The sequence below is a fragment of the uncultured Methanobrevibacter sp. genome (assembly GCF_946184425.1).
In the GTDB taxonomy this organism is placed as follows: Archaea; Methanobacteriota; Methanobacteria; order Methanobacteriales; family Methanobacteriaceae; genus Methanocatella.
The window spans coordinates 1-41,705 of the sequence record NZ_CAMHFP010000015.1; the positions used below are offsets into that span (position 1 = coordinate 1).

At 31.3% G+C, this 41,705-nt stretch carries 43 protein-coding genes and 1 pseudogene; 25 read left to right on the forward strand and 19 right to left on the reverse strand.

Features of this window, described 5'->3' with window-relative positions; genetic code table 11:
• Window positions 1-59: 59 nt before the first annotated feature.
• From rnz to nadA, 3 genes are read left to right on the forward strand one after another with little or no spacing between them, the layout of a single operon-like run.
• Window positions 60-953: a ribonuclease Z gene (rnz, locus tag Q0P94_RS04535; RefSeq protein ID WP_295114217.1), complete on the forward strand. Its 894-nt coding sequence runs from the start codon at window positions 60-62 to the stop codon at window positions 951-953.
• A 5-nt stretch (window positions 954-958) separates the two neighbouring features.
• Entirely contained in the window at window positions 959-1,726 is a 768-nt protein-coding gene (locus Q0P94_RS04540; RefSeq protein WP_295114219.1) for a mechanosensitive ion channel family protein, read from the forward strand.
• Window positions 1,704-2,621, forward strand: coding sequence for a quinolinate synthase NadA (gene nadA, locus Q0P94_RS04545; protein WP_295114221.1), 918 nt, complete (start codon window positions 1,704-1,706; stop codon window positions 2,619-2,621). The genes Q0P94_RS04540 and nadA overlap by 23 nt, the downstream gene beginning before the upstream one ends.
• A 23-nt stretch (window positions 2,622-2,644) precedes the next feature.
• Here nadA and Q0P94_RS04550 read toward each other — a convergent pair whose 3' ends face one another.
• The 3 genes from Q0P94_RS04550 to Q0P94_RS04560 all read right to left on the reverse strand — a co-directional run bounded on the left by Q0P94_RS04550 (window position 2,645) and on the right by Q0P94_RS04560 (window position 5,059).
• Entirely contained in the window at window positions 2,645-3,646 is a 1,002-nt protein-coding gene (locus tag Q0P94_RS04550) for a hypothetical protein (protein ID WP_295114223.1), read from the reverse strand.
• 125 nt (window positions 3,647-3,771) lie between these two features.
• Window positions 3,772-4,050 carry a DUF5750 family protein gene (locus Q0P94_RS04555; protein WP_295114225.1) on the reverse strand — a complete coding sequence of 93 codons (279 nt, stop codon included), beginning with the start codon at window positions 4,048-4,050 and terminating at the stop codon, window positions 3,772-3,774.
• Between the two features lie 4 nt (window positions 4,051-4,054).
• Window positions 4,055-5,059, reverse strand: a complete 1,005-nt coding sequence (locus Q0P94_RS04560) for an alpha/beta fold hydrolase (RefSeq protein ID WP_295114227.1) — start codon at window positions 5,057-5,059, stop codon at window positions 4,055-4,057.
• A gap of 67 nt (window positions 5,060-5,126) precedes the next feature.
• Between Q0P94_RS04560 and nucS the strand changes: the two genes are divergently transcribed.
• Window positions 5,127-5,909, forward strand: coding sequence for an endonuclease NucS (gene nucS / locus Q0P94_RS04565; protein ID WP_295114294.1), 783 nt, complete (start codon window positions 5,127-5,129; stop codon window positions 5,907-5,909).
• Here the strand turns inward: nucS and Q0P94_RS04570 are convergent.
• Entirely contained in the window at window positions 5,906-6,385 is a 480-nt protein-coding gene (locus Q0P94_RS04570) for a hypothetical protein (protein ID WP_295114229.1), read from the reverse strand. The genes nucS and Q0P94_RS04570 overlap by 4 nt on opposite strands.
• 83 nt (window positions 6,386-6,468) lie before the next feature.
• Here Q0P94_RS04570 and Q0P94_RS04575 point away from each other — a divergent pair, with 83 nt between their 5' ends.
• Together Q0P94_RS04575 and Q0P94_RS04580 are read left to right on the forward strand one after the other, a co-directional pair.
• Entirely contained in the window at window positions 6,469-7,167 is a 699-nt protein-coding gene (locus tag Q0P94_RS04575) for a zinc ribbon domain-containing protein (RefSeq protein WP_295114231.1), read from the forward strand.
• A gap of 45 nt (window positions 7,168-7,212) precedes the next feature.
• A complete protein-coding gene (locus Q0P94_RS04580) occupies window positions 7,213-8,040 on the forward strand; it encodes a carbon-nitrogen hydrolase family protein (protein WP_295114233.1) in 828 nt (275 codons plus the stop codon).
• Here the strand turns inward: Q0P94_RS04580 and Q0P94_RS04585 are convergent, their stop codons facing one another.
• Both Q0P94_RS04585 and Q0P94_RS04590 read right to left on the reverse strand, forming a co-directional pair.
• A complete protein-coding gene (locus Q0P94_RS04585; RefSeq protein ID WP_295114235.1) occupies window positions 8,041-8,889 on the reverse strand; it encodes a HEAT repeat domain-containing protein in 849 nt (282 codons plus the stop codon).
• Between the two features lie 151 nt (window positions 8,890-9,040).
• Entirely contained in the window at window positions 9,041-9,811 is a 771-nt protein-coding gene (locus Q0P94_RS04590) for an SDR family NAD(P)-dependent oxidoreductase (RefSeq protein ID WP_292745277.1), read from the reverse strand.
• Between the two features lie 274 nt (window positions 9,812-10,085).
• Here Q0P94_RS04590 and Q0P94_RS04595 point away from each other — a divergent pair, with 274 nt between their 5' ends.
• From Q0P94_RS04595 to Q0P94_RS04605, 3 genes are all read left to right on the forward strand, one after another.
• On the forward strand, window positions 10,086-12,683 hold the full coding sequence (locus tag Q0P94_RS04595; RefSeq protein WP_295114237.1) for an ATP-dependent helicase: 2,598 nt from the start codon (window positions 10,086-10,088) through the stop codon (window positions 12,681-12,683).
• Between the two features lie 66 nt (window positions 12,684-12,749).
• Window positions 12,750-13,118 (forward strand): DUF5518 domain-containing protein, encoded by a 369-nt coding sequence (locus Q0P94_RS04600; protein ID WP_295114239.1) that lies wholly within the window; start codon window positions 12,750-12,752, stop codon window positions 13,116-13,118.
• A gap of 18 nt (window positions 13,119-13,136) precedes the next feature.
• On the forward strand, window positions 13,137-13,589 hold the full coding sequence (locus tag Q0P94_RS04605; protein ID WP_295114241.1) for a hypothetical protein: 453 nt from the start codon (window positions 13,137-13,139) through the stop codon (window positions 13,587-13,589).
• A gap of 16 nt (window positions 13,590-13,605) precedes the next feature.
• On the opposite strand, the gene Q0P94_RS04610 is transcribed toward Q0P94_RS04605, so the two are convergent.
• Window positions 13,606-14,697 carry a formate--phosphoribosylaminoimidazolecarboxamide ligase gene (locus Q0P94_RS04610; protein ID WP_295114243.1) on the reverse strand — a complete coding sequence of 364 codons (1,092 nt, stop codon included), beginning with the start codon at window positions 14,695-14,697 and terminating at the stop codon, window positions 13,606-13,608.
• A 156-nt stretch (window positions 14,698-14,853) separates the two neighbouring features.
• Here Q0P94_RS04610 and Q0P94_RS04615 point away from each other — a divergent pair, with 156 nt between their 5' ends.
• Both Q0P94_RS04615 and Q0P94_RS04620 read left to right on the forward strand, forming a co-directional pair.
• Complete coding sequence (locus Q0P94_RS04615; RefSeq protein WP_295114245.1) at window positions 14,854-15,384, forward strand: metallophosphoesterase; 531 nt, start codon at window positions 14,854-14,856, stop codon at window positions 15,382-15,384.
• 1 nt (window position 15,385) lies between these two features.
• Window positions 15,386-16,015, forward strand: a complete 630-nt coding sequence (locus Q0P94_RS04620; protein ID WP_295114247.1) for an RlmE family RNA methyltransferase — start codon at window positions 15,386-15,388, stop codon at window positions 16,013-16,015.
• Here Q0P94_RS04620 and Q0P94_RS04625 read toward each other — a convergent pair.
• A complete protein-coding gene (locus tag Q0P94_RS04625) occupies window positions 16,012-16,431 on the reverse strand; it encodes a hypothetical protein (RefSeq protein WP_295114249.1) in 420 nt (139 codons plus the stop codon). The two genes, Q0P94_RS04620 and Q0P94_RS04625, sit on opposite strands and share 4 nt — an antisense overlap.
• A 139-nt stretch (window positions 16,432-16,570) precedes the next feature.
• On the opposite strand from Q0P94_RS04625, the gene mcm reads away from it, so the two are divergent.
• From mcm to Q0P94_RS04655, 6 genes are all read left to right on the forward strand, one after another.
• Window positions 16,571-18,577, forward strand: a complete 2,007-nt coding sequence (gene mcm, locus Q0P94_RS04630; RefSeq protein ID WP_295114251.1) for a minichromosome maintenance protein MCM — start codon at window positions 16,571-16,573, stop codon at window positions 18,575-18,577.
• 123 nt (window positions 18,578-18,700) lie between these two features.
• Entirely contained in the window at window positions 18,701-19,108 is a 408-nt protein-coding gene (locus Q0P94_RS04635) for a translation initiation factor IF-2 subunit beta (RefSeq protein ID WP_067040760.1), read from the forward strand.
• Between the two features lie 22 nt (window positions 19,109-19,130).
• Window positions 19,131-20,186, forward strand: coding sequence for a 60S ribosomal export protein NMD3 (locus Q0P94_RS04640; RefSeq protein WP_367270201.1), 1,056 nt, complete (start codon window positions 19,131-19,133; stop codon window positions 20,184-20,186).
• Window positions 20,187-20,194: 8 nt separating this feature from the next.
• Window positions 20,195-21,157, forward strand: coding sequence for a tyrosine--tRNA ligase (locus Q0P94_RS04645; protein WP_295114256.1), 963 nt, complete (start codon window positions 20,195-20,197; stop codon window positions 21,155-21,157).
• Window positions 21,157-21,369 carry a hypothetical protein gene (locus Q0P94_RS04650; RefSeq protein WP_295114258.1) on the forward strand — a complete coding sequence of 71 codons (213 nt, stop codon included), beginning with the start codon at window positions 21,157-21,159 and terminating at the stop codon, window positions 21,367-21,369. The genes Q0P94_RS04645 and Q0P94_RS04650 overlap by 1 nt, the downstream gene beginning before the upstream one ends.
• A 48-nt stretch (window positions 21,370-21,417) precedes the next feature.
• On the forward strand, window positions 21,418-21,843 hold the full coding sequence (locus tag Q0P94_RS04655) for a hypothetical protein (RefSeq protein WP_295114296.1): 426 nt from the start codon (window positions 21,418-21,420) through the stop codon (window positions 21,841-21,843).
• 124 nt (window positions 21,844-21,967) lie between these two features.
• Here Q0P94_RS04655 and tmk read toward each other — a convergent pair whose 3' ends face one another.
• Window positions 21,968-22,546, reverse strand: coding sequence for a dTMP kinase (gene tmk, locus Q0P94_RS04660; protein WP_295114260.1), 579 nt, complete (start codon window positions 22,544-22,546; stop codon window positions 21,968-21,970).
• 78 nt (window positions 22,547-22,624) lie between these two features.
• On the opposite strand from tmk, the gene Q0P94_RS04665 reads away from it, so the two are divergent.
• From Q0P94_RS04665 to Q0P94_RS04675, 3 genes are all read left to right on the forward strand, one after another.
• Window positions 22,625-25,126 carry a U32 family peptidase gene (locus Q0P94_RS04665; protein ID WP_295114262.1) on the forward strand — a complete coding sequence of 834 codons (2,502 nt, stop codon included), beginning with the start codon at window positions 22,625-22,627 and terminating at the stop codon, window positions 25,124-25,126.
• The gene (locus Q0P94_RS04670; RefSeq protein WP_295114264.1) at window positions 25,126-27,555 is read left to right on the forward strand and encodes a U32 family peptidase; all 2,430 of its coding nucleotides are present in this window, start codon (window positions 25,126-25,128) and stop codon (window positions 27,553-27,555) included. Before Q0P94_RS04665 ends, Q0P94_RS04670 begins: the two co-directional genes overlap by 1 nt.
• A 78-nt stretch (window positions 27,556-27,633) precedes the next feature.
• Entirely contained in the window at window positions 27,634-29,559 is a 1,926-nt protein-coding gene (locus Q0P94_RS04675; protein ID WP_295114266.1) for an endonuclease MutS2, read from the forward strand.
• 115 nt (window positions 29,560-29,674) lie between these two features.
• On the opposite strand, the gene Q0P94_RS04680 is transcribed toward Q0P94_RS04675, so the two are convergent.
• Window positions 29,675-30,097 carry a hypothetical protein gene (locus tag Q0P94_RS04680; RefSeq protein ID WP_295114268.1) on the reverse strand — a complete coding sequence of 141 codons (423 nt, stop codon included), beginning with the start codon at window positions 30,095-30,097 and terminating at the stop codon, window positions 29,675-29,677.
• Window positions 30,098-30,346: 249 nt separating this feature from the next.
• On the reverse strand, window positions 30,347-30,652 hold the full coding sequence (locus tag Q0P94_RS04685; protein WP_295114270.1) for a hypothetical protein: 306 nt from the start codon (window positions 30,650-30,652) through the stop codon (window positions 30,347-30,349).
• Window positions 30,653-31,128: 476 nt separating this feature from the next.
• Between Q0P94_RS04685 and Q0P94_RS04690 the strand changes: the two genes are divergently transcribed.
• On the forward strand, window positions 31,129-32,796 hold the full coding sequence (locus tag Q0P94_RS04690; protein ID WP_295114272.1) for an AarF/ABC1/UbiB kinase family protein: 1,668 nt from the start codon (window positions 31,129-31,131) through the stop codon (window positions 32,794-32,796).
• Between the two features lie 740 nt (window positions 32,797-33,536).
• On the opposite strand, the gene Q0P94_RS04695 is transcribed toward Q0P94_RS04690, so the two are convergent.
• From Q0P94_RS04695 to Q0P94_RS04715, 5 genes are all read right to left on the reverse strand, one after another.
• On the reverse strand, window positions 33,537-34,196 hold the full coding sequence (locus Q0P94_RS04695) for a hypothetical protein (protein WP_295114274.1): 660 nt from the start codon (window positions 34,194-34,196) through the stop codon (window positions 33,537-33,539).
• 39 nt (window positions 34,197-34,235) lie between these two features.
• Window positions 34,236-34,964 carry an Ig-like domain-containing protein gene (locus Q0P94_RS04700; protein ID WP_295114276.1) on the reverse strand — a complete coding sequence of 243 codons (729 nt, stop codon included), beginning with the start codon at window positions 34,962-34,964 and terminating at the stop codon, window positions 34,236-34,238.
• A gap of 55 nt (window positions 34,965-35,019) precedes the next feature.
• The gene (locus Q0P94_RS04705) at window positions 35,020-35,289 is read right to left on the reverse strand and encodes a hypothetical protein (RefSeq protein WP_295114277.1); all 270 of its coding nucleotides are present in this window, start codon (window positions 35,287-35,289) and stop codon (window positions 35,020-35,022) included.
• Window positions 35,290-35,460: 171 nt separating this feature from the next.
• Complete coding sequence (locus Q0P94_RS04710; protein ID WP_295114279.1) at window positions 35,461-36,354, reverse strand: phosphatase PAP2 family protein; 894 nt, start codon at window positions 36,352-36,354, stop codon at window positions 35,461-35,463.
• Between the two features lie 208 nt (window positions 36,355-36,562).
• Window positions 36,563-36,799, reverse strand: coding sequence for a hypothetical protein (locus tag Q0P94_RS04715; protein ID WP_295114281.1), 237 nt, complete (start codon window positions 36,797-36,799; stop codon window positions 36,563-36,565).
• Window positions 36,800-36,908: 109 nt separating this feature from the next.
• Between Q0P94_RS04715 and Q0P94_RS04720 the strand changes: the two genes are divergently transcribed.
• The 4 genes from Q0P94_RS04720 to Q0P94_RS04735 all read left to right on the forward strand — a co-directional run bounded on the left by Q0P94_RS04720 (window position 36,909) and on the right by Q0P94_RS04735 (window position 40,181).
• A complete protein-coding gene (locus tag Q0P94_RS04720; protein ID WP_295114283.1) occupies window positions 36,909-37,670 on the forward strand; it encodes a metallophosphoesterase in 762 nt (253 codons plus the stop codon).
• Between the two features lie 740 nt (window positions 37,671-38,410).
• Window positions 38,411-39,484: a heparan-alpha-glucosaminide N-acetyltransferase domain-containing protein gene (locus tag Q0P94_RS04725; protein ID WP_295114285.1), complete on the forward strand. Its 1,074-nt coding sequence runs from the start codon at window positions 38,411-38,413 to the stop codon at window positions 39,482-39,484.
• A 117-nt stretch (window positions 39,485-39,601) separates the two neighbouring features.
• Window positions 39,602-39,760, forward strand: coding sequence for a hypothetical protein (locus tag Q0P94_RS10510; protein ID WP_367270202.1), 159 nt, complete (start codon window positions 39,602-39,604; stop codon window positions 39,758-39,760).
• Between the two features lie 46 nt (window positions 39,761-39,806).
• The gene (locus tag Q0P94_RS04735) at window positions 39,807-40,181 is read left to right on the forward strand and encodes a carbon starvation CstA family protein (RefSeq protein ID WP_295114289.1); all 375 of its coding nucleotides are present in this window, start codon (window positions 39,807-39,809) and stop codon (window positions 40,179-40,181) included.
• A 453-nt stretch (window positions 40,182-40,634) separates the two neighbouring features.
• Here the strand turns inward: Q0P94_RS04735 and Q0P94_RS04740 are convergent, their stop codons facing one another.
• From Q0P94_RS04740 to Q0P94_RS04750, 3 genes and pseudogenes are all read right to left on the reverse strand, one after another.
• A complete protein-coding gene (locus Q0P94_RS04740) occupies window positions 40,635-40,904 on the reverse strand; it encodes a DUF86 domain-containing protein (RefSeq protein ID WP_367270203.1) in 270 nt (89 codons plus the stop codon).
• A 53-nt stretch (window positions 40,905-40,957) separates the two neighbouring features.
• Complete coding sequence (locus Q0P94_RS04745) at window positions 40,958-41,254, reverse strand: nucleotidyltransferase family protein (RefSeq protein WP_058738610.1); 297 nt, start codon at window positions 41,252-41,254, stop codon at window positions 40,958-40,960.
• Between the two features lie 109 nt (window positions 41,255-41,363).
• Window positions 41,364-41,705: pseudogene (locus Q0P94_RS04750) on the reverse strand (transglutaminase domain-containing protein); the annotation flags it as partial.

Consider the following 41,705-nt stretch of genomic DNA (forward strand, 5'->3'; position numbering starts at 1 on the left):
CTAAAATTTAATAATTATTAAAATATATATTATTTTTATAATATAAAATAAGTGATTAAATGGAGATAACATTTTTAGGAACTTCATCAGCAGTTCATTCATATGAAAGAAATCATCCTTCAATAGTGATAAAGGCATTTGGAGAGGTGATGATGTTTGATTGTGGTGAAGGAACACAAAGACAATTAATATATGCAAAAATAAGCCCCATGAAAATATCTAAAATATTTATCACCCACTACCACGGAGATCACATTTTAGGACTTCCAGGATTATTGCAATCCATGAATTTCAGAGGAAGAGAAAAAAAATTAACAATATACGGGCCAAAAGGTTTGAATAAAGTTATTAATGCAATTTACAACTTAGGCTTTACAAAAATAGATTTCCCAATTGAATTTATCGAAATTGGTAGTGAAATCGTTGAAAAAACAAAAGAATATATCATAAAATCCCAAGAAGTAAAGCATCAGGTTCCTAGCTTAGCATACTCCATAGAAGAACTGAAAAAACCAAGATTTTTAAGAGAAAAAGCTATTGAACTGGGTGTTCCAGTAGGTCCTGACTTTGGAAGACTACATAACGGTGAAGAAGTTGAAATTAATGGTAAAATCATAAAACCAGAACAAGTTTTGGGTCCTCCACGGAAAGGCAGAAAAATAACTTATTCTGGAGACTCCGCACCATGTGAAGAAATGATTGAGCTAGCGCAGGATTCAACAGTATTAATTCATGAATCAACTTATGTTAACGAAGATAAAGATAAAGCTGAAGAACATTTTCATTCCACATCAAGTGATGCCGCCTGCATAGCTAAAGAGTCAAATAGTAAAAGATTAATCTTAACCCATTTCAGTACCAGATATCAAAATACTGACCAATTGTTAAATGAAGCTCGAAAAATTTTTGACAAAACTGAAACAGCTGAAGATTTAAAAAAAATTGAATTGTGATAGAAATGAATATACCGACAATTGATAATCCGATGATAGTTCTTGTATCAATTTTAATCATCATACTAATTACTTCAATTATTACCCGCCTTGTCGCTTTTTTAATGAATAGAATGGAACGATTTAAAAAAGACATGACCGCAGTTTATCTTATACGGGACATAATTAACTATATAATATATTTCATTGCATTGATGATAATTTTACAGTTCTTCGGAATTAATCTTGCAGGAACATTATTGAGTTTAGGAATTATAGGTATTGCGGTGAGTTTTGCTGCAAAAGACATAATTTCAAATCTGTTTTCTGGAATAATATTAATCATAAGAAAAAGTATCAAAGTTGGAGATACGATTGAAATAAACAATAAAAAAGGATATGTAAAAAGAATTTCCCTTAGGTCAACTCTTATTATTGATGATTTGGGTGTTAAGATACATGTTCCGAATTCAACATTAACCAACAATTCATATTTACAATTCAAACCTCCTGAAAAATACAGAGTAGATATACTTGCAGGAGTGCCATTGAATATAGACATAGAAAAATTTAAAGAATACATAATACAGAAAATAGGTAATTATGATGGAGTTTCTGAAAATCCTAAACCTAATGTGTTTTCAAAAGGAATAACATTTGAAGAAACACAACTCAAAGTATCATTTTGGGTAAAAGACTTTAATAGTAAAGACGACTATAAATTAATTATTACTAATGAAATTAGAAAGTATGTAGAAATGGGTGAAAAAAATGAACAGTTCTCTTCAAGATGAAATATTAAAATTAAAAGAAGAAAAAAATGCAATAATTCTTGCACACAATTATCAGCCGAAAGAAATTCAGGAAATTGCTGATTTTTTAGGAGATTCCTTAGAATTATGTATTAAAGCTTCTGAAATTGACGATAAAGATTTAGTTGTATTTTGTGGTGTGGACTTTATGGCTGAAACTGCATTTATACTAAATCCCGACAAAAAAATAGTCATACCAACTCTAGAAGCAGAATGCCCGATGGCACATATGTTACCTGAAGAAGAACTTTTAAAAGCTAAAGAGGAACATCCTGATGCCGGCGTTATCCTTTATGTCAATAGTATTGCAGAAGCAAAACAACATGCCGATACATTATGTACTTCAGCAAATGCAGTAAAAGTAGCTGAAAGTTTAAAACAAGAAAAAATATTATTTGGACCTGACAACAATTTAGGAAACCATGTATCTCAAAAAATTGATAAAAAAATAATACCTGTTCCTAAAGGCGGACATTGTTATGTTCACAAACTGTTCCATGTTGAAGATGTTGAACTTAAAAGACAACAACACCCAAATGCAGAAATTATCTGTCACCCTGAATGTAACATTGAAGTTCAGGAAGCATGTGATCAAGTCATGTCCACTGGAGGAATGTTAAGATACATTGCTGAAAGTGATAAAGAAGAATTTGTACTCGGAACCGAAATTGATATGATTACAAGAATCAATTTAGAAGTTGAAGGGAAAAAATTATATCCTCTACTTGAAGGAGCAATCTGTGAAACTATGAAACTGCATACATTAGAAAAAGTAAGAGATTCACTTATTAATGAAGCTCCTCAAATTACATTACCTAAAGATGTTGCTGAAAAATCCTTAAAAGCAGTACAACACATGCTTGATGCATCAAAATAGCTAGTTTTACTAGCTAAACTTTTTTATTTTTTAAATTGTTCCAAAAATGGACTTAAAGTTTCAATAAATTTAGCATAATCAATATTATTAAGATTATCAATGTGCAAATCAAACAGATATAACTCACAATCATTAATCAGTTCCTTCAAAGGTAGTGTGTCAAATTCTGGTGAGAAATACAAATCATCTGTCGGACTTATCACCAACGTTTTGGCTTGAATATCAGACAATTTATCTTCCACATCATAACCTAAGATAGAATCATTTTGGAATTTGAAATCGTAAATATCAATGAATAAACCATCATCAACATATTCATCCATTAAAACATCTATCTCATCATTAGACATTCCCTGAAAAATCCGTCTAGAAAAATAATTTGAATAGAGTATCTTATTTATAGAAACCATTGTTTTTGATAATGATTCACTGTAAACATCAGAATAGAAATTATCACTGGCTTCAATTACGCTTTCTATCCCTCTTGCAACCACATATCGATAACCGTTAGTTTTAAAGGAACTACTAAGAACTATTATAAATTCCATATCTTCAGAATACTCACAAGCCCAAGTATATGCTTCATATCCTCCCAATCCTCTTCCAACAATCCCTAAAACTTGATTAGAACCAAATTTTTCTTTAATGAATTGTCTTTTAAAATTAACCTTATCTTTAAAGGAATATTTCGGAAAGTTATATCTCAAATTAGTGGATGAAGGACTACACGAACCAGGAACGCCCAAGGAAGTTATTGAGACAAAAAAATATTCATTAAAATCAAAAGGTTTACCTTCTGCGGTTAATTGAGAAAAACCATCAATGGAAAAGGAACTTCCATCATAATTATGACAAAAAATAACCATATTTTCAATATTTCCATCTTTATCATACTTAGGAGCGCCTTTTACAACATATTCCACTTCTACATTCTCTAGAATTTTACCATTCTCAAATTCGAATTTTTCAAGAGAATCCTTGGAATACTCATAAACAATATTAGGATTATTTAAAATAGAAATCACCTTTTGGCAATTATTATATTATAATATTAATTTTTGATAAATATATAAAGGTTACTGGAAAAAAAATTTAACTGTTTAAATAATTAAAAAAAGTTAAAAAAAAAAAATAACTTTTAAAAATTATATCATTGCATATCTTCCAAAAAACTGGAAAGAAAAACATTCATCTCAATCTCTTCACGGGAAATAAAATCATCTATCCTGATTTTTGCAACATCACTCTGGAATGGATATAATTCATCATCAAAATACATTTTTATTTTGAGAAATTCATCTTCTATTTTAGTCTCTTCAACCAAATTATCATCCAAATAGTTCATCTGATTTTCAGACAATCCAAAAACATTGTATTCAATGAACTTTTTATCTTCGAAAACACCATAATCAGATATTTTTACATCCATATTATCACTCAAAATTTTTCATGAACACTTTTAGTTCATCAGAAATAGTTTCAATTTCGTTGAAACATAAGTGCCCCAATTGGGAATCCATAACAATCAATTGAGAATCATCAATCTTTTCAGACATTGGAATACCATCAAGTTCCGGAGGAAAATGAGGGTCCTGCTTGCATGAGATTATTAATACCTTAGATTTGATTTTATTCAAATCATTTTCGACATCATAATTCATACAGGATTCATTGCAGTATTTTACATCATAAATATCTACATTAATGCTTTCATTACCAAAGTTTTCAAATTCACTCCTTAATTCATCATTGGACATTGCACGTAATGCCTCCTTGGAGAGACCAAAATTGAATTCAGCAAGATTAGCCAATCTTAAAGTTCTAATCAATGAATAAGTCATCTCCCCTTTATTGTAATCAGGATCAGATTCTATAATTTCATTTACAAATCTGGAAAGGATATAATCATGACCAGCAACCTTATAGCTGCTTACACCACAAATGATAAAATCTGCAAAATCAGGACTTTCAATAGCTTGGGTTAAACTGACAAATCCACCCATTGAATTACCAATCATTCCCAAAACATGAGTTATATTGAATTTTTTCAATAAAAATTGTTTTTGAAAATTAGCCACATCCTTAATCGAATATTTTGGAAATTTATTTTTTAAACCAGTAGATGAGGGAGAACAAGACCCTGGAGAACCTAATGCAGACATACAAATGAAAAAGTATTTGTTTTCATCAAAAGGACCGTCTTCACCGACTAACGGAATGATTTTTTTCATTGACGAGAAATTGCCCAAAGAACCATGACAATACACAATTGCATTTTCAATTACTCCTTTTTTATCATATTTTGGAGTTCCGAAAGTCATATATTCAACAGAAACATCATTGAGAACTTTTCCGTTTTCGAATTCGAATGAATCCAATGTGAAAAATTCATTTTTATCATCAAAATAATCTTCATCGTAAATTTCAATCCCAACCATAGTAAATTATATTTAATGTTACTATAAAAAACAAATTATTTAAATTAATCTAAACAATGTTATTGTGATGAAATATAAAATTTTAGAAAAACCTAATTGCAAAGATGCTTACGATTTAGTTCAGGAAGCTTTGCGTAAAAGAGCAACAATACTGATTTTTGCATGTTGCAAAGTCAATTATGAAGGACGTGCATTAAGTGAACTCAATTGGGGAGAACGTATAATTATGATTAAACCCGATGGAGCATTTTTAATTCACCAGGAAAAAAAGGTTGAACCTGTGAACTGGCAACCTCCGAAATCAAAAACAAGAAGTTACATTAAAAACGATAATCTTTTCCTGGAAAGTCACAGAAGAACACCAAAAGAATTATTGACTGTTGAAATAAGAAAAATCCAATTTATCAACTATGCCAATATGGAAGACTTTGAAGAACTTGAGCAAGCAGGATATGAAAAGGACATGAGTGACATGATTATGGAAAAACCCCACATGATTGAAGAGGGTTTCACTCCAACAGCCCGAGAGTATAGTGTAGAGCATGGATTTATTGATATTTTAGGAAAAGATAAAAACAATAATCTAATGGTTTTGGAACTAAAAGCACGTAAAGCAGGAGTAAGTGCAGTAAAACAACTTCGAAGATATCTTCAAGATTTAGAAAATACTGAAAACGATTACCTTAAAGAATGTAAAGCTCAAAAGAAAAAAATCAGAGGCCTTCTTGTTGCTCCATCAATAATGGATGATGCTCAAGAACTTATTGAAGAAGAAGGGATTGAATTTGTATCAATCGAACCTCCTCGTGAATTAAAACGAGACAAGAAAATAACATTAGATGCATTTTAACTTAATGCATCTTCAATTCTTTTCATTTCATCAAAATAAAATTTTTTTGTGAATTTATTTGCAGGAATAGAATTGGTCACATGACACTCTTTTTCAAGTTTATATATGAGATAATCTTCAGTTTCTAAAGGAATTGTACCATCTTCATCCAATAATTCGAGATTTTCTAATTCTTTCAGGATATCATCATATTCCTTTTGTTCAAGGGAAATAACATCTTCCAAATCCATATCCTGAACTTTAGGATTTAATTGTAATGCAATAGCAACAAAACCATTAACCTCTTTGTCGGAAATTTCAAACTTAGAATTTCTTATTTCTTCCATGGAAAATTTAACATGAGTTAATGTGTTTTCTGTTACTGGAATTTCTCTTGAAAGGCCAATTTGATTTATTTCATAATGATTTTTCCAGTCCCCTATTTTATAAACTGCATAATTCATATCATCAATATTAATAATTTCATCACTTGCCATTTTATCACATTTATAAATATCTTTTTATATAAATAAAAACATTATTATTAATATATAATGTTAAATTAAATGGAGGTTGAGCTGTGAAAAAATGTCCTGAATGTGGAAATCCCAGTTATGATGGTGCTCCGGTTTGTGGAAATTGTGGATATAAATTTCCAAAACCAAAAGTTATAGTTCCTAAAGAAGAAAGTATCTTTGAAAAGCAACCAAAACCAAAAAAACCTTCCTCAGGCGAAAGTACAGTTAATATATTAAAAGAAAAGAAACTTATTATCGGTGCAATAGTTTTAATAACATTAATTGTAATCTGCGGAATTGTTTTAACTGGACCACATAATAACAATAACACTTCACTAACAAATAATAATTTAGTTAAAGTTAGCGAAGGTGCATTTTCATTCGAATATCCAAGCAATTGGGAAGTAATAAATGGAAGCGATGCAGACCACACTAATGCAAAATTCTTTAAAAATACAAATAATACCATTATAGAATATTATAACAGTACAATGGAATCAACATCACTTAAAGAGATAACCCAAGACAGAATTAGTTATGCACAGAATAATGATTCTTATGTAGAACTTGTTGAAACTATCACATTAGATGGTAGAAACGCTTCAAATGTCATTTTAGAAAATAATGACGGCAACTACACAAGATTTGTTTCAATGTTTAGTGATGGAAAATTATATGTATTTAAAATTAGTGGCGAATCAATTAACTCTGTAACTTCAGAGGATATAACTGCAATGATAAATACAGCAGATATTACTTAAGTATGATTAATTTCATACTCTATTTTTTATTTTTTAAGTGTTAATATGACCAAAATTAAAATTGCCCTTTGTCAAATGAATGTAATTGATGGCAAAGAGAAAAATTTAAAAAAAGCTGAATTAATGATTAATAAAGCCGTTGACAAAAATTCAGATTTTATAGTTTTACCCGAAATGTTTAACTGCCCATATTCTAATGATAAATTCATAGAATACTGCGAAAATGAAAAAACAAGCAAAACCCTCTTTAAAATATCTGAACTGTCATCCAAAAATAATGTTTACATTCTTGCAGGATCCATTCCAGAAAAAGAAAAAGGTAAACTGTACAACACAAGTTATCTTTTTGACAGAAACGGTAAAATCATAGCTAAACACCGAAAAATGCATCTTTTTGACATTGACGTGAAAGGAAAAATATCTTTTAGGGAATCTGATGTTTTAACAGCTGGAAATAATATAACAGTTGTTGATACTGAATTCGGTAAAATCGGAATTGGAATCTGCTATGATATTCGCTTTCCAGAACTTGCCAGATTGATGACCCTCAAAGGTGCTTCAATACTGTTTTATCCAGGAGCATTTAATATGACCACAGGTCCAGCACACTGGGAATTACTGTTCCGTTCAAGAGCATTAGACAATCAGGTATATTGTATAGGTGTCGCACCTGCTTTAAACATGAATGCAAGTTATCATAGCTTTGGACATTCAATTATCACAAACCCATGGGGAGAAATAATTGCTGAAGCAAGTGAAAAAGAAGAATTGATAATCTCTGAAATAAATTTAAACGAAATAAAAAAAATTAGAGAAGAACTTCCACTTTTAAAAAATAAAAGAGAAGATCTTTATGAAATTATTGAAAAATAACTATTTCAATTTAGCCAGTCTTTTTTCAAAATAAGACAACTTTTTATCATTATCTTTAAAGACATCACAAGCGGTTTCTATGACTCTAACTTCATTATCATAGTCATTAGCTTTCCTATATAAAACACATAATCTTTTATATGGGGCATCTTTAGCTTGTTTTGATTCAACATAACGTTCATATTCTTTTATAGCCTTTTGAACATTAGTTTTTTCCATTTCCTTTATAGTACTCATAGGAATAACTTTTACAATGGACTCCCCTGATGCCTTAGCTTTTTGTCTTTTTTGCGCTTTTTTGATTGCTTTATTGCATGATTTTTTGAAGTCTTTATCATCTTCTGTTTTTCGAATATCTTTAATTAATTTAATTGATTCATCAGTGGCTAAGTCACCTAATGCTTGAATAGCAGCTAATTTTACACCCCAATCTTCATCTTCAAGACATTTAGCAATGGCATCTATTTGATCTTCAGCCTGAAGTTCACCTAAAGCACGTACGGCAACTTTTCTAACACCAAAATCATCATCATCAATTGCTTCTACAAAGTAAGGAATAACTTTTTTATCTTCTGTTTCTTTTAGTGCAAAAGCAATGAAACGTTTGTCCTTACCTTCAGCATTATTAAATGCATCAATTAATTTATCTACAGCCACATCACCCATATTCCCTAATATTTCAGCAGCTTTGAATCTAACTTGAGCATTATCATCAGTTGTTGCTTTAATTAATGGTTCAATAGCTTCTTCATCAGTTATTCCAACCAATGATTCAATAGCTTCTTTTCTGACTTTAACATCATCATTTGATAGATTGTTAATGGATTCTTCAAAACTTAAATTTGACATGATAATAAATTAGATTTTAGGAATATATAAATTTTTGATAAATTTATGAGAATTATAAAAAAAGTTTATAGAAAAAATGATTTCAAACTAAACAATAAATATTTGATAGTTAAAAAAAGAAAAATAAAATTGAAAAAAAGAATTTTTCAATTTAAATACAAGTATATCCACCATCAACAGCGATAGCTTGACCAGTTACATAACTGGATTTTGGTGAAGCTAAGTATACAACTGTAGAATCTAATTCTCCGTCGACACCGGATCTTCCAACAGGCACTACAGTTTTAGTGTAAGCTTTGTATTCATCATTGTCAATGGTTGAACGTGTGAGTTCAGTTGGGAAAGTACCAGGACAGATTGCATTTACAGTAATGTTGTATTTTGCCCATTCAGCCGCTAATTGTCTGGTAAGGTTTACAACTCCACCTTTTGCTGCTGCATATGGGGAGGTTGGTGTTGCCATAGTTCCGACTAAACCAAACATTGATGCAGTGTTGATGATTCTTCCGTATTTTTGTGGAATCATTGCTTCACGTGCAACTGCTCTAGACATTTTGAATGTACCAGTAAGGTCAACATCTACAGTTTTGTTCCATTCGTCATCAGTTAATAATTCTGCTTCTTTTGTTGCTCCATATCCTGCATTGTTGTGGAGGATATCAATTCTTCCAAAGTGGTCCATGACTTCTTTTACACAGTTTTCAACACTTTCAGTATCTGTAACATCACAAACTACACCAATGCAGTCTACGCCGAGTTCTTTGATTTCTTCTGCAACTTGGTCTAATCTTTCTTTCCTCCTTCCAGTAACCACAATGTTAGCACCATATCTTGCATATGCTTTTGCCATGTCTACACCAATACCAGAGGATGCTCCACTTACTAATGCTACTTGTCCAGATAAATTAAATAAATCATTCATTTTATTACCACCTAGGCATTATGCCTATGTTTAAATATATTACATTTTTCAGTATTTAAAAATTTTTATTTTGCAAAATTATAAAAAAATAGTGAAAAAAAATCAAAATATTGTAAAAAATATTATATAAACATAATCAATTGAACAAAGATATGGAAAAAAAATTTAGGTAAACTAAAAAAAATAACAAATAATTATCAAAAATACCAATAAATTTAATAAAAATTAAAAATTAAATTAAAAATATTAAATTAGTGAAAATGAGGAAACAATAATGATTGAAGAACAAATAAAAAGTTATTCAAAAAAACAAATCTACAAAATCCTGCACCCATGGGTTAAACAGTGGTTTGATTCAAAATTTGATGACTTTACACCAGCTCAAAAAAAATCAATCATTGATATCCACAAAAAAAACAACATCCTCATTTCATCACCAACAGGGTCCGGTAAAACATTGACCGCATTTTTATCAGTGATAAGTGAATTGACAACACTTGCCGAGAAAGGCAAATTGGAAGATAAAGTTTATTGTATTTACATTTCACCCCTAAAAGCTCTGGACAACGATATTGAAAAAAACCTGGATGAACCTTTAGATGGAATAAAAAAAATAGCTGGAAAAGATTTGGGAATTAGAAAAGCCGTGCGTACAGGTGACACAACCCAATACCAAAGACAAAAAATGCTTAAAAAACCACCACATATTCTAATAACAACTCCCGAAACACTGTCAATATTGCTGGTGGCTCCAAAATTTAGAGAAAAATTAAGCAATGTAAACTATGTTATCATTGATGAAATTCATTCACTGGCCGAAAATAAAAGAGGAGTGCATTTAAGTTTATCTCTTGAAAGATTACAGCATCTGATAGGACAATTTACAAGAATAGGATTATCAGCAACTGTAAGTCCTATTGATGAAGTGGCCAAATTTCTTGTAGGATATGAATATGGTATTGAAAGAAACTGCAAAATAGTAAATATAAACTATTTAAAAGAGCTTGACATGGAAGTAATGTGTCCTGTCAGCGATATTGTTCTTGCTGACGATGAAGACACAAGACTTGGAACATATGACCTGTTGGATGACCTTATTCAGGAAAATAAAACAACATTAATATTTACAAATACACGAAGCGGAACTGAACGGTTTGTCTATAATCTAAAGAAAATGTATCCAATGAATTACAACGATTCAAATATAATGGCACACCACTCATCACTTTCAAAGGAGGTGCGTCTTGAAACCGAAAATAAACTAAAGGAAGGAAAACTCAAGGCTGTTGTTTCATCAACATCGCTTGAACTCGGAATAGATATTGGATACATTGATTTGGTAGTGCTCATAAATTCGCCGAAATCCGTTGCAAGAGCCCTTCAAAGAATTGGAAGAAGTGGACATAGATTGCATGAAAAGTCAAGGGGAAAAATCATCGTAACAGACCGTGACGATTTGGTTGAATGTTCAATTTTGCTCAAAAATGCTAAAGAAGGAAAAATAGATAGAATAAGTATACCAACCAATTGTTTGGACGTACTGGCTCAACATATTTATGGAATGAGTATTGAAAATCCATGGGATATTGATTATGCCTACGAAGTAATTAAAAAGAGCTATTGCTATAAAGACCTGACACGGGACGATTATGAAGATATCTTAAGTTATATGGCTGGAGAATATCCCGAACTTGAAGAAAGGTATGTTTATGCAAAAATTTGGATTGATTACAAGAACAATACTTTCGGAAAACGTGGAAAACTGGCCAGAATGCTTTATTCAACAAATATTGGTACAATACCTGATAGCTCCGGTGTTTTAGTTAAATGCGATGGAGAAACCATAGGGAGAATTGAGGAAGACTTTATGGAAAGGCTTAAAAAAGGAGACACATTCGTTTTAGGAGGTAATACATACAGATTCAATTATGGAAAAGGAATGACAATTAATGTGACTCCCGCCATGGGGCCGCCGACAATACCTTCCTGGTTTTCACAACAATTGCCATTATCCTTTGATTTGGCAATGGATATTCAAAGATTCAGGGCACATATGGATGTTAAATTCAGATACAGAAGAAGTAAAGAAGAAATAATGGAATTTATACACGAATATCTATATGTTGATGATTTTGCAGCAAATTCAATATATGAATACTTTCTGGAACAATTCAAGTATGCAAAAATACCAAGCAACCAACTCCTGCTTATTGAATACTACAAGGGATTTGGAGGCAGACGTTTTGTAATATTCCATTCATTATTTGGAAGAAAAGTTAATGACGCACTTTCAAGAGCCATTGCATATATTGTAGCTAAAAGATACAATATCAATGTCACCATTTCAATATCAGACAACGGATTTTATTTAAGTTCAGACGGTAAAATTGGAGGTTTGGAGTCATTTAAAGAATTGACACCAGAAAACTTCGAGAATATCCTCTCCCAATCACTGAATAAAACAGAAACACTGGCTTCAAGGTTTAGGCATTGCGCAGGAAGGTCATTAATGACACTGAGAAGGTATAAAGGAGAATCCAAATCAGTGGGACGGCAGCAAGTAAGGGGAAAAATATTATTAAAGTTCGTGCAGGAGATGGATGAAAATTTCTCAATTTTAAAAGAAGCCCGAAGAGAAGCATTAGAGGACTATATGGATGTAAAAAATGCTTTAAAAATAATTGAATGGGTTTCCTCAGAACAAATGGAAGTTAAAACTATAAATACTGTTATACCAAGCCCCTTTGCATTTAATTTAATCTCACAAGGATATTTAGATGTCCTGAATCAGAACGATAAGGCGGAATTTACAAAAAGAATGCATCAGGCAATTTTAGACCAAATTAAAGATAAACTAAAAGACATCTATTAAACATTAAAACTAAAATAATTAAATACTTTATTAACAATATAAAATATTGAATGAAAGGTGATAATCATGACAAAATGGAAAGCAGTTATTATAGGTTTTATATTATCTGTAATTGTTAAATCATTTTTTGGACATTATGATTTTGTAGGATTATTGATTGTCGGATTCATTACCGGATACATTGCACATAATGGAGCACTTAACGGAATGTGGAATGCAGCCCTTGCCGGCGCATTAGGTACAGTAATCTGCGCAATACTATTTATAATATCTACAACAATAGGAGGAAGTTTTTTTGGATTATTCGGAGGACTTATAGGATTTACAACATCCGGACTCACAGGTATTTTTGCAGTTATTGAAAATTTAATCTATTATGCAATCGTCATGGGAATTACTGGAGCCATCGGAGGGGCAGTTGCTTCTAAAAAATAAGTTTTTGGAGAAAATAAAATGGAAATATTTAGCGATATCGACTTTAAATCATTAGTATTTGGAGCAGCAATAGCTGCTGCATTTGTAATATTGGGATCCATGTATAATGAGTTCATTTATGCATTTGCTTCAATTGGGTTTTTATATGTTGGATACAATGCACCAAATATAAAAACATCCGTAATACTAGGTGCAATTGCATCAACACCAGTAATGTATCTTGCATTGGACGGAATATTCAGAGAAATACCTCCAACCGAAGAAGGAAGAATGATAATGATTCTAGCAATTCTTCTTGTGGGTATACTTGTTGCAGTCATTGGCGCATGGGCAAAAAGAGACCGCGTGAAAGCAAAAGAAGAGTATGAAAAAAAGCAAAAAATCGGTAAAAATAAAAACAAAAACAAAAATGCAAAAGAACCACAAAATGAAAATAAAGGTCTTTTGAATAAAATTTTAAAAAAAGAATAAAAAAATAATAACTAAATTAGGTTATTATTTTTTCTAATTCATCTCTTTCTATACCACGTTTAATTTCTAAAGCAATTCTTCTACCCATACTCATTGGTTTACCATAGGTCAAGTAGGAGTAAGGAGAACCATCCATAAATGTATTTGTTCCACCGTCAGTTCTTGCACTGATTTCAAAACAAATTACTTCCAGATTATCATTTACTAAAGTTTGCATACAGAAAGGACCGTTTAATCCAGGAGCAACTAATTTTTTAGCACTTTCAGTTAATTTGTCTGCAATATCAAACACTTGTGGGAGCAAGGATTCACGAATTACAGCAGGGTGGTTACCTGTCACAACATAAGAAGGACTTAAATCAATGTCAAGTTGATCTTTTGCAGGCATTCTTACAAATCCATCAATACTGGATTCATATCTTGTATCCATACCCATTAATTCTACAGTGTCATCAAGTGCAGAGTAGAAATAGTGTATACAGTAATTACATCCGGAAACATATTCTTCAATGTGAGCAGCTTCAACATCACTGTCTTCTAACCATCCACGTGCTTTCATAGCTTCAATTTTAGAATTGAATTCTTCAGTAGATGAAGCTACAAAGTAACCTCTACCACCTCTAGCACCAGGGAATTTAACCATTACCGGCCTGTCAATATCTTCAGGACCATCATATTTGAAAGGTATCCTCACATCACCTTCAACAAGCAATGCTCTTTCTTTGTCCCTTTCCGCTTCCCATCTGAGAACATCCCTGTTTCCAAACATAGGCACATTAAATTTATCTTCAACATTGTCCAAACCAGCATATGCAACAAAAGATCCGTGAGGCACAACAATTGCATTCATGTCTCTGAGTTTTTGTTGAACATCTTCATTTACAATGTCTTTGAATTCATCGACAATAATATATTCATCAGCAACATTAAAACGTTGGTATGGAACTTCACGACCTTTTTGACATACTATAGCAGTTCTAAATCCTTCTTCTTTAGCACCTTGCAAAATATGTAAAGAAGTATGGCTTCCAAGAGTAGCTATTGTGATTTCACTTTTGTCATATTTAGCCAAAATATCTAAAATATCTTCCTTTTTTACTTCACCCATTTTATCTTCTCCTCAAAGAATGATATTATTATATTTAAATTTTAGAATTTATAATATTTTTTATCAAAGTTTTTTCCAATTGTAAAAAAAAATTTTAAAAAGGAGTAACAACAAATAATAAGACCATATTTTTATAGATTATATAAGGTTGAAAAAATGTTGATAGGATTGATTTCAGATACCCATATCCCAGATAGAGCTAAAGAAATACCTCAAAAAGTATTTGATGCATTTAGCGAAGTTGATTTGATTTTACATGCTGGTGATTTAACTTCACTTAAAGTGATTGAAGATTTGGAAAAAGTAGCCCCAGTAATGGCAGTGCAAGGAAATATGGACAGAGCAAAAGGAATTAATCTACCTACAGCAAAAGTTATAGAAGCCGAAGATTTGAAAATAGGCATCGTCCATGGTGAAGTCTACCCACGAGCAGACACACAGCAATTAGTATATATTGCTAAAGAATTGGATGTTGATATATTGGTAACAGGACATTCACATCAACCAAAAATCGAACAGAAAGACGGAGTATTGTTATTGAATCCCGGAAGCCCTATTGTCCCAAGGCTTGCCGATAGAACTGTGATGATACTTGAAATTCATAACAAGGAAGTTGATATAGAGATTATAAAAATTGGCGCTCCAGTATGCAGTGCACTTGATTTTGACAAATATAAGAGGAATTGAAATGGGAAGCAAATGGCAAATGGAAAAGCACAATGATCCATATTACAAAAAAGCTAAAAAAGAAGATTACCGTTCAAGAGCATCATATAAACTAAAACAGTTAGATAAAAAGTACAAAATTATTAAAGAAGGAAATACTGTTGTGGATTTGGGAGCAGCCCCTGGAGGATGGTCACAGGTTGCTCTAGAAAAGGTTGGAGAAGATGGAATTGTTGTGGGCGTTGACTTAAACAGATTCAAAAGATTCCATGAAGAAAACTACCATGGAATCCGAGGAGATTTTACAACACCAGAAGTTCAAGAAAAAATCATGACACTGATTGGAGGCAAAGCAAAAGTTGTAATGTCCGATGCATCGCCATCACTTTCAGGAATTAAAACTATCGACCAGTTAAGGTCCATTGATTTAGTAAACGTCGTAATCGAAATAGCTGAAAATATTCTTGAAGAAAAGGGAAATCTCGTCATGAAAGTATTTCAAGGCCCAGAATATAAAAACATGCTGGATTCACTAAAAGGAAAATTCAGACATGTGAGAACAACAAAACCTGCATCATCACGTAAAAAAAGTTCAGAAATGTATGTCGTCGGTTTGGAATATATGCCAAAAAAGAGAAAAAAAAGAAATTAAAGATTATTGTATGCATCATTAGCAGTTTGAAGTTCTTGTTTAGCGAAATCTATTCTACTATCAACTTCATTAGATGGTTTACCTGCATCTAAAGCACTTTGAACATTTTCTATAGCCGAATTTGCCCTAGATAACTCAATTCTTGCATCATTATAAATTTTGACTTCATCAGCCCCGCCAGCATAATATGTAGATTTAACATTATCGAACTTAATAGCTAAATCCGAATAAGATGATTTAAGTTCTGCGAGCTGATCATATTGAGTACCTGAAGATATTTCATCAGTAATACCCTCAGAAACCATACTATACCCTACATACGCTACAACAATAATTGTTGATACAATCATGATGATTCCAACAACAGAAATCAACATAGAAGTAGATTTAAATATGCTTAGTCTAGATTTCCTCATAATACCATCAAAATTAATTAAAATAATTTATATATCTATATTATAAATTTTAGTATTTAATGTTTACCAATTAGAAAAATTAGTTTTCAAATGCTCTATGCAATAATTTTTAAAGTATGAAAAAATAAAAATATAGATAATGAATTCCACTACTAAATCACAAACATCAATTGCAAAATTTGAAGAATTTTTTTCTACTTCATACAAGGACGATGTTTTTGAAATACTTGAAAAATATCCCGATGAAAGATCACTTAATGTAGATTACAATGCATTAGAAATATTTGATCCTGACTTGGCAGATTTATTAATAGATAAACCTGAAGAGGTTATTCAGGCAGCTCAAATTGCTATTAAAAACATAGACCCTCTTGTAAAGGATGCTGACATCCATATCAGGTTTGAAAATCTTTCTAATGTAATTCCTTTGAAAACATTATTGAGTAAATATATCGGTACCTTTGTTGCCGCTGACGGAATTGTAAGAAAGACTGATGAAATAAGGCCACGTATTGAAACTGGAGTATTTGAATGTAGAGGATGTATGAGATTGCATGAGGTTGAACAGACTTCAAGCAATACCATAATAGAACCATCACTTTGCAGTGAATGCGGAGGAAGATCTTTCAGATTGCTTCAAGAGGAATCAAAATACATAGACACACAGACCGCCAGAATGCAAGAGCCTTTAGAAAATTTATCTGGGGGAACTGAACCAAAACAAATGTTAATGGTTTTAGAAGATGATCTAGTAGATGAATTGAATCCAGGAGATAAAGTAAGAATAACTGGAACATTAAGAACATTTAGGGAAGAAAGAAGCGGTAAATTTAAAAATTACATTTATGTTAATCATATCGAGCCTTTAGAACAGGAATTTGAAGAGCTGCAACTATCAGAAGAAGATGAGGAAAAAATCATAGAACTATCAAAAGACCCTCACATTTATGACAAGATTATCAAATCCACAGCACCCTCAATCAGAGGATACAGAGATGTAAAAGAAGCAATTGCATTGCAGTTATTCGGTGGATCTGCAAAACAGCTTGAAGATGAAACAAAATTAAGGGGAGACATACACATCCTAATTGTAGGTGATCCCGGTATTGGTAAGTCTCAAATTTTGAAATATGTTTCAAGACTTGCTCCTAGAAGTATTTATACAAGTGGAAAAGGTACTACCGGAGCAGGATTAACTGCAGCTGCAGTAAGAGATGAACTTGGAGGATGGTCTCTTGAAGCAGGTGCATTGGTACTTGGGGACCAAGGTAATGTATGTGTTGACGAATTGGACAAAATGAGGTCTGAAGACAGATCTGCACTTCACGAAGCATTAGAACAACAAACAGTAAGTATTGCGAAAGCAGGAATTATGGCAACATTAAATTCAAGATGTTCCGTTCTTGCAGCTGCAAACCCTAAATTCGGAAGATTTGACAGATACAAAATACTTGCAGAACAAATCGACTTGCCTGCACCAATTATATCTCGTTTCGATTTAATCTTCGTGATTGAAGATAAACCAAGCAGAGAAGGAGATTCCAAATTAGCAGAACACATTTTGAAAATACACAAAGAAAATACAATCGATTATGAAATTGAACCTGAGCTGCTCAGAAAATATATTGCATACGCTCGTAAAACCGTTAACCCAACATTAACCGATGAAGCTAACGAAGTTTTAAGAGACTTTTACGTGAATACAAGGAACAGTAACCCTGAAGAACAAGGTGCAGTTCCAATTACTGCAAGACAATTAGAAGCCATCATTCGTCTGGCAGAAGCCAGCGCAAAGATTAAACTTAAAGAGACCGTAGATAAAGAAGATGCTAACAAAGCTGTAAGGTTACAAATGGCTTGTCTTAAAAAAGTAGGTATTGACCCTGAAACCGGTGAAATGGATATTGAGATAATGGAAGGAAGAACACCTAAATCAGACAGAGACAAGATTCAAAGAGTTACTGAAGAAATTGCCCTTCTTGAAGAAGAATATGCTGGATCAGCTCCATTAAATGTATTAATATCCAACATGAATGAGAAATTTGGAGTCAGTGAAGAAAAAGTGGAAAGCATTGTTCGTAATTTACAACAAAAAGGTGTCATTTACGAACCAGACACCGGCTACTTTAAGAGAGTGATGTCATAACTCTCATACTTTTTATTTTTTTAAATAAATTTACTTATTTTTTCAAAAATAACAATACATTAATAAAGGATTAAAATAAAATTTAATATATTATACTTATACTAATTTTCACGGAGAGATAATATGGATAAATACGAAGATTTATTAGAAAGAGCAATAGACCAATTACCTCCAGAAGTATTTGAACACAAAAGATTTAAAATTCCTAAAGCTTATTCAGATATCCAAGGTAATAGAACATTCATTAAAAACTTTAAAGATGTTGCAGAAGGTTTAAACAGAGACCCTCAGCACTTATTAAAATTTTTGATGAGAGAATTAGGTACTGCTGGAAATATTGAAGGTCAAAGAGCAATTTTGCAAGGTAAATTTACCCATTACCTAATCAATGAAAGAATTGAAGATTATGTAGACAAATATGTTATTTGTCATGAATGTAACAGACCAGATACAAGAATTATCAGAGAAGGTAGAATATTCTTACTTAAATGTGCTGCATGCGGTGCAACAGCACCTTTAAAATCATTATAATTTTACCTTTTTTACTTATTTTATCGATATCATGTTTTGTGTAGAGTGCGGAAGTACTGAAAAAAAGATGATAGGTAACATCTGTATAGACTGTTTTTTAAAAGATTTTCAGATGATTGAAATTCCAGAACGCATTGAAATTCAGATATGCAGTCATTGCAACAGTAAACTTGAAGAGGGAAAATGGAGTGAAGAAAATATTCCCGAAGAAGAAATCATTTACAGAGCACTTGAACGCAATATACAAATAGCTGACGAAGTTTCGAACGAAATTATCAACCTTGAAATTGACCAGATGAAAGGCACAATAGCAAGTTGTTATGTGGAAGTTGTGGGAGAAGTTTACGGTGAACAGATTGAAGAAACCCATGACACTGAAGTTAAAATATTGAAAACCGTTTGTCCAACATGCAGCAAACTGCAGGCAGGATACTATGAGTCAGTTATCCAATTTAGAGCAGACAACAGAGAAATAAAATCTGAAGAATATGCAAAAGCTGATGAAATTGTTGAGAGAACTCTAATCAAACAAAGTAAAAAAGACAAACTTGCGTATTGCCCCCAAATAGCTAAATTAAAAGAAGGATATGATTATTACATAGGTTCTTTAAAAACCGGGCGAAAAGTGGCTGATGCTCTGAAAGATGAATTCGGAGGAGTAATTAAAGAATCTCCCAGACTTATCAGTGAAGATAAATCTACAGGAAAAGGATTATATAGAATATGGATTTCAGTAAGAATCCCCGAATTCGAAATCGGAGACTTCATAAAATACGAAAATAAACTTTCCCAAGTAAAAGATATTGATAAAAATAGAATTATATGTATAGATATTGCAAAGGATAACAAACAATTCACAATTCCTTTAAAAAATATGGAAAACATTGAATTTGTTAAAAAGCAGGATGAAATTGAAACTACAACAATAATATCCAAATCTCCGAAAATGATTCAAATTCTAGATCCAAGTGACTATTCCGCAGTAGATTTGGAAATGAAAGAAGGATTTGAAGATTATGAAATTGGAGCAGAAATCAAACTCATTAAAATTGACAATTACATTTATTTAATAGACTAAGTGATAAAATGAATATTGAAGAAAAAATTCAATTAATTGAAGAAGGAACCTTAGAAGTTATAGACACAGAAGAATTGAAAGATGTTCTTGAAAAAGACCAACCTATAGCTTATACAGGTTATGAACCATCAGGTAAAATCCATTTAGGACATGCAGTAACAGTGCAAAAATTAAAGCAATTACAGAAATTAGGTTTTAAAATTAAAATCCTTCTTGCAGATTATCACGCATTTTTAAATGGAAAAGGAACCGTTGAAGAAATTGCAGAAACCGCAGAATACAATAAAAAATGTTTCCAAGCGTTAGGCCTTGACGAGACTACTGAATTTGTTTATGGTTCATCATTCCAATTAGAACCTGATTATACAGATAAAGTTTATAAATTAGCTACCATGACCACTTTAAAAAGAGCTAGAAGAAGTATGGATCAGGTAAGTCGTGCAGACGACAATCCGAAAGTAGCTAGTGTAATTTACCCTATCATGCAAACTGTTGACATGGCAGCACTTGAAGTTGATGTTGCCCTTGGAGGAATGGAACAACGAAAAATCCAAATGCTGGCACGTGAAAACTTAGAAAAAATTGGTGAAAATGTTCCCGTTTGTATCCACACCCCTTTATTGCATGGTCTTGACGGTGATGCTAAAATGTCTTCAAGCAAAGGAAATTACATTGCAGTTGATGATTCTGTTGAAGAAATCTCCAAAAAAATCAACAAAAGCTACTGCCCACAAGGTGAAGTTGAAGGCAATCCAATGATTGAAATTGCAGAAACTTTTGTATTCCCAAATCAAGATAAATTATTAATCAAAAGACCTGAAAAATTCGGCGGAGATATTGAACTTACACATGATGAATTAATTAAAGATTTCAGCGAAGGTAATTTACACCCAATGGATTTGAAAAATGGAATTAAAGACTTCCTAATTGAATTCTTTGAACCTGTAAGAAAATATATGGAGGAAAACTAATGGTTGAAGAAAAACAAGAATATGAAATGGGCATACCAAACGGTGTCGGTGAACAGATGCTTGCTCATGCATTCGAAAAATTCGATATTACATTAGAACAAACTGAATTTGGACCAAAAATAATTGGAGAATATGATGAGCTTGTAAAAGTTAGAGAATTCTTAGAAAATGCAATTCGTGAAAGATTAAAAGAATTAGAAGGAAATAAATAATTTCCTCCCATTTTTAATAATAAACTAAACACCATTTTATTTTAAACCATTCCACATTTTTTTAAAAAACAACGACTTTTAACATATATAACTAATTTTTTCATTGACAAATTTATGATGGATACCGCAGTAACCCCTTTAGGACAAGGCGCAGGTATTGCTGCTAGAACCTCATTTGCTGAAAAGGCTAAATGGGGATATCCAGTAGGATCAGGTATTCACAATGTACCATCCGCATGGGACTGGTTAAGAGAATATAAAAAAGCCGGACATAAAACAGCATTTACTGTTTGTGATATTGGAACAAACATCGTTCAGGCAATGTGTGCAGGAGACTTTGTTTTATTTGGACCTATTGAAAATGCAGATATTGCATTCCCTGCAGTAGCTCAAACTGACATGTTCATTTCAGAAGCTGCGAAACCATTAGGAACAGAACCTGTAGATTACCACCCTATGAATAAATTAGTATAATATCATTTGTTAATACATTTTCAAGCCTCTATGATGATTTGTTCTAAACAAATCTAAACATTAATCCAAAAATCCGAATTAGCACTGGGCTTTGAAACACGCTCAGTGCTATTAAAAAAAAAGATTATAAAATGCAATCAGGACAAATTCCAAGATATGGTGCAACCGCTTTTTTTATATCTGAAGACACCTTATTAACACCATTATTTGCATTAATGATTTCACAGGTGAAATCTTTAGATAACTTCAAATAATTTTCTTTAACACCAGTTAAAAAAGCTTCATTCTCAAATGTATCTTCACCAGAAGTTCGGGCAACTGATTTTTTAACATCCAAATCCAATAACAACAACAAATCAGGCTTTTTAGCATATTTATTTAGCACTTCAATCCATTCAGCAGGTTCCTGATAAGCCAGCGAAGATATGAATGACCTGTCAGAAATAAAAATTTTCGAATCATCACTTAACTTATCCATAATTAACATTCTGTCTGCTGCAAAAAGTAAACCCAATGTTTTTTGAAATTGTTCGCTGTTTGCATCAGGATGCTGTAAAAATTTACGAATTAATTTTCCAACTTCCGAATCAGTCGGCTCCACTAATGTTTCCACTCTAAACCCATTAGCTTCCAGCCATTCTTTTAACAGTTGAATTTGTGTGGATTTTCCGGCACCGTCAATTCCTTCAAAAACTATATACATAATTTATGATATGTTTAATTTAATATATAATCAATTCTAAAAATATAAATGAATAGATTGTTAAGGTGTAATAAAAAAATGGTTTTAGAAGAATTATTAGCCCCGGCGGGTTCATATGATGTATTGGTTATTGCAGTTAATGCCGGCGCAGATGCAGTTTATTTGGCTGGTCAACAGTACGGTGCAAGAGCATATGCCAAAAATTTTACAATGGATGAAATTGAAAAAGCAGTTAATTATGCCCATTTAAATGGTGCAAAAGTCCATGTAACAGTAAATACTCTGATAAACAATTTTGAAATTGTTGATGTGATGAAATACTTATTTAACTTATACAAAATAGGTGTGGATGCAGTTATTGTACAGGATTTTGGTTTAATATGGCTTTTAAAAAGATTCATACCGGATTTGGAAGTTCATGCATCAACACAAATGGGGCTGAACAATTACAGTTCCATCAAATGGGCTTCAAAAAACAATATAAAAAGAGTAGTTCTTCCAAGAGAAGTCAATATCAAACAAATTGAAAAAATTCACAATAAGCTTAAAAAAGATAATATTGACATGGATATTGAAGTATTCGGACACGGTGCATTATGTTATTGTGTCAGCGGAAAATGTTATATGTCTTCATATAACAGCGGAAGAAGCGGAAACCGTGGGGCCTGTGCCCAACCATGCAGACGAGAATATCGCTTAAAATACAGAGGATACAATATTGGAAATGGTTACCTTCTGTCGACTCATGACCTTGCAACTTACAATCATTTAAAAGAAATTTCAGATGCAGGAGTTAAATCTCTAAAATTGGAAGGGAGAATGAAATCTGGAGATTACATCGGAACAATCGTTAACAGTTACCGCAATCTGATAGACGGCAACGAAGGAGATTACAAAAAAGACCTGCACCTTGTTTTTAACAGACAGTTTACCGACGGATATATAATGGGCGACCAACCTGGAGAAGTAATGGGAAGAGGTCATTCAGGACATGAAGGATTATACATAGGAGATATTGTCGATATTGAAGGCACCAAAGTTACAATTGAAATAAAGAATAAAGAAATTCCAGTTATTTTAGAACCTGGTGACGGAATCGCTTTTAAATACAATGGAAAAATTAAAGGAATTTATCTGGAGGATATCGTAAAACAGGACGAAAATGAAATCATCATAAACACTACACGCCTTGTTAAAGTAGGAACTGAAGTTTTCATCAGTTACTCCAAATCAACACATGAATATCTAAAACAATTTGAAAAGGAAAACATTAAAAACAATGTTGCCCTCAGCTTATCCATGACATGGGATGAAAACTTAAACCTATTCACCAAAGTGGAATATTATTTAGATGATGAACTGATTAATTTCAGACATAAGACTATAGGTAAATTCGAAAAAGCTAAAAATAAACCTGTGACAGAAGAAATCATAGAAAAACAGCTTAAAAAGACTGGAGGAACACCATTTTATATTGAAACAGTCCGATTCAATAACATGCCAAAGGACATTTTTATACCTATCCGTGAAATCAATCAAATCAGACGTGAAATTCTTGATACAGCTACTGAGTTTTTAATTAATCATTACACACCAACTAAAAAATCCGTGAAAGCAGTTCGTAAAGATTTGACTAAATTCTATGAGGATTATGACAAACTCAAAGGAAAAAACAAAAACAAAACGCCGAAATTGTCATTATTCATAGACGACATTTCACAAATCAGAGCCGCATCAGGCTTTGACCTTAAAAGAATATACTTCGACGGCAACTGCCATTACAATAATCCCAATGATTACTTTAATAATATAAAAGAAACCTTGAAAAAAGGCAGCCTGATGTCATCTCCAACTGAATTCGTTTGGGTTTTATCTTCATTCATATCTGAAAATGAAGCAGTGAAATGCAGTGAAATTGTTAAGGAGCTTGAAAATGAAGGAATAATAATTTCAGTGATGGGTGATTTTCCGGGAATGAGTGAAATATTTGAATGTCCTATTTATGGAAATCACAATTTAAATGTATGGAACAGCTTTTGTGTGCGTAACTTAAACGAAGCAGGTTTCAAATCATTGATTATATCATCTGAACTTTCAGGCAGAGAAATAAAAGAATTGATAAATAAAACACCAGACAGAAATATTGACCTTGAGATGATTGTTAATGGAAACTTGGAAGTGATTGTGAGTAAAGATGATTTTACCAATTTAAATGACGGTAAAGACTTTATTATATCCAACGATGCTGATTATGCTACATTAGAAGATAAAAAAAGAAAAAAATTCAAATATAAAATATTTTTCGATTACAACAAGCAAAGCCACATCATCAACAAAGACTGCCTGTGCCTAATTGAAGAAATCAATGAAATTAAAGAATTTGGCTTGGATTCACTGATTCTAGACTGCAGATACTCAAATGAAAAATACACTTCACAGATATTGTCAATTTATAATGAAAGCCTCAGGAACAAAAATCAGGAAGAATTAACAGAATATAAATACCGGATTATGGATTTCTCACAATCCTACATCAACAAAGGTAATTATATTGAAGGAAGATTGCACGAGGACAAATAATGAGAATTCCAGAGTTACTTGCACCAGTAGGATCAATGGACCATTTGAAGGTAGCGATAAATGCGGGAGCCAGTTCCGTTTATCTTTCAGGAAAAGACTATGGTGCCCGCAAGTTTGCACAAAACTTTTCATTAAATGAAATTGATGAAGCAGTAAACATAGCCCACACACATAATGTTAAGGTTTATGTTACAGTCAACACATTAATTAAACAGGATGAACTTGAAGATGTCATTAATTATTTGGCTAACCTATATTCGATGGGAGTAGATGCTGTTTTAGTCCAGGATTTAGGTTTGGTGGAACTCATCAACAGATACCTGCCAAATCTTAAAGTTCATGCATCCACCCAAATGACCTGCGAAAACCAGCACAAAATAGAATATCTGGAAAGCAAAGGAATTAAAAGAATTGTTTTACCTCGCGAGATGAGAAAAGATGAAATTCAAAATCTTAAAACAGATATGGAACTTGAAATTTTTGTACATGGCGCTTTATGCTATTCATACTCCGGCCAATGCCTGATGAGCAGTTTTAAAGGTGGCAGAAGTGGCAACAGAGGAACATGTGCCCAACCATGCAGACAAAAATACAAAGTTTCAGGAATAAAAAAAGAAGATTATTACCTGTCCCCATGCGATTTGAATTTATTTGAAAAGTTAAAAGAAATCGCAGATTTAAATATTTCCTGCATTAAAATTGAAGGCCGGATGAGAAATAAGGAGTATCTGGCAATTGTCGTCAGTAACTACCGAAAAGCATTGAATAAGTTAAAAAGCGGGAAAGAAATGGAAAGTGAAGAACTTTCTTTAGTATTCAATCGAGGTTTTATCCCAGGACAATTTGAGAAAACCTCAAAAAGAAGTTTAAGAGCCGGGCACGTGGGATTAAAAATAGGTAAAGTAATAGATTCACAAAAAAACCAAATCGCAATAAAAATAAACGATTCAATAAATAATATTCCAACAAAAGGAGATGGATTATTACTTATTAAAAATAATAATGATTACGGATTTGAAATTTCTCAAAATCCAACTTTAACAACACTTAATCATTATAAAAAAGGAAAAAACAAGCAAGTTAAGGATTTGACTCGAAAAGATAAAGTTTTGATTGTTAAAAAAGTATGGCAGAATAAAAAAAGCAATTTTAATTTAACTGACAGCACGGTTTATTTAACAAAGAAAAACAGTTTAATTAAAAAAGCTCATGAAATTGAAAACAAAGGACACAGCTATGTAAAATCCAAACTGATTTTAACATTTTCCGTTAAAAATAAATTTCCACATCTTAAAGGAAGACTTACACTAGCAAATAAAAGAGAAATAGAATGCGAAGTCAGAGGAAAAACTCCTTTTGAAAAACCACTTAAAAAAAGCGTAACACGAGAAATTATAGAAAAGCAATTATCAAAAATTGATAACTACCCTTATCAGATTACCCAAATCAACATTAACTATGATGGAACTCTATTCATTCCAATAAGCAAAATCAATGAACTTCGGAGAAATCTGTTTAAAAAATTAGAAAATGAATCAATTAATTTATACAAACATAAATCAAAGCACATCAACCTAAAATTGAAAGAAAGTAAAAAAATCAATGAAGCACCAAATATATCATTTTATACAAACAGTTTAGAACATCTCAAACTCCTGGATAATGTAAACCGAGTTTATTTGGAAATTCCTCCAGAATACGATAATTTGGAAATCCACCACACTGAGAATTACAATCTAAATTACATGATTAGTTTTTTAAAAGAAGCTTTTGAAATTGCACAAACAAAAGATTACGAACTAATCTGGAAATGGCCAGACATTACCCATGACAAATTAATTAAAGTTTTAAATAAAGTTAGAGGCATATTGAATAAGATGCACTACAGTCTTCCAATTATGGCAGGCTCATTTAAAGGAGATTATGGACCTTATTCACTGAACATTACAAATACTCAAAGCATCAATATCCTTGAAAACTATAAAATATTAACAGTATCACCAGAATTAACAAAAAAAGATTATGAAGACCTAATTAAATACTGTGAATGCCCAAATAAAGTTGAAATACTTGTTCAAGGAGCTGTCGAATTAATGAAAACACGCTATCTTCTGCTTTATGCAAAAGAATTGAAACAATTAAAAAACAATTCCGAAAATTACCTTATTGACAGAAAAAATAAAAGATATCCAATTCACAAAAGTCTTTCAGGCGAAGAGCTAATAATATTTAACTTTGAAGACCTTTCACTGCTGAAAGACATTACTCATCTAAAAAACATTGGTTTTATGAATTTTTCAATAGATGGGCGATGGAGAGATAATGCATATTGTAATGTAGTTAATGTATATAAATCAGCACTTGAAGGTAAAATTAATGAAAAAGAGCTGGAAAAATATAGTTTTGAAAATACATTGGGAAACTATTAACATTACTTTTCAAATGCTCTTGGAAATATCGAATAATATATTAAATTATAATAATATACTAAAAGGGGTTTGGTAAAAATGCAAGGGGAAAGAATAACATTGCAAAATATAAAAGGAATAGGAGATAAAATCTCTGAAAAAATCATTAATAGTGTTGGAGGGGAAGAGGAACTTCATAAAATCGTTGCCAATGTTGATGTTGAAAAAATTGCAAACATTGAAGGCATCAGTCAAAGAAAAGCGATTGAAATAATGAACCAATTATTAAATAATCCCCAATATGAGTTTATCAAAAGTGACCGGGCAATGGAAATATATGAAGACATAATAAACAAAATCATTTCTTACTCAAACACAAATTATTCCAAAAACCGAATTCTGTTACTTTCCCCATCAAAAGACATCGGAAAAATAAACTCCCGTTTAGATTTTGTAATGTCTGCAAAAGAACATGTCTCACAACTCCCAATTATCAAATTAAGAGGTTTGATGAAAAACTTAAAAGAAGTTGAAGAGGCAAAACCGGAATATGATCCAAGTAAAGTCATACTCGTTGAAAGTGCTGAGGACAATTCTTACCTCACCGATTTAGGACTGAACCAATATTATCCAATTATTACTGCTAATGATTCCCCGCTGCTTCAAGAAGAAATGAGGAATTATGATTTAGTATTTTATGTTTATTCACAAGGAATACTTGATTTTGAAGGAATGCCAAATGTCATCATGATTAGCATTGATGATAATGACTATGAAATAGTTCCTGAAAAAATTATTAACTTTTTTATTCAAAATAAAGATTTATTTTCAAGAGTTCATGAAATTCAAAAGATTAGAAACAAAGATAGTGTATTGGGAGAAATAATTCCCATTATCAATGAATTGAATATCATTGACAAAAGAGAAGTGGACATTGAAGACCTTGTACTTTCACTTAAAGATGAGATGGATGAAGAGTTGGAAAAATCAATTAAACAAGTTGATCTAGAGGGAGATGAAATACTCAATTTATTAAATAACAATTTCCCCCCAAAGATTAGTAAAATTTTTGATGAAATTATCAATAAACGAAAAGAAATTATCAGAGAAAAAACAGGTCTGAGTTTTGACCCATACCTTAGAACATACCCCATCCAAATCGACGAAAGTGAAATCGAAAGGGTGACTTTAGAACAGTCTTCTAAAAAAGAAAATGATATTTATGATATTAAAAAAAGTGCCGCAATTGAATTGAACTCCATTAAAAAAAGAGCAATTGAAGAAGTTGAAGACACAATAAAATTTGACTATGAATTTAGTCTAGGTAGTTTTGCATACGAATATGATTTGTGCAGACCAAAATTTAGCGATGAAATCAGATTGAATGGAGCACTACATTTAGAGTTAGCACTTAAAAAAGACAAGGATTACATCCAAAAAATTGACTATCAACTTACCAAAAATGAAAATATTGCTCTTTTAACAGGAGCCAACAGCGGAGGAAAAACAACCCTTCTTGAAACATTGACACAGATTCAAATAATGGCCCAAATGGGACTTCCCGTAAGTGCCGAGGCATGTGAAATAAAAATTGCCGATGAAATTTATCATTTCTCTAAAAAAAGATCCCTTGATGCAGGGGCTTTCGAATCATTCTTAAATGTATTCATTCCAATTGTCACAACAAAAAGTGAGAAGCTAGTATTGCTTGATGAACTTGAAGGAATTACCGAACTTGATGCAGCTGTTAAAATCATTTCAACATTTATTGATATGATTAAAGAGTCCAATTCATACGGAATTATAGTTACACATATGGCAAGAGAAATAATGAATTATACTGACATTAGAGTAGATGGAATTGAAGCGAAAGGATTGGATGAAGATTATAATTTAATAGTTGATAGAACACCTAAAATGAATTTTTTTGCTAAAAGTACACCCGAATTGATTCTGAAAAGAATTTATGAAAAATCAGATGATAATTTAAAAGTAGTGTATGCAAGAATATTAGAAAAATTCTAAAAAAATACCAGATATAATAAAAATGTAAAAAATTCAATTACTTGAAATTTAAAAAAAAAAATTGAAAAAAGCAAGAATATAAAATTCTGCTTTCAAATTAAAAAGTCAATAATATTTATTTTCTTCTTCTTATAACAACTACTGCACCAATAATTGCAATTACAATTATTAAAATTAATATTGGATTACCAGTAGCTAACATGTTTTGAAGAGGATTAGCAGTGGCATTAGTTGCATTTTGAGCAGTCTGATTAGCAACAGTACCATTTGTTGCATTTTGAGCTGTCTGATTTGCTGCAGTTGCATTTTCTAAAGTTTCATTATATTGGCTACCAGCCCAACCACCATCATCAGCATAGTTACTTCCAGCATAACCACCATTTTCTTCACTTTCGTTGTATTGGCTACCAGCCCAACCACCATCATCAACATAGTTACTTCCTGCATAACCACCGTCATCTTCTGCGCAAACAATTCCCGCAGAGACAATTACACAAAATATTGCGAGTAAAATTAATAATTTTTTTGAAAGATCCATGATAATCACCAAATTATATGATAATAATTGTGTTAATTGAAAAGAACACAACTTTTTACATGTAGTAATTAGATATGCGAAAGAAAATATATAAATTTTTTCGAATGCAAGTACATACTCACATCTAAAAATTATCTAATCAACAATTTAAAATGAAAAAAACTAAAACAAACATAACTGTCAAATTATGACAATAACAAAAAAAGTTAGAGATGTAAATTAACATCTGCATCTGCATTCTCAAATTAATTAGAATGCAACAGGTTTAACATTATTGTTTTTATTAAATTGAGTTAATTTAGACATTAAATTGCTGCCATTTATATTACTGCTATCTTTTGCCCAAACTGCAACAATGTATTCTTCACCGTTGACTTTTACAACTTCACTGACTCCATGGGTTGCGTGGTCATAATCTTTGAAGTTTGCAGAGTTGTCTGAGTTTTTATCAATTTTCATGTCGTCATCAGGGAAAATGTACTCCCTACCATCATGATGAATAACATTGTCAAAAATATCATCATTTACAACATCACCATATACATCATCGTTCACGTTTTTGAAAATTAAAATTCCCCGTTTTGGTTGCCGTCAGCGTATACTGAGTAATAGTCACTACTATATACATTTTTGTATGTTTGATCTACTTTGAAATTATTTACTGATGCAGCACAGGCTCCATCTATTAAAAGTGCTGAAATCAATATTTAAAAATCATCTGTCAGATGATTTAAACATTAAAAGATTAATTAATGAAAATTCCAACAACAACTTTTGTCTTAAAAGTTTATTGATATTTATTTATCCCAAAAACAGACTTTAAATCCTCAGTCAAATCATCTGAAAATAAAATTAACCTGTAATAGATACATATACTGTTGAATATCTTCATTGTTATTGCTTAATGAATTTAAAGAATTTCAATTAACTACAAACCAATTTAAACATGAAAAAATTAGAAACAATAAATTAAGTTGAGAGCATGTGAAAATTCTAAAAAAATATATGTTACTTAAGACTATTTTTTATTAATGAAAGTTAAAACCAGCAGCAGAAACGATAACCTAAAAAGATTAAATGAAATTTATAAAGTTTTGAAAAAAAATGATTTCGGATATTTAATCGAAGAAAACACTTTTTTTAAAAAATTTCCTTTTTTAAGAAATTATAAGCTTTCAAAACAGGAAGGATTTGATGAAACTCCAGATGAATCCATCCCATTAAGAATTAGGAAAGTGCTGGAAGAATTAGGTCCTGCTTATATTAAACTGGGTCAAATGTTAAGTACCAGACCCGACCTTGTTGGAAAAGATATTGCCGAAGAGCTGGAAAAACTTAGAGATAATACACCAGTCACACCATTTGACGAAATAAAAGAAGTAATCGAATCGGAACTTGGAAAACCAATGAAAGAGATTTACATCAATATTGATGAAACTCCCATAGGTTCCGCATCAATTGGACAGGTATATAAAGCAAGATTAAGAAAAACCAATGAAAAAGTTGCAATCAAAGTCCAAAAACCTAATTCACGCGAAATCATTGAAAATGATATTAAAATAATGAAATTCCTTGTAAAAAGAATTGATAAATACCTCACAATAATAAGACCTCTCAATCTGCCGGTGATGGTTAGTGAATTTGAAAGATCCATCATGAAAGAAATTAATTTCCTGGAAGAAGTAATGAATATGCAAAATCTTTCAAATAACTTTAAAGGTTCATCATATATCAAAATACCAAAAGCATATACTGAGTACTGCAGTGAAAAAGTAATTACAATGGAGCTGATAGATGGAATTGAAGTTACAAACCTTCTCCAGAAAGATTACAAAAACATTGACAAGAAAAAAATTGCCAATTACGGAGTCAAATCATATTTCAAACAGGTAATGATAGACGGATTTTTCCATGCAGACCCTCACCCTGGAAATTTGATTGTGACAAAAGACAATAAGCTTTGTTACATAGACATGGGAATGATGGGAATATTAAATGAAGGATTTAAAGAAAATCTGGCAGAGTTAATATTGCTTTTAATCAGTAAAAATTCCAACGACATTGCCAAACAGCTAATTTACATGAACATAATAACACCCTCACAAAATACTGACGAACTGAAAGCGGACATAGACGACTTATTTAATCTTTATTATGGTGCTGAGTTAAAACAAATGGACGGATTAATTGAAGATTTGGTCAATGTAATGATTAAACATGATGTTGTGCTTCCTAGAGAATTTATAATGATCGGAAGAGGAATAACATTAATTGAAGATACCGGTAAAAAATTAGACCCTACATTCAATGCAGCGGCAGAACTGAAGAAATTATCTAGAAAAATTGTTATAAATAAATATAAACCTGAAAGACTTGCAAAAGTAAGTTTAAATTATCTGTTGCAACTCGAACATTTAGCAAAGGATTTGCCAGACACCATAAATAGCACCATAAACAAGATTGAAGAGGGAGAAATCGAAGTAAAACTAAAACACCAAGGAATCAATGAAATTATTCACCAGCTTTCAGTATCATTAGTTTTAGCTGCAATGATTATTGGATCTTCCCTTGCAATGTATTCAGATAAAGGATTTGAAATATTTGGACTACCACTCATAGGACTTGTAGGATTTATATTCAGTGCAGTTCTTGGCGCATATCTTGTGTTACAGTACATAATGTCAAAAAAAGAAAGTTAGTTTTTAAATCAATTAAAGAAACTATTAATTGGACAAATATTTCAAGAAATTATCCAAATATTATCATTTACCCATGTTTTATTAAAACTTTTAGAATAATATATGTATTTTCACATTTATTCATATTTGCCAACATTTCAGTTCCGCCACCACCAAAATCTATGAACATGAAGACAGTCCCCTCCTGCAAGATACATGGCAGAAATGTAATAAAAAATTTTAAAAAAATAATCGCCCTTTAAGAGATTGAAAGGACTTATGAAAAATAGGTATAAAAAGAAAAAAAGGTTTAATATTATGCATCGGCATACAATAAACCAATAGCCCTAAGTACATAAACAACACCCGAAGAGATAAATATACAAAATATTGAAAGTAAAGCCAATATTTTTTTAAAAAATCAGTAATGAATTAAAAATAACACGACACATATAAATAAAGCCAGCATATAAAGTTTTAGAACATGACAATACATCTACAGTACGAATATATTTTAAATAGAAATATGCTACAAATAATCAAAAATACAGACAAAGTAAATCATTTAAAATATTTAAGAACAACAAAACAATATTTCTAAAAACAAACAGTAATATTGAATTAATTAATTTGAAAGTATTTTCGCCATCCATAAAATCAAAATGCAGCGATTAAAAATAAAAAACCTCAAAATGCAATGAATATAGCAATCCAAATGAAAGAAATTGATCTGAAAATAAAAAAAAGATAGTGAGATTTATTTAATCCCACGAGTTACATGTTATAATTACTTTTTTAGTTGCTCCAAGATATGAATTGTCTCCTTTAAATTGTATAGCTGCAATGAATCTGGCTTTTTTGGTTAATTTAGTAATCTTAAAGATTGCCTTACCATTAGCATCTGTTTTTGCACTGTAAACAATACCATTAACCTTCAAAGTCACACTAACATTCTTAATGGCCTTTTTATTATAATCTTTAAATATCACTGCATATTGTTTAACTTTCAAAGTTGTTTTGAAAACCTGATTCTTAGCATAAATTAAAGATTTAACTTTTACAACTCTGACTTTAGCAGTGGTTGTAGATTTAGCATATTTACTATTGCCAAAGAATGTTACAGTAGCAGTATATAACTTTGGAGTCAAACCGACAGTGGTTAATTTAGCCTGACCATTGTCATTTGTAGTTACAACATTAGTTTTACCATTAATTTCAATGGAAACCTTCTGACCAGCCAACAAAACACCATTTTCATCTTTTACGATAACAAGAATATTCCTACCTGCATCATTATACAAAACATTGAAATTCAGTGCAAAAAGAACTGTTTTTAAAACAGCACCCACGTTAAATTTACCTTCAGTTGAATTAATGTTATACTTATCATCACCCAGATAAGTAGCAGTGAAATTATACATGCCGTCAGGCAGTACGCCAGCATATCTTGCAGTACCGTTTTAAACTTTAAGATAAACACTGTTTCCATTAATGCTCAATTCGACTAAACCCTGAGCATCATCCTCAACATTGACTGTAATGTTCACATTATTACCCTGAGTAACCAGAAGCACTGAAATAAAAGTATCCTTCTTGACAAGAACTGATAACTCAAATTCTTTTGAAGTAACATTAGCATTAAATTTAGCATCACCTAAATAAGTTGTAACAACAGTGTAACTACCGGCAGCTAAAACATCTTCAAGAATTGCTTTACCCCCAACAACATCAGCATACAAAGTGTATTCTTCAACACCAGATACAACAAATTTTACAAGACCTGTAGCGGCAGAATCAACATTAACAGTGAAAGTAACATTATTTCCAACAGTACCAACATTTAAATTAATTGGAGTGTTTTCTTTAACCGGATCAACAACAGTGAATAAAACTTTAGTACTGTTAGGATTGAAATCATCACCACCCAAATATGTCAAATCAGCATGATAACTTCCAGCCCCCAGATTAGTAATTAAAGACCCGACACCATTAGTTAACTCAATATTAACTATAGCATTATCCAATTTAATTTTAACAAAACCAGTAGCAGTAGAATCAACACTAACACCAATAGTTACACGATAACCATTTACTTTTACACGGGCACTAATTGGAGTGTCCTTTTTAACATGACCGACAACAGTAAAATCACTAGAAGTAATATTGGAGTTGAATCTTAAATCGCCCATGTAAATAACACTTACTGTGTAATTGCCCGTAGTTAAGACATCATCAAGAATTGCTTTACCATGTTACGTCAACATATAAATTGTATTCTTCTGCACCTGAAACAACAAATTTTACAAGACCAGTGGCATCCGGATTAACATTAACTGTAAATGTTACATTGTTTTCAACAGATTTAACGTCTAAAACTATTGAAGTATTTTCTTTAGATGGCTCAACAATAGTGAATGAGAATTTAGTACTGTTAATATTAAAGTTATCATCACCGAGATAAGTTAAATTAACATCATAACTACCATAATGTAAATTAGTAACTAAAGTTCCCACACCATTATTCAATTCTATATTAAATACAGTATCATCATATTTAACAGCAACAAAACCTGTTGCGTTAGAATCAACAACACTGGATTTTAAAAAAAATAAATAAAATTAACACTATGTTGGCGCATTTAAACCAGAACAATTCAAAAAAAGTAAATTAGATGAATAGAATAATCATCCATTCTTATCAATCTTTTTAAAGGCTAAAGGATATACAGCAAGTATTATAAATGTGAATAAAGAATACTTGATACAATCAATTAACTCGCCGCCGCCTGCAAGTTTTGGAATTAATCCAAAAAGCAATGCAAACAATATTAATGCGCCCACAAATCTGACTATTGCATCCCTTTTGCTTTTAGGGTTTTCAAAGTTAACGTATTTTTCCTCAAAAAGAAAACCTAATGAAATACCTGAAGCCAATGCCACATATTTAATATAACTAATTACAGGACAGAATACAATTCCCAAAATAGACAATACGACAATACCCAAATAGAGATATGCTCTGTTCTCAATTCTATCAAAAATATAGGACAATATTAATATTATCACCAAAGCAATGATGAAACCTGCAATAGTGTCTGTCGGAAAGTGCACACCCAATCCTACTCTTGAAAGTGCAACAATCAAAACTCCTATTAAACCAATAGCAACATAAGGAATATTCCTAATATATATTGGAATGGCCAAAAACAAGTTGGTTGCCATCATAGAATGCCCACTTGGAAGAGAATATCCCTGAATTTTAAAGTCCAAAGGATTCTGACCCGGTACATTGGCATAAATACACTTGATTTTATCTACGACGGCATATGGTCGTAACCGTGCAACTGTCACTTTAATAAATTCACAGCACACTCCAGCCACACATAATGAAAGCAATGTGAATTTACCCCAATCCTTGTTGTATACCAAATAAACTGAAATAAATATAAATGCAAGGACATTTTTAGAAACAACATTCGCTACAACTTTAAAGAAACCCAATACAAAATCCGGCAGGGAGCTTTGCAGGAATAAAATCAGATAAATTTCCCATGGAAAATAAAAAACTGTTCCAAACATAGTGTTACATATATGTTATATTTAATAAAAAGATTACTATAAATGAGAACTCTTTCAAAAGCGTTGCTGATTTAAAATTTCTTATAAACATTGATTTTAAAACAGTTCATATGCTACAAAAACTGAAAATAGAAAATGTTATAACAACAATAAATCAGAAATATGGAATAGATAATATGAACCACCTCCATTTTTTTACATTAGGTTATTATCCCCAATATCTGCCAATAGGAATCATTTTTGGAATCGTCATTGGAATATATTCATTTTTTAGAGTGAAATATGCTTTTAATGACTCCAAATTATCTAAAAACAAAATATTAATTAGTACCGTAATTTCCATATTCGCATTCCTATGCTGTTTGAATATATGGTCAAATGCTGCAATATACACATTATACATATTTTTATGCTCGTTATTTGCAGACATCCTAAGATTAATCATAAAATACCCTCTTAAAGACAGATATTTAAACTTCATACCGAAAATTCATAAAAAAGGTGGGCTAGCATTAATCTTTTTCATAATTATAATCATAATCGGAGCATATGGGATGAACCATATTGATCAAACAGAATACAATATGACAACACAAAAAATAGGCAATGATTCATATAAAGTAATATTCATCAGTGACACACACTATGGAACTGTCCAAAATCCCCAATTGCTTAATGACTCAATTTCAAGAATTAATGATATGAAACCCGATATTGTTGTTTTAGGTGGGGATATTGTTGATGAAAGAACAAGCAATTCTGAAATGAAGGAAGTGTTTAAAGAGTTAAGTAGAATAAACTCAACATACGGTACATATTACATATTTGGAAATCACGACACGCAACCTTCACAAACAGATTATGAAAATGGGAACAGAACATTTACAGACATTGAATTAAATCAAACAATCAATAAAAATGGAATAAGAATACTGAATGATGATAAAACAACAATTAATGAAGATATAGTTCTTGTTGGAAGAAGTGACGCTGAATGGGATGGAGCTGCAGATAGAACAAATGTTAGTGAAATATTAAATGAAAGTGATTTGTCAAAATATGTGATAGTTGCAGACCATCAGCCTTTAGAAGGAATGGAAAATTCAAAATTAGGTGTTGATTTGCAAGTTTCAGGCCATACCCACGGAGGACAAGTATTCCCATATAAAGAAATGATAGAACTTACAGGAACCAATACTTATGGAGAATATGGCTTTGGAGATATGAAACAAATAGTGTCTTCCGGATTTACCGGATGGGGATGGGGAATTAGAAATGAAGCAAAATGCGAATACGTGTTAATTAACATTAATTAACACTACCACACATTGAATAAGACATATTTGATATTTGCAGCACATTACTAATATATAAATATATTTTAAAAAAAAATTAATTTAAAGTTATTACAATCAACTGATAAATTATTGTGAAAGATTTTGCCCGTATACTATACAAAATATAATGTACTTTTAGCTCTACGCATTAATATTAGACTCCAAATTATATAAATTTTTAACTAAAATTTTACTTATAAAAAGTAATGAATAGAAAAATCGCATACTTGCTATTTTGTCTGACTTGATTAATAAAAAATTTCACATTTGAAGTAAATAACTTATTAAAATTTCATTACAAATAGCAATTACAAGAATAATTGTATACTTACCACATTCTTAACAAATAACGACAAAATTTTTTACAAAACATTAATCATCAACTTTAATCATCACCCAACTTGCTTTTTTTATTTTTAATTAAACTCGTTTAAATCCTGAAAATAAGTAATTAAAAGAACTTTAAAAAATTAATCATCAACCAAAAAACATGTTAATCAACAACTAGCCAATAATAATTTAAATTATGTGTGATATTATAATGTTTTATTGGACTGTTCGGAAATATCGAACTGTTAAAAAATGTTTTTTGTTTGAAATGAATCTTTCCTAATGAAGTATTCAAAAATATATTCTATAATTATATATCAAATAAAAATCAAAACATAATCATACTGAAAGTTGGGAAAACTATACTATTATTTTATGGGGTTTAAAAAATGAATTTCATAGCAGATAAAAAAGTTAATACTGGAAGACAAAAGGAATTGGATATTGCAAAAGCACTGGCAATTATTTTCATGATTTTTTGTCATGCAATAGTTTTTGCATCTTTTTCTAACATTTCAATTAGCCCAGGATTTGAATTGATTTTAAATCAGACTGTGGCAATCATTGCTGCACCTGTTTTCATGTTTTGTATGGGAATAGGCATCATTTACTCAAGACATAATCAATATGATCTTCTTATTAAAAGAGGCGTGGAATTATTGTTGATTGGATATTTTGTAAATATTGGAGAACAAATAATCCCAAATGTTTTAGGCCATATGTTAAATATGTCTAATACTCCGATTACATTATTGCCATTGTTTAAGGTCGATATTTTAATATTTGCTGGAGTTGCATTCACACTTATTGGAATTCTTAAAAGATTTAATATTTCTAATGAAAAAATGTTGATTCTGGCAATTGTATTTTCTATAATCGGAAGTTTTGTATGCTTTGTTGATTTTAATAATATCTTCTTAAACTATTTCTTCGGATATTTTATAGGAACCATCCTTCACCAATGTACGGCATTTCCATTATTCAATTGGTTTATCTTTCCAGTAGCAGGTATATTTTATGGAAGTTATTTCATTAGAGTCAAAGACAAATCCCAGTTCTTTAAATTATGGCCTGTATTTTTAATTATTCCATTAATATTTATTCTTTGTAATTTATCCCCCTCACCTGCAGGATCCATCTCTGATAATGCACGTGCATATTTTATCACAACCCTTGATGCAATAGTATGTATAATTCTAATTCATGGATTATTAGGTTTTTGTTGGAATATATCTAAATTTCTACCCGACATACCCATTAATGGATTTACCATGTTAAGTAAACACGTAACTGGAATTTATGTTGCTCAATGGTATTTTATCCCATTATTCATGACTTTTATCGAGTACTTTTATAAAGGCTTTGTATTCACTGATTCATCCATTACATTAATTAGCATATTTATATTAGTGATATCAACTCTTGCTGCACTATTATATAGTAAATATAAACCAACAAAATAGAAAAAACCACGGGATAAAATTTACGGGAAATTTTGAATTATCCCTTTTGATAGTTTCCGTTAGCTTTATTTGGTCTACAGCTTTTTATGGATTACTTTAGGTACAATTTTTATTGGTGTGACACATGATTTCTTCTCAGGATTCATGTCTTTAAGAAACGACAGATTTACAATGCCTGCAATTATCTTAAAGTACCTTGAAACAACAGCTAGACAATTTGTTGCATTTGTTACTATTATAACAGGAGTTCTTGGAGCTGCTGTTTTTTCAACATAATCTGTAGCATTAATCGGTAATTTAACAAGCATCCCAATCAATATTGATGACAAGGAGCCTACTTTTAAATTCCACATACCAGATTCTAGAATTTACAACACAAGGACTATACTCGACTGACAATGCAATATTTCCATTTTTATTTGTTACTAATGTATATGGCGCTATTTCCGGTGTTCATGCATCACAATCCCCTATCGTTGCCAGATGCATTAAGAATGAAAATGATGCGAGACACATATTTTTCGGAGCTATGGTTTTAGAGAGATTGACTGCTCTTTTCTGGGCTGCGATTGCATTGGCATTTTTCCACGAACAATCACAACTTGCAGTAATCTATGCGACAACCCCATCAGTTGTAGCAAATGATATGGTAACAGCATTGCTTGAACCAATTGGTGTATTTTTAGCAATCATATGAATTGTAGTTTGTCCAATTACCAGTGGACACTGCACTTAGAAGTTCAAGAATTACAATAAAAAAAATATCATTTTTATTTAGCTTTTTTTATTAATTTAGATTTCTTCTGTGAAAAGTACTGTTTCAAATGTGAAATCTTTATTTTTCTCAATCATGGACCCCCTAAGTTCTTCAGTTTTCAATGTAGCCCCCCAAATCACTGCAGGAATTAGATTTTTTTATATCATCAGCATTGATGTAAACTCCAACAGTTTTAGCCATACGATATAATCAATACTTGGTGTTTCCATTAAATAATTTTTCCATGTGATTTCACCATTCATTATAATGGATTAAAACTAAAATAAAATAATAATATTCATTTATAAATTTAAAAAACTTCTTAAAATGGATTTTGCCCGTATACTATACAAAATATTTATTATTTTTTTAATATTTGAATTGAAGATAACTTTAATGATAAAGAATTTTTTCTAAATATTCTTTAATTTCTGGAACATCATCATGCATAACTTCCCAAATTATATCATCAATTATATTTTCATAATTATGGGCAGTGACATTTCTCAATCCAATTAATTGACCCCATTCAATTCCATCATATTCTTCAAGAAATTCATCTGAAAATCTATTGGCAAATTCTCCCATTTGGATTATAACTAATGCACAAGCATCTTTATATAAACTGTCAGACATGTAAATTTCTTTATCATCATCATCGATTTAAATAATCAGCAATACGGCCACAATAGTCAATTATGGTTTCTGCACTTCTTTTATCTTTCTCGTTCATATAAAAGAACCTCCTCCTTGCTTATTGCTTCGAGAAATTTTTTATTTGAACTGCCTTTACTAACTACATCAACATGGCAATTAAATTCATCTTCCAAATCTTGGACTAAAGAAACATATTGCAGACCTTTCAAATCACCTTTATCCATTACAAAATCCAAATCACTATTTTCATTGGCCTCTTCCCGAGCGTAAGATCCGAAAAGACTAAAAGTACTTATACCATATTTAATTACAATTGGAATAACTCTTTTTCTAATATCATCAATAGTAAAAACCATGAAAAATCACCATAATGTAATGGTCGTTATTTAATCTTATAATTTTTATTAATAATAAACATTTTCAAAGTGCAACTTTATGAAAAAACACATATTAATGAAATTCTAACTAAAACTCAAAATCAGTTGTAAGCTCCAAGATATCCGCACTTTGCATCAGAATATTAACCAATCTTTCATCCAAATCTGCATGGTTATCATGATAGTCAATTTCACCAAGATCACTTCGGATTGTATAAGCCAAGCGTTCCTCATTCAAACTGAAAAATGCATTAATATTTTTCTTATTTCCTCGAGCATCAAGTCTGATCCACTTATCTAAATCCTTTATATACACAGTGTTTAAAGCATGAATCATATAACCTTCACTTGCATCATCCGCTCTTGTAAGCAACTGATAACTGATGCCTGATGGAATCTGATTTGCTCTTAGAAGTGCTGCAAGAAGACA

Bases quoted from the DNA above. Each gene is read 5' to 3' on its own strand.
- rnz (WP_295114217.1), top strand. From the start codon at position 60: ATGGAGATAACATTTTTAGGAACTTCATCAGCAGTTCATTCATATGAA.
- Q0P94_RS04540 (WP_295114219.1), top strand. From the start codon at position 959: ATGAATATACCGACAATTGATAATCCGATGATAGTTCTTGTATCAATT.
- nadA (WP_295114221.1), top strand. From the start codon at position 1,704: ATGAACAGTTCTCTTCAAGATGAAATATTAAAATTAAAAGAAGAAAAA.
- Q0P94_RS04555 (WP_295114225.1), bottom strand. From the start codon at position 4,050: ATGGATGTAAAAATATCTGATTATGGTGTTTTCGAAGATAAAAAGTTC.
- Q0P94_RS04560 (WP_295114227.1), bottom strand. From the start codon at position 5,059: ATGGTTGGGATTGAAATTTACGATGAAGATTATTTTGATGATAAAAAT.
- nucS (WP_295114294.1), top strand. From the start codon at position 5,127: ATGAAATATAAAATTTTAGAAAAACCTAATTGCAAAGATGCTTACGAT.
- Q0P94_RS04570 (WP_295114229.1), bottom strand. From the start codon at position 6,385: ATGGCAAGTGATGAAATTATTAATATTGATGATATGAATTATGCAGTT.
- Q0P94_RS04580 (WP_295114233.1), top strand. From the start codon at position 7,213: ATGACCAAAATTAAAATTGCCCTTTGTCAAATGAATGTAATTGATGGC.
- Q0P94_RS04585 (WP_295114235.1), bottom strand. From the start codon at position 8,889: ATGTCAAATTTAAGTTTTGAAGAATCCATTAACAATCTATCAAATGAT.
- Q0P94_RS04590 (WP_292745277.1), bottom strand. From the start codon at position 9,811: ATGAATGATTTATTTAATTTATCTGGACAAGTAGCATTAGTAAGTGGA.
- Q0P94_RS04595 (WP_295114237.1), top strand. From the start codon at position 10,086: ATGATTGAAGAACAAATAAAAAGTTATTCAAAAAAACAAATCTACAAA.
- Q0P94_RS04600 (WP_295114239.1), top strand. From the start codon at position 12,750: ATGACAAAATGGAAAGCAGTTATTATAGGTTTTATATTATCTGTAATT.
- Q0P94_RS04605 (WP_295114241.1), top strand. From the start codon at position 13,137: ATGGAAATATTTAGCGATATCGACTTTAAATCATTAGTATTTGGAGCA.
- Q0P94_RS04610 (WP_295114243.1), bottom strand. From the start codon at position 14,697: ATGGGTGAAGTAAAAAAGGAAGATATTTTAGATATTTTGGCTAAATAT.
- Q0P94_RS04615 (WP_295114245.1), top strand. From the start codon at position 14,854: ATGTTGATAGGATTGATTTCAGATACCCATATCCCAGATAGAGCTAAA.
- Q0P94_RS04620 (WP_295114247.1), top strand. From the start codon at position 15,386: ATGGGAAGCAAATGGCAAATGGAAAAGCACAATGATCCATATTACAAA.
- Q0P94_RS04625 (WP_295114249.1), bottom strand. From the start codon at position 16,431: ATGAGGAAATCTAGACTAAGCATATTTAAATCTACTTCTATGTTGATT.
- mcm (WP_295114251.1), top strand. From the start codon at position 16,571: ATGAATTCCACTACTAAATCACAAACATCAATTGCAAAATTTGAAGAA.
- Q0P94_RS04635 (WP_067040760.1), top strand. From the start codon at position 18,701: ATGGATAAATACGAAGATTTATTAGAAAGAGCAATAGACCAATTACCT.
- Q0P94_RS04645 (WP_295114256.1), top strand. From the start codon at position 20,195: ATGAATATTGAAGAAAAAATTCAATTAATTGAAGAAGGAACCTTAGAA.
- Q0P94_RS04650 (WP_295114258.1), top strand. From the start codon at position 21,157: ATGGTTGAAGAAAAACAAGAATATGAAATGGGCATACCAAACGGTGTC.
- tmk (WP_295114260.1), bottom strand. From the start codon at position 22,546: ATGTATATAGTTTTTGAAGGAATTGACGGTGCCGGAAAATCCACACAA.
- Q0P94_RS04665 (WP_295114262.1), top strand. From the start codon at position 22,625: ATGGTTTTAGAAGAATTATTAGCCCCGGCGGGTTCATATGATGTATTG.
- Q0P94_RS04670 (WP_295114264.1), top strand. From the start codon at position 25,126: ATGAGAATTCCAGAGTTACTTGCACCAGTAGGATCAATGGACCATTTG.
- Q0P94_RS04675 (WP_295114266.1), top strand. From the start codon at position 27,634: ATGCAAGGGGAAAGAATAACATTGCAAAATATAAAAGGAATAGGAGAT.
- Q0P94_RS04680 (WP_295114268.1), bottom strand. From the start codon at position 30,097: ATGGATCTTTCAAAAAAATTATTAATTTTACTCGCAATATTTTGTGTA.
- Q0P94_RS04690 (WP_295114272.1), top strand. From the start codon at position 31,129: ATGAAAGTTAAAACCAGCAGCAGAAACGATAACCTAAAAAGATTAAAT.
- Q0P94_RS04695 (WP_295114274.1), bottom strand. From the start codon at position 34,196: ATGTATAATTTCACTGCTACTTATCTGGGTGATGATAAGTATAACATT.
- Q0P94_RS04700 (WP_295114276.1), bottom strand. From the start codon at position 34,964: ATGGGCGATTTAAGATTCAACTCCAATATTACTTCTAGTGATTTTACT.
- Q0P94_RS04710 (WP_295114279.1), bottom strand. From the start codon at position 36,354: ATGTTTGGAACAGTTTTTTATTTTCCATGGGAAATTTATCTGATTTTA.
- Q0P94_RS04715 (WP_295114281.1), bottom strand. From the start codon at position 36,799: ATGATTAATCTTAGGATGTCTGCAAATAACGAGCATAAAAATATGTAT.
- Q0P94_RS04720 (WP_295114283.1), top strand. From the start codon at position 36,909: ATGAACCATATTGATCAAACAGAATACAATATGACAACACAAAAAATA.
- Q0P94_RS04725 (WP_295114285.1), top strand. From the start codon at position 38,411: ATGAATTTCATAGCAGATAAAAAAGTTAATACTGGAAGACAAAAGGAA.
- Q0P94_RS04735 (WP_295114289.1), top strand. From the start codon at position 39,807: ATGACAAGGAGCCTACTTTTAAATTCCACATACCAGATTCTAGAATTT.
- Q0P94_RS04745 (WP_058738610.1), bottom strand. From the start codon at position 41,254: ATGGTTTTTACTATTGATGATATTAGAAAAAGAGTTATTCCAATTGTA.